The sequence below is a fragment of the Gluconacetobacter tumulisoli genome, from assembly GCF_014174155.1.
In the GTDB taxonomy this organism is placed as follows: domain Bacteria; phylum Pseudomonadota; class Alphaproteobacteria; order Acetobacterales; family Acetobacteraceae; genus Gluconacetobacter; species Gluconacetobacter tumulisoli.
The window spans coordinates 1-43,290 of record NZ_JABEQM010000022.1; the positions used below are offsets into that span (position 1 = coordinate 1).

The 43,290-nt window shown below is 59.5% G+C and carries 36 protein-coding genes and 1 pseudogene; 24 read left to right on the plus strand and 13 right to left on the minus strand.

The window, feature by feature from the left end; all coding sequences use genetic code 11:
- Positions 1-215 precede the first annotated feature (215 nt).
- Positions 216-1,046, minus strand: a complete 831-nt coding sequence (locus tag HLH28_RS17035; protein ID WP_182961450.1) for a helix-turn-helix transcriptional regulator — start codon at positions 1,044-1,046, stop codon at positions 216-218.
- 94 nt (positions 1,047-1,140) lie between these two features.
- On the opposite strand from HLH28_RS17035, the gene HLH28_RS17040 reads away from it, so the two are divergent.
- Positions 1,141-2,031: an SDR family oxidoreductase gene (locus HLH28_RS17040; RefSeq protein ID WP_182961452.1), complete on the plus strand. Its 891-nt coding sequence runs from the start codon at positions 1,141-1,143 to the stop codon at positions 2,029-2,031.
- Here the strand turns inward: HLH28_RS17040 and HLH28_RS17045 are convergent.
- The gene (locus HLH28_RS17045; RefSeq protein WP_275943754.1) at positions 2,019-2,255 is read right to left on the minus strand and encodes a winged helix-turn-helix transcriptional regulator; all 237 of its coding nucleotides are present in this window, start codon (positions 2,253-2,255) and stop codon (positions 2,019-2,021) included. The two genes, HLH28_RS17040 and HLH28_RS17045, sit on opposite strands and share 13 nt — an antisense overlap.
- 545 nt (positions 2,256-2,800) lie before the next feature.
- Between HLH28_RS17045 and HLH28_RS17050 the strand changes: the two genes are divergently transcribed.
- Together HLH28_RS17050 and HLH28_RS17055 are read left to right on the plus strand one after the other, a co-directional pair.
- Positions 2,801-4,231: an alkaline phosphatase family protein gene (locus HLH28_RS17050; RefSeq protein ID WP_182961454.1), complete on the plus strand. Its 1,431-nt coding sequence runs from the start codon at positions 2,801-2,803 to the stop codon at positions 4,229-4,231.
- Between the two features lie 466 nt (positions 4,232-4,697).
- Positions 4,698-5,930, plus strand: coding sequence for a patatin-like phospholipase family protein (locus HLH28_RS17055; RefSeq protein ID WP_275943753.1), 1,233 nt, complete (start codon positions 4,698-4,700; stop codon positions 5,928-5,930).
- A gap of 560 nt (positions 5,931-6,490) precedes the next feature.
- Here HLH28_RS17055 and HLH28_RS17060 read toward each other — a convergent pair.
- Complete coding sequence (locus HLH28_RS17060) at positions 6,491-8,686, minus strand: hypothetical protein (protein ID WP_182961458.1); 2,196 nt, start codon at positions 8,684-8,686, stop codon at positions 6,491-6,493.
- A gap of 129 nt (positions 8,687-8,815) precedes the next feature.
- Here HLH28_RS17060 and HLH28_RS17065 point away from each other — a divergent pair, with 129 nt between their 5' ends.
- On the plus strand, positions 8,816-9,625 hold the full coding sequence (locus tag HLH28_RS17065) for an IS5 family transposase (protein ID WP_182961460.1): 810 nt from the start codon (positions 8,816-8,818) through the stop codon (positions 9,623-9,625).
- A 10-nt stretch (positions 9,626-9,635) separates the two neighbouring features.
- Positions 9,636-10,110 (plus strand): annotated as a pseudogene (locus HLH28_RS17070) (IS630 family transposase); the annotation flags it as partial.
- Between the two features lie 110 nt (positions 10,111-10,220).
- Here HLH28_RS17070 and HLH28_RS17075 read toward each other — a convergent pair.
- Positions 10,221-10,601, minus strand: coding sequence for a response regulator (locus tag HLH28_RS17075; protein ID WP_182961462.1), 381 nt, complete (start codon positions 10,599-10,601; stop codon positions 10,221-10,223).
- A gap of 27 nt (positions 10,602-10,628) precedes the next feature.
- Complete coding sequence (locus HLH28_RS17080; protein ID WP_182961464.1) at positions 10,629-11,816, minus strand: GAF domain-containing sensor histidine kinase; 1,188 nt, start codon at positions 11,814-11,816, stop codon at positions 10,629-10,631.
- A gap of 426 nt (positions 11,817-12,242) precedes the next feature.
- Between HLH28_RS17080 and HLH28_RS17085 the strand changes: the two genes are divergently transcribed.
- Positions 12,243-12,755, plus strand: coding sequence for a hypothetical protein (locus tag HLH28_RS17085; protein WP_182961466.1), 513 nt, complete (start codon positions 12,243-12,245; stop codon positions 12,753-12,755).
- Between the two features lie 311 nt (positions 12,756-13,066).
- Here HLH28_RS17085 and HLH28_RS17090 read toward each other — a convergent pair whose 3' ends face one another.
- A complete protein-coding gene (locus HLH28_RS17090) occupies positions 13,067-13,630 on the minus strand; it encodes a ferritin-like domain-containing protein (protein ID WP_182961468.1) in 564 nt (187 codons plus the stop codon).
- A 900-nt stretch (positions 13,631-14,530) separates the two neighbouring features.
- Between HLH28_RS17090 and HLH28_RS18430 the strand changes: the two genes are divergently transcribed.
- The 9 genes from HLH28_RS18430 (at position 14,531) to HLH28_RS17135 (ending at position 22,666) form a co-directional block, all read left to right on the plus strand.
- On the plus strand, positions 14,531-14,782 hold the full coding sequence (locus tag HLH28_RS18430; protein ID WP_182961470.1) for a monovalent cation/H+ antiporter complex subunit F: 252 nt from the start codon (positions 14,531-14,533) through the stop codon (positions 14,780-14,782).
- Entirely contained in the window at positions 14,779-15,072 is a 294-nt protein-coding gene (locus tag HLH28_RS17100; protein ID WP_182961472.1) for a monovalent cation/H(+) antiporter subunit G, read from the plus strand. The genes HLH28_RS18430 and HLH28_RS17100 overlap by 4 nt, the downstream gene beginning before the upstream one ends.
- On the plus strand, positions 15,069-15,317 hold the full coding sequence (locus tag HLH28_RS17105; protein WP_182961474.1) for a Na(+)/H(+) antiporter subunit B: 249 nt from the start codon (positions 15,069-15,071) through the stop codon (positions 15,315-15,317). The genes HLH28_RS17100 and HLH28_RS17105 overlap by 4 nt, the downstream gene beginning before the upstream one ends.
- Positions 15,314-16,129 carry an MnhB domain-containing protein gene (locus tag HLH28_RS17110; protein ID WP_182961476.1) on the plus strand — a complete coding sequence of 272 codons (816 nt, stop codon included), beginning with the start codon at positions 15,314-15,316 and terminating at the stop codon, positions 16,127-16,129. The genes HLH28_RS17105 and HLH28_RS17110 overlap by 4 nt, the downstream gene beginning before the upstream one ends.
- Positions 16,122-16,523, plus strand: coding sequence for a sodium:proton antiporter (locus tag HLH28_RS17115; protein WP_246396344.1), 402 nt, complete (start codon positions 16,122-16,124; stop codon positions 16,521-16,523). Before HLH28_RS17110 ends, HLH28_RS17115 begins: the two co-directional genes overlap by 8 nt.
- On the plus strand, positions 16,520-18,304 hold the full coding sequence (locus HLH28_RS17120) for a complex I subunit 5 family protein (protein ID WP_182961478.1): 1,785 nt from the start codon (positions 16,520-16,522) through the stop codon (positions 18,302-18,304). The genes HLH28_RS17115 and HLH28_RS17120 overlap by 4 nt, the downstream gene beginning before the upstream one ends.
- Positions 18,305-18,449: 145 nt before the next feature.
- Positions 18,450-20,003 carry an MFS transporter gene (locus tag HLH28_RS17125; protein ID WP_182961480.1) on the plus strand — a complete coding sequence of 518 codons (1,554 nt, stop codon included), beginning with the start codon at positions 18,450-18,452 and terminating at the stop codon, positions 20,001-20,003.
- A gap of 54 nt (positions 20,004-20,057) precedes the next feature.
- The gene (locus HLH28_RS17130) at positions 20,058-21,209 is read left to right on the plus strand and encodes an HlyD family secretion protein (RefSeq protein WP_182961482.1); all 1,152 of its coding nucleotides are present in this window, start codon (positions 20,058-20,060) and stop codon (positions 21,207-21,209) included.
- Entirely contained in the window at positions 21,206-22,666 is a 1,461-nt protein-coding gene (locus tag HLH28_RS17135; protein WP_182961485.1) for an efflux transporter outer membrane subunit, read from the plus strand. The genes HLH28_RS17130 and HLH28_RS17135 overlap by 4 nt, the downstream gene beginning before the upstream one ends.
- 175 nt (positions 22,667-22,841) lie before the next feature.
- Here HLH28_RS17135 and HLH28_RS17140 read toward each other — a convergent pair whose 3' ends face one another.
- The 3 genes from HLH28_RS17140 to HLH28_RS17150 form a co-directional block, all read right to left on the minus strand.
- On the minus strand, positions 22,842-23,213 hold the full coding sequence (locus HLH28_RS17140; protein WP_182961487.1) for a YidB family protein: 372 nt from the start codon (positions 23,211-23,213) through the stop codon (positions 22,842-22,844).
- Positions 23,214-23,341: 128 nt separating this feature from the next.
- A complete protein-coding gene (locus HLH28_RS17145) occupies positions 23,342-24,859 on the minus strand; it encodes an FAD-dependent oxidoreductase (RefSeq protein WP_182961489.1) in 1,518 nt (505 codons plus the stop codon).
- Between the two features lie 49 nt (positions 24,860-24,908).
- Positions 24,909-25,928, minus strand: coding sequence for an SDR family oxidoreductase (locus HLH28_RS17150; protein WP_182961491.1), 1,020 nt, complete (start codon positions 25,926-25,928; stop codon positions 24,909-24,911).
- A 208-nt stretch (positions 25,929-26,136) separates the two neighbouring features.
- On the opposite strand from HLH28_RS17150, the gene HLH28_RS18500 reads away from it, so the two are divergent.
- The 3 genes from HLH28_RS18500 (at position 26,137) to HLH28_RS17165 (ending at position 29,952) form a co-directional block, all read left to right on the plus strand.
- A complete protein-coding gene (locus tag HLH28_RS18500) occupies positions 26,137-26,697 on the plus strand; it encodes a hypothetical protein (RefSeq protein WP_456305449.1) in 561 nt (186 codons plus the stop codon).
- Between the two features lie 533 nt (positions 26,698-27,230).
- Positions 27,231-28,481 (plus strand): MFS transporter, encoded by a 1,251-nt coding sequence (locus tag HLH28_RS17160; RefSeq protein ID WP_182961493.1) that lies wholly within the window; start codon positions 27,231-27,233, stop codon positions 28,479-28,481.
- Between the two features lie 670 nt (positions 28,482-29,151).
- Positions 29,152-29,952, plus strand: a complete 801-nt coding sequence (locus tag HLH28_RS17165) for an SDR family NAD(P)-dependent oxidoreductase (protein WP_182961495.1) — start codon at positions 29,152-29,154, stop codon at positions 29,950-29,952.
- A 188-nt stretch (positions 29,953-30,140) separates the two neighbouring features.
- Here the strand turns inward: HLH28_RS17165 and HLH28_RS17170 are convergent, their stop codons facing one another.
- Genes HLH28_RS17170 through HLH28_RS17180 form a run of 3 tightly spaced genes read right to left on the minus strand, consistent with a single transcriptional unit; the run spans position 30,141 to position 33,910 of the window.
- A complete protein-coding gene (locus HLH28_RS17170) occupies positions 30,141-32,387 on the minus strand; it encodes a xanthine dehydrogenase family protein molybdopterin-binding subunit (RefSeq protein ID WP_182961497.1) in 2,247 nt (748 codons plus the stop codon).
- A 12-nt stretch (positions 32,388-32,399) separates the two neighbouring features.
- On the minus strand, positions 32,400-33,407 hold the full coding sequence (locus HLH28_RS17175; RefSeq protein ID WP_182961499.1) for an FAD binding domain-containing protein: 1,008 nt from the start codon (positions 33,405-33,407) through the stop codon (positions 32,400-32,402).
- Positions 33,404-33,910, minus strand: a complete 507-nt coding sequence (locus tag HLH28_RS17180) for a (2Fe-2S)-binding protein (protein WP_182961501.1) — start codon at positions 33,908-33,910, stop codon at positions 33,404-33,406. Before HLH28_RS17180 ends, HLH28_RS17175 begins: the two co-directional genes overlap by 4 nt.
- A gap of 193 nt (positions 33,911-34,103) precedes the next feature.
- Between HLH28_RS17180 and HLH28_RS17185 the strand changes: the two genes are divergently transcribed.
- From HLH28_RS17185 to HLH28_RS17210, 6 genes are all read left to right on the plus strand, one after another.
- Positions 34,104-35,891, plus strand: a complete 1,788-nt coding sequence (locus HLH28_RS17185; RefSeq protein ID WP_182961503.1) for a thiamine pyrophosphate-requiring protein — start codon at positions 34,104-34,106, stop codon at positions 35,889-35,891.
- Entirely contained in the window at positions 35,888-36,991 is a 1,104-nt protein-coding gene (locus HLH28_RS17190) for an enolase C-terminal domain-like protein (protein WP_182961505.1), read from the plus strand. The genes HLH28_RS17185 and HLH28_RS17190 overlap by 4 nt, the downstream gene beginning before the upstream one ends.
- A 14-nt stretch (positions 36,992-37,005) precedes the next feature.
- Positions 37,006-37,977: a hypothetical protein gene (locus tag HLH28_RS17195; protein ID WP_182961507.1), complete on the plus strand. Its 972-nt coding sequence runs from the start codon at positions 37,006-37,008 to the stop codon at positions 37,975-37,977.
- Entirely contained in the window at positions 37,970-38,617 is a 648-nt protein-coding gene (locus tag HLH28_RS17200; protein WP_182961509.1) for a gluconate 2-dehydrogenase subunit 3 family protein, read from the plus strand. The genes HLH28_RS17195 and HLH28_RS17200 overlap by 8 nt, the downstream gene beginning before the upstream one ends.
- Before the next feature lie 4 nt (positions 38,618-38,621).
- Complete coding sequence (locus HLH28_RS17205; RefSeq protein ID WP_246396352.1) at positions 38,622-40,256, plus strand: GMC family oxidoreductase; 1,635 nt, start codon at positions 38,622-38,624, stop codon at positions 40,254-40,256.
- A gap of 189 nt (positions 40,257-40,445) precedes the next feature.
- On the plus strand, positions 40,446-41,240 hold the full coding sequence (locus HLH28_RS17210; protein WP_182961513.1) for an OBAP family protein: 795 nt from the start codon (positions 40,446-40,448) through the stop codon (positions 41,238-41,240).
- Between the two features lie 41 nt (positions 41,241-41,281).
- Here the strand turns inward: HLH28_RS17210 and HLH28_RS17215 are convergent, their stop codons facing one another.
- Positions 41,282-43,162 carry a glycoside hydrolase family 15 protein gene (locus tag HLH28_RS17215; protein ID WP_246396355.1) on the minus strand — a complete coding sequence of 627 codons (1,881 nt, stop codon included), beginning with the start codon at positions 43,160-43,162 and terminating at the stop codon, positions 41,282-41,284.
- Positions 43,163-43,290: the final 128 nt, after the last annotated feature.

Sequence of the window (43,290 nt, forward strand, 5' to 3'; positions counted from 1 at the left end):
CCCGAGGAAAGCCGGGACCAGAAATGATATTGCGAGGCCACAAGCAGCAAAATGGCCGCCGGCACTTTCAGCCATAAGGGAAGGGTCAGCGGCCATAGCCAGTTCAGGATAACGATCAGGCAGGGTAAAGCGAAGATAACGCGTACTATTGCCAGGCTCCTCATGAAAAGGCGGCATCGAATTGGGAATGGAGGACTGCCCGTATCGTATCCGGATCAATGCTCGAGAGCTGTTCTGAGCTTTTCGGCGTCCTCGGGTGTCGCGGGGTTGTAGACGACCAGGGTCAGATCCGGCCGGCCATCGACCGAGAACGTCGAGTGTTCGAAGGCGAAGGAGCCGAGGACCGGATGGTCGATGTGCTTGACGATGTCGACCGGCGCCTCGGTGACACTGTTCTCATGCCACATCGTCCGGAATTCGGGACTGAGCCGGCAGAGTTCCGTTACCAGGGGTGTGATCTCGTCCGCTGCCCCGGCGCGTGCCGTCTCGATCCGGAAGGCGCCGACCACGAAGCGGGCCATGCTGTCCCAGTCGGGCTGCATGGCGCGGGAACGCGGATCGAGGAAGATGATCCGCAGGATGTTACGCTCGGCTGGTGGCAAGGCGCTGTAGTCGCCCAGCATGATGGTTGCCGCGTGGTTCCAGGCCGGGACATCCCAGGTCGCGGTCCGGATCAGCGCCGGACTGGGGTCCAGCGCGTCGAGCACGCGTTGCAGGCGCGGCGTGACGGTGCCGCTCCTGCGATACCGCGCATCGGGAGGGCGCCCGAGGCCGAGCAGGAACAGATGCTCGCGCTCGACATCGGTCAGCATCAGGGCGTGGGCGATCCGGTCCAGCACATCGGCAGACGGTGCGCCGCCACGCCCCTGTTCCAGCCAGGTGTACCAGGTCGGGCTGATATTGGCCCTCTGCGCGACTTCCTCGCGCCGCAGGCCGGGCGTGCGGCGGCGTTCCTGCGGAAGGCCGAAGGCTGCCGGATCGAGCTTCGCGCGACGATCCTTCAGCCAGGTGCCGAGCCGTTTGCCGCCGTCCTGATGCTCGCTCATCCTGTTAGTCTTTATAATACGATAAGATCACTACTTTAACAGAATAGGGCATAGACCGAGATTTGTCTTCACCAGAAAACGGGAGACTTCGCTCATGCGTATATTCGTCACCGGTGCAACCGGATTCATCGGCATGCCGACCGTCAGGGAACTGATCGCCGCCGGTCATGACGTGCTTGGCCTGGCCCGTTCGGATGACGGGGCGCGCGCCCTCGCCGCCGTCGGCGCGCAGGCGCAGCGCGGCGCGCTCGAGGATCTCGACAGCCTGCAAAAAGGGGCAATGGCGTCGGACGCCGTGATTCATCTGGCCTTTATCCACGACTGGTCGAACTTCATGGCAAGCTGCGAAACGGATCGCCGCGCCATCGAGGCGCTCGGGTCCGCGCTTGCCGGCTCCGACAAGCCGTTCCTGGCCACGGGCGGGCTGGCAGGACTGGCACCGCCGGGACAGGTGGCGACCGAAAACGATGTGATTCTGCCGGACTTCCCGTTCCCGCGCGTGTCCGAACAGACGGCGCTGGCGCTGGCGCTGATCCCGCAAGGTATCCGCGCGTCGGTGGTACGCCTGCCGCAGGTCCACGACAGGGCGAAGCAGGGGCTTATCACGCCTCTTATCGAGACGTTCCGTCAGAACGGCACTTGTGCCTATGTGGGCGATGGAAGCAATCTCTCGCCGGCGGCGCATGTGCTCGATGTCGCCCGTCTTTACAGGCTGGCCATCGAAAAGGGGGCCACGGGCGCCGCCTGGCATGCGGTGGCCGAAGAGGGCGTGGCGATGCGCGATATCGTCGACACGCTCGGCCGGCGCCTGGACCTGCCGGTTCGATCCATCTTGCCCGACGAAGCGCCTGCCTTCTTCGGGCGCTTCGCGATGTTCGCGGGCTTCGACATGCGCGCCTCCAGCGCACTGACGCGGCAGGCATTGGGATGGGCACCGACCGGCCCGGGGCTGATTGCCGATCTGGAACAGCTTCAGGACGCCTGATCGAACGCCAGACGGGCCTCCCGGATGGCGGCGTGGCTCTGATTGGCCCATCGGACAAGGGAGGTCAGCGGTTCGAGGATCGTAACACCAAGATGCGTCAGTCGGTATTCGACGCTTGGCGGCTTGGTGGGAAACACCGTGCGCGCGATCAGGCCGTCACGCTCCAGATCGCGGAGGGTCGACGCGTAGGGCCTGCTCGACGTGCCGTATCGACCGTTCTGCAGGTAGCCGGTCTCATCAGATGGCCCTACTGGGCTATTTCACCGCCAAGCCACGGTCGACAGCGCTCCTCGCCGCAGTGCCGACGGCTGCCCCGGCCGTACCGACCATCATGGGCGGCGCGAGTGGCGCGCTTGCCTGCTGGCGAACACGCTACTGATTGCTGACTGTAGTCCCGATTCGGCCCATCAGCGGTGCTATGCCACTTTCACATGGCTCTGCTCGAAGATGGATGTCGTCACGTTTGGCTGTGCTTATGCCACCCTAACTTATCGCGCGCTGTACTACCATGGCGCGCCGTACCAGAAATGTTGAGCGCGGTTGGCCCGACCGAAAGAACACCGTTGGTTGATCTGGGTGCCGCAATTCATATGGTTTTATGTGCATTAGAGTAAGGCACTGACGTTCCGCCTCGCTTCTCTTCCGTTGGCATCCAGACTATCGTCGGGCTATCTAGGCATATCTGAATGTCAATTCGAATCCGGGAGATTGATGAATAGCATAGATTTAGATGCCAATCATAATTCCCATCAAGTATCGTGAGAGCGTAATGGACAAAAATGATCTTCCAAATATCGATAACGTAGTTGTATTAATGCTGGAAAACAGATCTTTTGACTGTATGCTCGGAGAATTATACGGACAAGAAACGGGTTTCGATGGTTTAAAAGGCACCGAATACAACACTTGGCATAAACCAGACGGCTCCAGAGAAGATATCACAGTATGGTCGGATTCCACATTATCTCCCGCATCCATCTATGTCCCCACTCCAGATCCAGGTGAGAGTTTCGACGACATCCACATGCAAATCCACGGACTGAGACCAGACGGTACGGTCAATCCAGATAGCCCTACGATGAAGGGATTTGTCGACAACTATATGCGGCTTGACCTGCCGAAACAGCCTGATCCCCAAGCCGCCATGCATTATTTTACGCCAATCCATGTGCCCGTCATCAGTCAATTGGCTCGGGCATTCGGTGTATCAGACCGCTGGTTTGCATCTGCCCCTTGCCAGACATGGCCCAACAGGTTCTTCGTGCACACGGGAACCGCAGGCGGGTATGTGAATAATACCCCGGCCCATATTTACACAATGGAGACGGTATTCAATCGTCTTGCAGACAAGGGGAAGGACTGGAGAATTTATTTTCACGATTTCCCACAATCCGCGACCTTGATGCGTCTATGGGAGAGTCCGGAGCGTTTCAGGCGGTTTGATGATGATTTCGCAACTGATGTTAAAAAAGGGCGACTTCCAGCCTATACCTTTATAGAACCGCGCTATTTTGCTGATTTGGTCGGCAATCATGCTCCGAACGATCAGCATCCTCCCCACAATGTTGCATACGGCGAGGCGCTGATCGCCTCTGTTTATAATGCTCTACGTGCAGGCCCCAAGTGGAAGCAGACGCTCTTCATCATTACATACGATGAACATGGTGGCTGTTTCGATCATGTAGTGCCCCCTGCGGCTACCCCACCAGGAGGAACAGCCACTGGAGGTTTCCGTTTTGATTATTATGGCGTACGTGTTCCCGCGGTGATTGTCTCTCCGTATATCAAAAAGGGAAGTTTTATACGGCCGCCGAGCCTAACGCCCTTCGACCATACCTCGATCATAGCGACGCTTCGCAAGCTCTTTGGAATCGAAGCCTTAACCTTACGCGATATGGCAGCGCCGGATATTCTCTCCTGTATGACGATGACACCCGACAATGACGGTCCACCATCCGTCACACCTGCCAGCTGGGGCGCGACAGAAGAAGAAGTCACTCAACTCAGGCAAGAGGCACCTAATGAATTACAGTCCAGCCTCGCAGCAGCTGCTTGCCTGCTTCCTCCAGCGGATACAGATTCGACCGAGCATGTTGCACGTCTGAAGAGCAGTCCACCATCCTGCCCGCAACATGCCACTGCTCGTGATGCCGCGAGTGCAGCAAACGAAAAAATGCGGGCCTTTCTTGGAGGCCGATAGCGGAATTGCGATCAAGACATAGACAAGTCCAAGACTGAGAGATAACGAAGAGCGCATTTTAGAACTATGTTATTAACGCCCTGAAGCAGTTGAGAAAGTAGGCGAGCACAGTCAAAGGAGCTTGGACAACGCCTGCGGACGCCGCGAGCTTCCGGAACTGGATCGACAGGGTCACCAGCCGTGCCGAAGGACGCCAGGCCCGGATACCCCCCCGCAGCTTGACCGCCTGGACGATGCATCGGACGTTCCGAGCCTGTAGATGTTGCCGACGGTGGCCTAGGCTCCGTTCAATAAGGGGCGGTTATATTGTTCGAAGTGACGACTGCTATCGCCTCATCTAAGACATACAGCCTCCCATTCTCCACTCCCCACTCAAGACGTATAGAGCCAGTTTGTGCCATCCTGAACGTGGACAGATTTTCGGGATGGAAAGTGGCATTATGGCTGTCAAAATCGAGGTTAGAGGATGTGCAGAAAGCGGTCACTTAATCTGGGGTCGATTTGGAAAGTAGTTTTGCGAGATAAGCTTAGGCGAGAGCACAGTGCGGCTCCAGTGTTCTGTATCCAAGGAGGCGGTGCTCGTGGAGCGTGGGAAGCGGGTGTATTGGCTGGCCTCCTCAAATCAGGAAAAATTACCACCCCGTGCGCTATTTGGGGAACGAGTGCTGGAGCCTTAAATGCGCTTTGGAGTAGAGACCCTTCTGTTCAGAAGGAACCTTTAAAGCTTCTTGATTACTGGACTACTATGGCATCTCGATTTATTTGTTTAGGTATTCTATTAATTTCGTGTATTTTGATGATCGTATGGTGTATTTTTTACGTATTTCACTTGTCATTGATAATAATTTTCGCCGTTGTAATATTTTTATTTTCACTAATTTCCATATTATGTTTATTATGCTTGTGCAAAATATTAAAGAGGCTTCCTGGAATATTGCCGTCCAGCTTCGTTCGACTGATTATTCCTAGACCAAAAGGTATTGCGCCAGGTTGGTTTGTTTACACTTGCGTTGCAAACGTTGACTCTCAGTCATGGCCAGAACAATGGGAGGATACAAACGATGGCTGGTTTTTTCTTAAAAACGATTCATCTGCGTGTTCTTCTGAAAATTTGCATACCGGAGAAATGGTTGACGCCTTCGATGTAGCTGTCGCTTCGGCCTCCATTCCGGGCTTGGTACGTCCTACCCGTTTGAGTGGAATGACGCTACTTGATGGTGGTTTGGTAGCGAATCTTCCTGCAGGCTTCATTTTAACAAATGGCGCTACGGGTGGAGCATACGTCCTATGTATTGTGCCACGTGCAGTTGAAGATCTTTCACACTCCGACCCTATTGATCGCCGCACTCTTGATTTTCTTGTTCATTTGAAAGATGAACAAGAGAAACATCGTAGTTCTTCTAATGATGGATCGCACAATACCGGTCCGGCTCATGCCCTTATCCCAATTTTCATAATTTCTCCGAAGAAAAAGCTTAAATCTGGGCTTTGCAAATTTTGGTGTCCTCTCCTTCGTCGAGAGTTCAAACAAGGCAATGAAGAAGCAATAATGTTTTCAAACGCTTTGAAGAAGTTCGCTGCTGGCAATATGTCTCTGATGCAGGAATATCTACTAGAGAACGTGATGCGCAGTTGTGAAGCACCCACTGGTGTATCTCGTAAACCCCTGTGGCTTAAATGGGTGAACACACGATGGTAGAATATTATATTCACGCATTTCCTACCAAATTACTATTAATAATTACGTGATTATTTTATATAACATATCCATTTATGATTTAATAGAAAGACATAAAACGTATGTAAATCATAGGGGATTTTCACTATTTTATTTTCTGATGCAAGCGATAGTCAGCCTAAAAATGAGGAGGTATAAAATTTTGTTATTTAATGTCCGATAATCGTAATTTCACTTCAGGATCGGACTTTCCTCCGCTCCCAAGGCCGCCCGCAGGATGGTCGCAAGCGGTATATACCGTGATCAGAAACCGGCCATTTAACGTGAACATTCATATGTCGGTCCACGCCTCCGATCCGCGCCACTTCGCCTGACACCGTCACGCACCACAGTCAAAGACAAAAGGTGTCGTGCAATATTTTTATCCTGCGCACAAAAGGCCAGCCGCCAAAGCAGCTCAGCGGTACAATCCTTCCGTAATGCAATTGTACCACTTATCTCCGATCCTCCCTCGCAGGAGAGAAACAGAACGGGTCTTTCACGTCTCTTCACAGATGAGGCAGAAGCAATAGCCCTTGGTATCAGGATAGCCCCGGCACTTTTCCGGCCCGCAACTCCTCCCAACTAACCACCAGAATGGTTTCCGATCCGCTACTGTTGCTGGACAGCAGGACTTTCTGCGTCACGTCGTCAACCTTGGGAATCCCAGGCATTGAAGGCAGGACGCCGACGGCGATTTCTCCACCTGCGCCAATGCAGATACAAGGGTTCTTCTCACCACGCTTATGAGCGGCGGCTATCTGCTGTTCGAACCAGTCCCAATCATGACCGATCGATGCCACGGGGGTCAAAATGTGGGCAAGCTGTGGGTGCCAACTATCAACGATCCTAGGGATTTCAGTCAGCAACTTGTCGATCAGGATCGTCGGACTCAGCGCGTTAATCGCTGCCAAAGCGGCATTTTTTCCTTCGTTTAAAGGAATTTGATCGCCAAAGCTTGTGATAATGGCCGTGTTTGCCGCACTCGCATCCCGACCATCGCCAGATGCCGCAATGATAGAGCACTTAAGCCAGTATCTCGCCCTTTCCACCCCCAAATCACGAAGACGAGTAATCTGTGGATCGTCCTGCTTTGCGTCAAACTGCCAATCGAAAATGGCATGAGTCTGCCAGCCGGTCGAGAATGCGGAACGCATGAGTTGCTCGTCTTCACCAATGAAGGCTCGTAATATCCAGTCAGCAAAATCGGAGACCGATGCAAAGGCCTCTGCTCCTGTTTTGCATCGACGCACAGAGATGGTGGGGGGAGGCTCATCTATGTCTTCGGCAGACGAATAGCGGAGCGCTACCTCCTGAAGTATCCCGGCCATATCGACCTCGGCCCAAAAGGAACTGGCTTGCAGCAAGCGCTTCTGCTCTGGTTCGGCATCCGCAATCTGAGCGGAAAGCGAACCAAATCGACCGAGAAGCAATCCCAATCTAAATAGAGCGGAAAAGGTCCACTGACCGTCAATCAGCGGTGGCGTCGACGCAATTTCGTCGAGTAGAAGTACGCCGAGGATCGGATGGCGCCAGTCCATGCCAGGTCTGGCGCAACTCGACATGAAATTCCGCATGCGGTCGACATGGCGAACGGCATCTCGCGCATAGTCACCCAACACACCCCAGAAATCGACAGATACCGGCATGATGTGGCGATCCAGCGTCAACCCTGGGTAACGCCAGCGTTCTATATTTCGAATGTCTTCCCATCCTTGGGCCAGCGCCCATTCCGACGAACCATATCCTTCCAGATACTGGACGGCAGCACCGCCGTCATTCGATAGCCAGGACCAGCATGCAGACAATTCGCGTGTCCGACCGTCCTCAAGGATGAAATCGCATATGGGCGAGCGGCTATTCTCCAAGAACCCTTCGCTTTGTGCCCGCTCCAGAAAACTGAATGGATTCACGACGCCCGCGAGGATCAGATAGGGTGAATTGGCCATTCTGGGATAGAGATGGTTGTAGGCCACCATTGCAAAGCCGGAGCCCCCGGAACGCTCAGCCTCTCGGACCATCAGATTGGCAGCAGTCGAGCACACGGCATGGATATCATCTTCGTCGAGGCTTGATGCGGGCGTGAAAGACAGTGTCGCAGCCACTATTCCATCAGCTGTCAGTCCCTTCTGGCCAATCGCGCTCCAGGCGATTGGAATATGAACGATCAGTTGAGGCTCTGCTTGGCTATCATCGAAGCGTAGGCACAGAACACGGCGATGTGACCAACTGTTAAGGCCGGTGACGGCGTGATCGAGAAGCGTTGAGAAATTGCGTGAGACGATCACCATCATGACATCGTTCGCGCTGGAGAAGGGCGTATGGTTCAGTGCCTCATGCTCATACGCCATGATCTCTGTCACCGCCTCGCGGCTGCTGCCATGCTGATTTTTGATCTCGAACAGAACAAAGCGTGAGGTTTCTCGCGCGCAGTATAGCAGGTCGACAAAGAGGCGTTCTCCTTTCTCGCTGGATATGCTGCGATTATTCTTGGCGACAAGTTCAAGGGTGTGAAGTTCTCCCAGCACATGCCCGGCTGCCCTTAGGTTTCCGAGCCGGCTCAGGTAGTCGATGGGAAAAGGCGGCTTGAATTCGGGCGATTCTGACCACATCAGTGCTTCACGGATCTTGTCAGCGCCGACAATGACATCTGACAACCTATCATCCGTAATGACTGATTCGAGCCAGTCCTGAACCTGCTGCTCTCTGTCGAATTTTGGTTTGTCTACTTGCTTCATCTTAGTGTCCCACAACCCACACATGTAATCCTGTGAGAATTGTTTCTGGAATTACAATATTTTTTTAATAAGCATGTTTCCTTAGAGGGTGTTATGTACTTTCGTGCGTGATTGGTTCAGTAATGCTGAATGACGCAAGTTCGGAAGCCGTATCCCTCTGACGTATCAGACGAAGAATGGTCGTTGGTTGTCCCGTATCTGGTTCTGATGCGAGAGGACGCGGAACAGCGGCGGCATGATCTGCGCGAACTGTTCAACGGGTTGCGCTACGTGATCCGCTACGGGATTGCCTGGCGCGCCATGCCGAACGATCTTCCGCCTTGGTCGGCGGTCTATCAGCAATCCCGTCGCTGGATGGAGGCAGGCTGCTTCGAAGCACTGGCGTCTGACCTACGGGCTGTGCTGCGCATGGCCTCCGGCCGCAAGGCGGAACCCACGGCGGCCATCCTCGACAGCCGAACCTTGCGTTCGACACCGGAGAGCGGACCGCGCGCCGGATATGATGGGGCCAAACGCAAAAAGGGCTCGAAACTGCATATGGCCGTGGACACGTTTGGCCATCTGCTGGCCCTGCACGTCACGCCAGCCAATCGGGACGATCGCGTCGAGGTCGGACGCCTCGCCGCAGCCATTCAGGAGGTGACGGAGGAAAGCGTCGAACTGGCCTATGTCGATCAGGGATACACGGGCGAGAGGCCGGCCGAGGCAGCCCGCACCCACGGTATCACGCTTGAAGTCGTCAAGTTGCCCGAAGCCAAGCGCGGCTTTGTCCTGCTGCCTCGCCGACGGGTCGTAGAACGGTCTTTCGCATGGGCCACACGATGCCGCAGACTCGTTAAGGATTACGAGCGCTACGCTTCAACGCTCGCAAGTCTCCATGTCGTCGCTTTCGCATGCTTCATGCTCAGAAACGCCGCTATACTCGCTCAAGGTGCATAACACCCTCTAGGCGTCGACCAACATGGCGCGACGCTACGGTCGTGCCCCGCGCGGCCAGCGGCTGCGTTCGGCCGTTCCCCATGGGTACTGGAAAACAACCACCTTCATCGCGGGCCCGAGGCTGACAGGCCTGGTCGCACCGATGGTGCTGGACGGGCCGATCAACGGCCGGTGCTTCCAGACCTATGTCGAGCATGTCCTCGTGCCGGACCTGGGACCGGGCGATGTGGTCGTGATGGACAATCTCGGCTCCCACAAGGGAGCGGCCGTGCAGGAAGCAATCGAGACCGCTGGTGCAAGTCCTGTTTCTTCCGCCCTACAGCCCTGACTTCAATCCGATCGAGATAAAACTCAAGGCCCATCTGCGCCGCGCCGCCGAGCGCACACGCGACGCTCTGTGGGACAGGATCGGCTCTCTCATCGATCTGTTCACACCCACAGAATGCGCCAACTTCTTCACCGCCGCTGGATATGAACCAGATTGAGAAGAAAACGATCTAGGAAAGATGTGCCTGACTAACCCGATCAAAAGTCAGCTTCCAAAGCAGAGAAAATTTTGGTCTTACAGCCGCATTTAACAACACTACTGTTCCAATTATATTTCAACAAGATTTTGAAGTATCAACGGGATATCCGAAATGTCATAAGGTTTGGCAACAAACCGGCTGTGAGAAAGAATGAAGTCGTTTGGCACCGAATGCTTGCCCGATGTCACAAGGACGCCTAGCCGAGGTCGGCTTTGGCGTGCTCGTAGGGCCAATTCCAGGCCGTTCATTGATCCAGGCATGTCGATATCCGTAAAAAGGGCATCAACAGGCGCTTTTTCACCTTCGAGAACGGTGAGCGCCTCATCCGCATTGGAAGCCTCGCGCACGTCGAACCCGTTGTCCCGTAATTCATCCGCGACTGCCAGGCGCGTTAAAATTTCGTCTTCGGCAACAATGACGTGCAGACGGCGGAAGGGAGGATTGGACATTGCGGTTCTCAGGAAAATCCAGTCATTTCAATGATAATTGGAAGAGGAGGGGGTGATTGGCAGGCGAAATGTAAAGCAGGTCTCGCCACCTCTGCACGACAAGGACAACCTTCCCTTGTGTGCTCGGGCAATTTCCGAGGCGATATAGAGTCCGAGACCCAATCCCTGCTGGCTCCGCCGTTGTCCGCCCCGGAAGAATGGCTGGAAAAGCTTGTCGTGAGCTTCCGGCGGAATGGGCTTGCCTCGGTTAAAGACGGATAATTCAAATAATTTTTCCTCTGTGCCCGCTCGTACGATAATCGGCTCGTGGGGATCGCCATGCGCTATGGCGTTGGATAGCAGGTTGGAAAATAATTGAGATACGCGTCCACTATCGCACGTTACAGCATGGTCTATCTTGAATTGCGTCTCGATACGCCGTTCCGGTTGAGCAGTTTCTACTTCTTGAACAATCTGCTCAAGGATGGGTTGCAGGGAATATTCGATATTCTGCTCCAATACGATGCCGTCTCCCAGCCGGCCGCGAGCAAAATCCATGAGATCGTTGATCAGCGCCGCCATGCGGGCGGTGCTCTTTTGAATCAGCGGCAAAAGCTCGGTCGCCCTTTCGGGCCGACGAAGAAGAAGCCTTGCTCCCGAATCGATCGACATCAATGGATTGCGCAGATCGTGGCCTAGAACGGCAATGAATTGTTCGCGGAGTTCCGACTGCGTGCGTTCGTGAGACAACGTAATCTCGTTTTCCGCCAATCGTGCACTCGCATCCACATGAAAGGCTACCAGGTCCGCGAAGAGGCGGAACATGGAAAGGATTTCGGGCCGGTTCAGATCATGCGGCGCCGGATCGGTTGCGCACAGCGTGCCGAAGAATGTTCCGTCGGGCAAAAGGATCGGAACCGAAATATAGCTTTTGAAATGATAATGATGAGACGCAAGATGATGGAAGTAAGTTGGATCAGCTCCGACGTCATTGATCACAATGGGCTCGCCCCGACGAAGAACGTCATGACTGAGTGTCGTCTGGACGGGCAACTCGTCTCCGATTTTGAGCCCCAGATCGATGTCGTCCCGCACGGCACAGGCAATCCAATAATCCTCGGTGACGCGCGCAACCGTGGCGAAGCGCAATCCTGTCGTATGGTACACAACATCGAGAATTTTCATAAGGGCCGGAACCCGGCCTGCTTCTTTAATGACTTCCCAATACTTTGCCATGTACCTGATAATCTCTCCACACCGGAAACAACCAAGCATATCCTCGACCCGGGGCGGGGAATGATTGCATAAAGTTTAACGGGGTGCGAGAGGCACTAATGGTCTGAATTATAAATATTTTGCCTTGTGCATGGCAGATATGCTTCCAGAAAGGGTCTAAGCTGCTGTGGCAGCCCTGCCATAGCCCTGTCGCGTCGGGGCACTCTCTGGAGACTCCGGTATCCCAAGGAGGCTGTGAACCTGGAGAAGGCGGTTTCCTGGGGGGTATGGAGCAGGTGCAGCTTGGCTCGATGCCTCAGTCTTTCGGCCTGGTTATCCCTCTCGATCCCTGTAACGCTTCGTTCGTCCAGCCTTATTCTCGGCGTGGTTCATTCCTAGGATCGCTGGGATGCAATCGGATCATATGCATTGTCGTGGAGGGCTGGAATGGTGGACGTGATACCGCGAGCGGCGGCAGCGCCTGGGGTAATGCCGGATACGAGTCCCACTGATCACGATTTGCTGGCGTTCTATCGGTCGGAGATCCGCTTCGAAAGCGAAGTGGTCAATGGCCGTTTGCAAGCCCTGCTGGGATCTCAATCCTTTCTTGTGATCGCTTATGCAACCGCGCTGACTGGAGCGAATAACCACTGGGGAAATACCTTGTTGCTGATAGGTCCTGTTTTGTTCTCACTTCTTGGGTTCGTATTGGCTCTCATGGCATGGCCAGGTATTCGTGCAGCCTACGCGGCGATTGCGAAATGGGAAGAAAAAGAGCGGGCCTTGCACGGACGATGTTCGTATCTGGTCAATTTTACCCTGGCCGCCAACGAAGACGATTCGCTCGATATGACGCGCCGGAACCAAGAGGGGGCGTTGTTTGCCCACCGTGCACCAATTGTTTTCGTGGTTGCGTGGACAATTTTCGGTATTATTCCGTTTTATTTGTATCTTAAGTAATTAATGCCACCGAAGATGGGCGCCTTGGCACTTGGCACGCATGCCTGTTCAAGCTGGGTCCGGCAGTTTAGCCCGAGTCCTCCCGCGTCTGAGAGCAATGCACGACCCGCATAGGGTGTTGTGTCATGGAGACGCTGTCGGAGTGCCCCCATGCCGGCCGTTCGGCGCGCGTCGCACATCCGTGGCCCGGGATATCCAGTCGCTTGCGCCCGGCATCAACGGCTCGATCGGAGAGTCCTTGGGGCGGTCGCCGCTAACGCGTTGGGACGACCGGAGCCCTGAGGCTCAGGCCGTGGAACCCGATCAGCGGGTCAGGAGAGGAATGGAGTGCCTTCATGGGCGACCAGCAGATCATGCAGGTCGGTGGCGTGGTCTTCCTCGTCAGAGAGGAATCCTTCGAGCATGATGCGCGTGGTCGGATCGTCGTCGCCGAAATGGCGGATCAACTCCTGATAATGTTCGATCACGATACGCTCGGCGATCAGATCCTGCTTGACCATCTCGACCAGATTGCCGCCATTGCCATATTCCGTCGCTGAGCGCGTGGCCAACCCTTCGGGGTTGAAGTTTGGCACCCCGCCAAGCTGATCAATCCGTTGCGCTGCCGCCAACATGTGCTTGCGTTCGGACGCCGCATGTTCGGCAAACTCGCGGCCCACGCTCTCGCTGGTCAGGCCCTCGACCGAAATGGAATGCATGGTGTAGCGCAGGACACAGACGAGTTCGGTTGCGACGACCGCCTGAAGAAGCTCGATGGTCTTCTTTACGTCCCCTTTATAGGACGGCATCACCGCACCGGCGTCGAGAGATTTCTGCGCCCGCTCGCGCAGCACCTGCACATCGGTGAGGAAGGCGTTCTTCGTATCGATGCTCATGGCTGGTTTCCTTTTGACTGAAGCCATGAATTCGAAACGTCGGAACAGCGAAAGGTTGCATACGGATTCGACTAAATCCTTATTTACAAATGCTTATTATTAATGAGGAAAATGACTGGTCAGGTCTTGATTCGTGGTTCTTGCGACAACCAATTTCCTGAGAGCGGGCGGGTATCGCAGCGCGGTCGGAATCGGTTCATCGCGCAACGACTTCTCCCGATTCAGGCAGATGTCCGGTGGCAGGTGATTGGAGGCCCGTCCGATTCGGTTCGCTGGATTTTTCGGGTGACGGTGGGCTTTTTTGCCTCGTTCCCGCTATCCGTTCGGTCGCCTCCTGATCTGCTTCGTGGGAACCCTATCGTTGCATAAGGGTTTATGGGCTGCAGGTGTTTGAAGCGGAGTGGACGTGCAGGCAAGCGGGCGCGCGAAAGCAGGCATGATGTTGCGCGCAGGTGGATGCGCGGCATTTCTGGCTGTACTGTATCCAGTGCTGGCGGGCGGATGGACTGGAACCGCGTTCATCTGTGTAGCCATTCTGTTGCCACCTCTGTTCTTGTTTCAGGTTCGCCTGGGTAGCTCGCGGACTGAAGCCCTGGCTTTGCGCTGGAGCTGGATCCGCCACCTTGGACCGGTCCTGATGTCGCTTCTGATCGAAAGCGGCCGGGTTGCGTGCGCATTGCTTCGGGTGCGGCCGGGTCGGCCCGCCGGGCGGACGACCACGGAAAGATTTGAGCCGGAGGGGCGGGACGATGCACAGCGACGCGGGCATCGGGCAGCAGCTGAAATGATCGGGTCTGCTTCGCCGAACGGGATCATCCTCTCGATCGCCGGGGATGAGCGAAGCTGCGATGTGCATCGTCTGTTGCCGTCGCGGACCCCAGGACCCGCAGGGTGGCCTGCGTGAACGTCTGGACCAGTGCGATCGTGGGGTTGCTCCTGCCCTTGGGACTGACTGTGCTGGCGGCCTGGCGCGGACGGTCGGAACGTCGTTTCGCTGCCATGCAGATGGCGAGCTTTCTCAGTGCGGCGATCCTCGTGCTGGTGACGTTCGCGCAGGGGGAGCCCAGTTTCATGGATTTGCCGCTGGCCCTTGTGCTGCTCGGTCTGCCGGGGTCGTTACTGATCGCGTCGTTCTACGATCGTTTTCTATGAGCGCCATTCTGCTTGACGGGGCGCTGGGTCTGCTTGTGATCGTCGCGTGGGTGGCGGTGCTCGGGTTCCTGCGCCTGCCCGAGACACTTGATGCGTTGCATGCGGCGGCCCTGCTCAATGTTGCCGGATCGGCCTCGCTGATCATGGTCTGCGTGATTGCGGACGGGCTGTCGGCGCGGACTATCAAGCTCGTCCTGATAGCGCTGCTGCTGGTATTCGGCGGGGCGGTCGTGTCGCAGATGATCGGGCGGGCGCATCTCCATCGTGCAGCCGAGGAAGAGCGACCATGATCGTCCCGCTTCTTATCCTGCTGGCGATCATAAGTGGGAGTGCTGTCGTACTGGTACGTGCGCCAAGGCAGCAGATTGTCGCGCTGGGCGTCAATGGGCTCGTGCTGGCCTTGCTGTTCGCGGTCCTGCTTGCGCCTGACGTGGCGCTGGCCGAAATCGTGGTGGGAGCTGCCATTACACCGCTGCTGTTCCTGGTCACTCTGTCCAGCATGCGGATGGACCGACGTCGGGAGCCTGAGGCATGAATGCGGTGGATGTTTCGTCCCGGGAAGCGCAGGCCACGATCGCACGCCGCGCCAGCGTCCTGCGCGGGGCTTTCGCAGCCCTCGCGGTTGCGCTGGTCGTCGCCGCATGGCCGGTCATGCGGGCGATGCCGCAATTTGGCGCGCATCCACTCATCTATGGTGACCGGGTGAATGCAATTGGGCCGGCCGAACGACATATCACCAACATGGTCAGCGCCATCAATTTCGATATTCGCGGTCTTGATACGCTGGGCGAGGAGTTCATGCTGCTGTGCACGGTTACCGGGGGCACGATTCTGCTGCGCGGCGGGCGCGGGGAGGATAGGAGAGCGCAGCCAGGCTGCGTCAGAGGACGCGCCAATCATCGGCCTCCGGACTCCTTGCGGTTGCTGTGTCGGATGCTGGCACCGCTGACCATGGTGTTCGGGCTCTATCTTGCGATCAATGCGGTGCTGACGCCCGGTGGGGGATTCCAGGGCGGCGTCGTGATCGCCAGTGCGCTGTTGCTGATCTATCTTGCTGAGGGATATGCCGGCTGGCGGGATGCACTGGGGGGCGAATTCTTCGATGCGATGGAGGGGTTGGGCGCTGCCCTTTATGCACTATGCGGTTTTGCGGCGATGGGGCTTGGTCGGCCCTATCTGGCTGTATTCCTGCCTCTCGGGAGCCTGAAGAGCACATTCTCCGGCGGCTCGATGCTGATCGTTAATCTGGGCGTGACTCTGGCGGTGGCGGGCGGGTTCGCGACCCTCCTGATCGAGTTCATGGAGGAAACACGGGCGCTGAATCCGGGCGACGACGCGGATGGGTGAGGCATTGTCGCTGCTGCCATGGATCGGTGTCGTCTGGTTGTTCGGGATCGGGCTCTACGGGATCGTCACTTCGCGGCATTTCGTCCATCTGACCGGCTGCCTCGCGGCCATCCAGTCGTCGAGCTATCTGCTGCTGCTGGCCATCGGCTATCGCTATGGGGCGGTCGCGCCGATTTTCTACGATAAGAAGCCGGGCACGCAGGCGGTTGATCCTGTGGTGCAGGCGCTGGTGCTGACCGATGTGGTGATCGGAGCCACCGTCAGCGCGCTTCTGCTGGCGCTCATCCTGCAACTGCACAAGCATGCCGGAACCGTCGATCCGCAGGCCATGCGCCCGATGGGAAGGGCAGGTGTAGCTGATGGCCGCCAGCGAAGAGGCGGGCGGGTAGGATGAATTCGGTTTTCGCTGATCCCGCCGCCTGGCCGATCTGTATTGTGGCCGGTCTGCTGACGCTTGCAGGGGTGTTGCTTGCTGGAGCGAAGATCGTGCCGACGCTGCTCAGCGATATCGTGACACTCGCGGCGACCGCGATCGCCGGCGGTATGGCGGCGGTGCTCGCGATGCGGATCGGAGACCATCCGGCACTCTACTGGATGGGGGGCTGGACGCCGCGTCAGGGACAGGCGATCGGGATCGCATTTCTGGCCGATCGTGCGGGCGCCGGGGCGACTGCCTTCGCGGGTCTGATGTTTACTGTGGCGATCTGGTTTGCGCGTGGGCATTTTGCCGGCGCACGCAATCATTTCCATGTCCTCATGCTGCTGTTCCTGGCGTCCCAGTGCGGTTTTTTCTTCGCGCATGATCTGTTCGACATGTTCGTCTGGTTTGAGATGATGAGCGTGGCGGGCTTTGCGTTGACGGGTTATGCGTTGCGAAGCCCCTCTCTGGACGGGGCGCTGAACTTCACCATCCTGAACACGATCGGCGCCTATCTGATTCTGATGGGGATAGCGCTAGCTTACGCACGCGCGAATGCGCTCGATTTCTCGGCCGTTCGGGCGATCGCACAGGGGCAGCCGGACGATCCGTTGCTGATCGCTGCGTTCGTGCTCATTACGACCGGATTTCTGACCAAGGCCGCGCAGGTGCCGTTTCATTTCTGGCTGCCGGACGCCCACGCGGTCGCACCCAGCCCGGTTTCGGCGATTTTTTCCGGGATCATGGTGTCGGTCGGCCTGTTCGGCGTCGCGCGGATGGTCTGGGAGGTGTTCGCGCCGTGCCCGGTCGTGCGTCATCTTGTTCATGTCGGCCTGATGTCGCTGGGCTGCGGCAGCGCGGTCATGGGCGCGGTGATGGCCCTGATGCAGCGCCATGTGAAACGGATGCTGGCATTTTCCACTGTTTCGCATGTGGGCGTTGCGCTGATTGGGGTCGGACTGCTCGGCCAGCAGGGCCTGGGCGGAAGTCTGCTGTATCTGGCGGGTCATGGGCTGATCAAGGCAGTGCTGTTCATGATTGCGGGCATCATGCTTTCCACGCTGGGTGGCATCGATGAGATCGGGCTGCGCGGAGCGGGGCGGCCGATCTGGCCGGCGGGCATCGTGATGGGGGCCTGCGCGCTGGTGCTGGCGGGAATTCCGATCGGGCCATTGGATGCGGGCGCGCAGATGATGGACGCGCAGGCGCGGAGCAGCGGGTTGCATGGCTTGACGCTGGTCATTGGTTTCGCGGGGGCCCTGACGGGAGGCGCCGTGCTCCGGGTGACAGGCCGGGTGTTCTTCAATCTGGGACCGACGTCGGGGGAGGAGGATGCAGCCCCTACCGACGACGAACGCGAACATGCAAACAGGCCGTTTGCGGCGCAGCTTGTTCCTGTCCTGGCGTTGCTTGCGGTGTGGGTGCTTTTCGGGATCGTATTCGCCTCGGGGGCCGAGGATTTTGCGCTCGCCGCGGCCCGTGACATGACACTTGATGCGGATTTCTTTCCGCGGCGGGGCCTGCCCCATGTGACGCCCGTCCTGCCGTGGCTGCCGGCGCTGATCGCGATGGCGATTGCAAGCGCTGATCTCAATCGCCATCATATCCCTGATGCGGTCTATGGCGCTTTTGCGGGCGCAAGCCGGCCTGCGTTCCGTATGTTGCAGGCGATCCATGATGGTGTGATCGGGGAGTATGTGCTGTGGATGATGGCGGGGCTCGTGTTTCTTGCAGGGATAGCGATCCTTGGATGCTAGCGATCGGAGGTCATTGCAGGTGATTGCGCGCTGATCGTTGGAACGATCGTATTGTCCCGATCGCATCCATATCGAGGTTGAAGGAGAGCCGTTCGATCTTTTATGCTTGGAACATGCTGTATTCTGCCCCCTCCGACATTTGTCGATGAACCGAGAGCAGCGCTCCCTCTTCGGTCTCGCAGGTGTCATTGCCCTTACATTTGCCACCGAAATGAACGAGCAGGTTTCGGCTCAGGCCCTGCCGGACATTGCAGGGGCGCTGGGACTCAGCCGCGATCCGCAGCGCTGGTTCTCCAGCCTCTATATAACCGCTGAAATCGTTGGGATGTCGGTATCACCCTGGCTGGCCGTAACCCTGACACTGCGTCGTTTTTCACTGGCGGTTCCCTGGCTGGCCATGCTGTCCTCCAGCTTGATCCCGTTTACAGGAAACCTGACTCTTCTTTATGGTCTAAGGATTTTCCAGGGGCTATCTGGCGGCTTTACCGTTCCTCTCCTGATGACGACGGCCCTGCGTGTCTTGCCGCCGCCCATCCGGCTTTACGGGCTGGCTGCCTATGCCATGACAGCCACCTTTTTTCCCAGCCTCAGCACCACCTTTGCCGGCCTATGGACCGATCTGGTCAATTGGCGCTTCGTCTTCTGGCAATCCATCCCGCTCTGCACGATTTCCTTCGTCCTGCTCTGGTACGGCATGCCCGTTGAGCCACCCAGGCATGAACGATTCTGGCGCTTTGACTGGCAAGGATTTGTTCTTGTTCTGGTCGGAATGGGCGCATTTTCGACAATGCTGCAGATGGGTGACTGGATGGACTGGTTCAACAGTCCGGCCATTTGTGTCATGGTTCTGCTGAGCGTCGTCTGCATTCCGCTTTTTGTTCTGAATGAGTGGTTCCATCCTCTTCCACTGTTCAAATTCCAGCTTCTGAAGCGGCGGAACTTCGCCTATGGTGCCAGTACCCTGCTGATATTTATGATCATCTCGTTATCGTCCTCTACATTGCCCGCGGATTTCCTTCGCGAAACATCTGGATACCGGCCGGAACAAATCTATCCCGTCACCCTGGAAATCGCGGCGACGCAAATCGTCATGCTGCCCTTCATGGCTGTGCTGCTGAATCAGAAATGGGTGGATTCCCGTATCGTCAGTTTTATTGGCATGACCTTTATCCTTGTGGCCTGCATTGGCGATTTTTTTATTACATCAAACTGGGTACGCGATCAGTTTTATCTTTGGCAGGCCTTTCAGGGCGTCGGCAATGCCATGATTGTCATGCCTTTGCTCATGATGTCCACCAACACCCTCGTTCCTGAAGAGGGGCCGTTCGCCTCCGCCATGGTCAATACACCCCGTGCCGTGGCGGAAGCCGTTGGCATCTGGCTGATCCAGCTCATGCATCGTGAGCGTGGCTCGCTGCATTCCGATCGGATCACCGACCGGCTGGGGCAGGAGCGGTTCCAGCTCATCCAGGGGGCAAATCCCATGCTTCAGCATCCGGCCCCGTTGATGCCGGATGGCCTGCCGGCCTCTCCCGGGGGCATGGCCGCCCTGCATGCGCAGGTCACCAGACAGACCGCGACCCTGACCTACAGCGACGACTGGCTCGTCATGGCCTGCATCGTCTTGTTCCTGATGATATGGGTTTCCGTGCTTCCCGTTCGAACCTATCCGCCCCGTATCGTATTCAAATCGAAATAACCGGCGAACGTTCGCCTCAGCCGTTCCTCCGGGGCAAGAAGGATATACCGCAGAATGGCGGATGATGACCAAACGCCAGACCAGGATGGCAAGGATACCAGACAGCGGAACAGCAACCCCGTCATGCGCTGGCTCTTCATCGGTGCGGGCGCCGTCATCCTCATTTTCGTCGCTGTCGTGCTTGCCATCATTTTTGTGCCGGCACGCTATGTCTGGACCGATGACGCATACGTCACCGCCCATTACACCGTCGTCGCGCCGCGTATTTCGGGACAGGTCGTCGCCGTCGACGTCACGGACAACCAGTCCGTCAAAGCCGGACAGGTTCTGGTGGAACTGGACCCGCGAGACGAGCAGACGGCGCTGGCCCAGGCCCGGGCAACCCTTGAGCGGGACCGGTCCCTTGTGCAGGATGCCGCCAGTGCTGTCACGCGCCAGCCGTCGATCATTGATGAAAGTGTCGGAGAAGCCGCCCGCATCGGCGCGCAGCTCGTCTTCGCCCGCCAGAATGCCCAGCGATATACCAACCTCGCGAAAACCGGCGCGGGATCGACCCAGGAAAATCAGCAATCTGCCGCAACGCTGCGGGAGATGGAGGCGACCCTCCAGTCGCTAGAAGCCCGCATTGCCGCGGCCCGTGCGCAACTTCCGATCCTTCAGGCGCGCCACAGAGCCGCAGAGGCCACCGTGGAACTCGATCGGGCCCAGGTCCATCAGGCCGAACTCAACCTGTCCTATACCAAGGTCCGCGCCCTTGAAGACGGCATGATCGGCGAACGCAGCGTTCAGACCGGTAATTACGTTTCCCCTGGTGCGGCCCTGATGGCGCTTGTCCCGCTGGACCGGATCTGGATCCGCGCCAACTATCGCGAACTGGCCTTGCATCACATGCGCCCTGGCCAGCCCGTCAAGATCCATGTCGACGCCTACGACACCACCCTGGATGGCATTGTGGATAGTATCCCGCCTGCCTCCGGAGCGGTCTTCGCCCCGATCGCACCGGAAAATGCTACCGGCAACTTCACCAAGATTGTCCAACGCCTGCCCGTGAAGATTATCCTTGCTCCCAAACAGCCTCTGGCGAGGCTACTCCGTCTCGGTCTTTCCGTCGAAACGACGGTCGACACCGGCCTCGCCGATGTTGCGGCGGACCAGGAGCACGAAACGGCTACGACCGTGACGGGCCATGGGAGCGCGCGCCCATGAAAAAAGGGGCGTTTCTTCTTGCGACAACATGTATCCTTCCGCTGGCTGCCGTCATGGGGTGTACAGTCGGTCCGGATTTCCGACGCCCTCATATGGCGACGCCGCCACGCTGGGGCTATGAGCCGAAGACCGGTAGTCAGACTTATGCTGGCGCCATCGACACCCGCTGGTGGCGCAGCTTCGATGATCCGGAACTGACGGGTCTGGTGGACCGTCTCGGTCGGCAGAATCTCGACCTTCAGATCGCAGCCCATCGGATCCGTGAAGCACGGTCGCAAATGAAAGCGGCTGCCGCTGCCGGGCTTCCGCAGGCCAACTGGTCCGGGTCATACGCCTATCGACAGCTCAGCACGCAGGGGATTTTCTCGTTGGCCGAACCACGCCCCGACGCCAGCATGAACTTCAACCTGTATGACAATGTCCTGAGCAGCAGCTGGGACCTGGATCTGTTTGGCGGCATCCGTCGTGGGGTCGAAGCCCGGCGTGCCAATCAGGCTGCCGCCGTGGCCGCGCGCCGCGCCGCTGCCCTGGCCGCCGTCAGTGACCTCGCAACGAGCTATATGCAGCTCCGCGGTGTGCAGGCACAGCGGGCGATCCTGCGGTCCAACATTGTTCTGGCCGAGACGAATCTGAAACTTGTGCGGGACCGTTTCGCCAACGGGGTCGCGACGAAGCTGGATGTCTCGCAGGCGGCGGCCCAGATGGCCAGCATGAAATCGGGGCTGCCTGATCTTGAAAGCGGGGAAGCCGCCCTGATCAACGCCATCGGCCTGCTGCTATCCGAGCCACCGCGCGCGCTGGAAGCCGAGCTCGAGAAACCGGCGGCCCAGCCACCACTACCTGCCAGCGTTCCCGTCGGCCTGCCTTCGGACCTGACGCGGCGTCGCCCGGACGTGCTGGAAGCCGAGGCGCGGCTGCATGCCGCGACGGCGGAAGTCGGGAGCGCGACCGCTGCCTTCTATCCGGATATTACGCTTGCCGGAAACATGGGCACGGAATCCTTCGCGGCCTCGGATTTCTTTGCGCTGCCTGCCAAGCAGTTCAGCGTCGGCCCCACGCTGAACGTGCCGGTCTTTCAGGGCGGGCGGCTGATTGCCACGCTCCAGTTCCGCAAGGAGGCCCAGCAGGAGGCTTTCCTGACGTGGCGCCATACGCTCCTGAACGCATGGCGGGAGGTCGATGATGCCATGACCGCCTATGCCAGATCCCAATCCAGTCATACCCTGACCGGACAGGCTCTTCTGCAGAACCGTGCCGCCTATACCGCCGCGACACAGCGTTACAGCCAGGGTGCGACGGATTATCTGAACGTCGTCGCAACCCATGCGGCACTGCTGTCCACCCAGTCCGCCCTTGCGGCGATCCAGACGCGCTCCGAGACCACGCTTGTGTCTCTTTATCGTGCCCTTGGTGGGGGCTGGGATTATGCCGAGGTCGCTTCGAGTGTGAACCCGTAGGGTTCGTTGGCGTCGACGCCGGGGAAGAGGCTGCCATTTCTTCTGCCAGATGGCAGAGGCCCTGCGGGATCAGGTATTTTGAGCATCGGAGCGGAGCGGCCTTGATGGCCGCCCGCCGCGAAGCGCGGAAAATGCGCGTCGGATCGCCGTCAGCGCATTTTCGTCCGGCTTCTTCTCAGGCCATGATGAAATCGGCCTGTGCGCGCAGCTTGTGTATTGTCTGTGGCAGCTGTTCCTGCAGCGCCTGAAGGGTGGCGGATTTCGTCAGACCGGTCTGCGAGGCGAAATTGTCGAGGACATCGTCCGGTACCAGAGCGGCTACGGTCCCTGCGGACGTTTCGTGCGGCAGACTTTCCGCCAGCCACTCCTGCACTTCCGATTCGACGCCGGCGTTTTTCGCACGGGCCGTCAAACCGTCCTTCCCGATTGAAATGAGATATGTGCCAAGGAGACTGGTCAGTCCCGAATGGTCGCCGGCGGCACCCGTCATGATATCGGAAATTTTGCTGATGGTATCGGTTGAAATGGATGTCTTGTCGTTGGTCATGCTGACCTCCTGCGGTTGTGGATTGTTCAGGAACGGATGGTGCCGGGGTAAGACCATTCCTGGTACGGCGGGAACCATTCCCTTGAATGTTTGCCGTCGACGTATGGCGGTGCGGGTGAGTGGATCACTTAATTCAGGCTTCCCGTCAGCACCGCGTTCGCAGTCACTTCCGGATGTCCCGCCGTGACCACGCCCACACAGCGGCTGTTCAGGGCCAGGCGGGCCACGAAATGAAAGGTTTCCAGATCGCCCTCGATCGTCACGTCATCGAAGGGTTCATGATAGCCTGCATATTCGAGCTTGCACCCGAACTGCTGCGTCCAGAACCAGGGGAGGAAACGGGAGGGCCTGGATTGTCCCGCGATCGTACGGGCAGCCTGCCGGCCCTGAACCTCTGCGGAGCGCCAATGCTCGATCCGGACGCGGCTGTCGCCGTGCGTGATGCGTGCACAATCGCCGGCGACATAGATGCCGGGCAATGCCTGCATTCCGTCGTCGACATCGATGCCGCCATCCTGGGCCGCCAGTGCCGTCGCGAAGTCGGTCGCGGGCTGCACGCCGATACCCGCCAGCATGACGTCCGCATCCAAATGGGTGCCGTCGTCAAGCCAGATCCTCTCTACACGCTCGTCTCCCTCTATCCGGGCGATCCGGCGCCCGCCACGATAGACCACGCCATTTTCCTCATGAAGACGACGCAAGCGATGACCGATCTCGCGGCCGAATATTTTCGCGAACGGGATATCGTCCGGCGCGATGATCGTGACCTGCATGCCCCGGGACTTCAGGGATGCGGCGGCCTCCATGCCAATGAAACTGCCGCCGCTGATCACGACATGCCCCTTCGCCGGGCAGGCTGCGAGCATTCGCTGTGTGTCGGCTGTCTGCCGAAGCGTGAATACGCCCTGCAGATCGGCACCGGGCACGTCCAGGCGGCGGGGAATGGAGCCGGGTGCAAGCAGTACATGATCGGCGGTCAGCACCCGCCCGTCCGCCAACGTAATGGCACGCGACGGCGCATCCAGTGCCACGACCTGCCCGACGAGGCGATCGATACCGTGGTCGGTCCAGAAGTCGTCCGGACGCAGGGAGGGGGGCGTGTCGTCCTGGGCCTTGCCCGCCAGCACGGCCTTGGTCAGCGCAGTGCGGTCATACGGCGCTGCATTCTGCATGTCGACCATGGTAATCGGACCGGCAAAGCCGAATTCACGCAGGGAGACGGCCGCGGCGACGCCGGCGGCCCCGGCTCCAACGACCAGGACGTTCTGTGCCTGCCCTCTTGCTGTCCCGGACGAGAGCGAGCGTGCGCCTAGGGAAACATATACGCGACCGTCGCGGATTTCAGTCGGATATGAAGCCAGGGGATCAAGGGCAAGGGGCTCAAGAAGACCTCCATCCTCGACGGAAAAGATTGCCTTGTGCCATGGGCAGACCAGTCGGTCGTCACATACGACACCCTTTTCCAGCGGCGCACCCTTATGCGGGCACTCCGCGGCAAGGGCACGCACCAGCCCGTTCCCGCGTCGAATCAGGAGCACCGGACGACCCGCGACCTCCATACGGTATGCGATGGCGGGATCGAGGTCGACAAAGGCCGCGACGTCATGCCACGGTGCGTCAGAGGGATGTGGGCCATCTTGCGTCACTGCATATTCTCCGTATTCTCGCGAAACAGAACGTCAGGGCAAGCCGGCATTACGGCAGTCCGACCCCGCCATTCACACCGACTACCTGGCCGGTCATGTAGCTGGACTCGGTGGAGGCCAGTTGCACGTAGATGGGCGCGATTTCCACCGGCTGTCCGGGGCGGCCTATCGGCACGTCACCGCCCAGTTTCTCGACATTTTCCGCCGTTTGGCCGCCACTGACCTGCAGCGCGGTCCAGAACGGGCCGGGTGCGATTGCATTGACCCTGATACCGCGCCCGACAAGCTGCTTCGCCAATCCCTTGGCAAAATTGGCGATGCCTGCCTTCGTGATGGAATAATCAAGAATATTGACCGATGGATTATAGGCATTCGTCGAGGAGGTGAATATGATGGCTGATCCGGGCTTCATATGCGGGATTGCCGCCTTGGTCAGCCAGAAGAGGGCATAGAGATTGGTCTTGAGCGTCCAGTCGAAATCTTCGGTGCTGACATCCAGTATATCGTCATGCGTGTGCTGCCGGCCGGCACAATTCACGAAGATATCGAGGCCGCCCAGTTCGACCGCTGCGCGGGAGACGAGGTCGCGGCAGAAAGATTCGTTCCGGATATCGCCTGGCAGGCCAACGAACTTGCGGCCCGCCTGCTGCACCAGCCCCTGGACGTCCCGCGCATCGCTTTCCTCCTGCGGGAGGTAGTTGATGGCGACGTCCGCGCCTTCTCGCGCATAGGCAATCGCGGCGGCGCGACCCAGGCCGGAATCTCCGCCGGTGATCAAGGCCTTCCGTCCGGCAAGGCGTCCACTGCCACGATAGCTGTGCTCCCCATGGTCGGGGCGCGGGTCCATCTTCGATGCCAATCCGGGCCACGGCTGGGGTTGCGCCCTGAATGGCGGGTGCGGAAAAAGCTGCCGAGGGTCAGAAAGAGGAATGGCGGTGGCGGCGGGTGCGTCAGCGGCCACCGCACGCTGAGTGAAGCTCGACGCACCGGCCATGGCAGCAATGCCTGCGGCCTGAATCAACCGGCGGCGTGATGAGTCATGGTTCGGGTTTCTGCTGTCGTCGGTCATCGGCATTCCTTTCGTCCTGGGGAAATCGCCACGTGACGGCACGATTTTACCGTCCGGACAAGCGACATTCGCCTCCGAAGTTCTTCCGGAGGATGATGCGGGGGAAATCCGGCTGCGGGTGCATATGCCCGGCGGCCGCCCCTGAATTGGCACTGTTTTGCATACGCAGGTCATGGACATTCGTTCCGGACGAAATGGCAATACCGCCATGTGTCAGGTGGGAGGCGGCGCTCTCTCACCGGGTTCCGGGAGCGGACTGCCGCCCAGGGGCCTGCTGGAAGCGCTCATCCAGGGAGCGAACAGAAAAAGAAGGCCACCTGAACGGCATTCGTTCCTTCGATGTCCTGGCCGATCTCGAACGGGGCAGGCTGGAAGCGTTCTTGGCGGAGATCGCGGGGCGCGGTGCCGAGGCCATAGGTTTGCCTGGTCTCGCCCTGGGCACGACCAGAAATGTCGGCCCGAGCGACGCCCTGTGCATGCCCGCTGGCCTGCCGACCGGCATCTTCAGCATGGCGGCATGCTGATGACCCCGGCCGGACTGGTTTTCATGGGCGCCACCGTCGACGAGGCGTTCCGTGTCCTTGATGGCCGGAATGGGAACATCCTCTATGAAAACGAACTCGATGCCGGCGGCAACGCAACCCCGATGACCTATATGGGAAAGAACGGGCGGCAATACGTGGTAGCTGGGGCAGGCGGCCATGGTGGCCTCCAGACCCGGAACGGCGACGCGGTCGTGGCCTTCGCCTTGCCGCGACAGGGCAGGTGAACATCCTGCGGGGCGCTTTCCCATGCAACGTCTTGCCTTGCCCAACGTCTTGATAGAATGGGCGATGGGGGTATGACGGCTGACCGTCGTTCGCTCTTGCCGGTATCAGCCGAAGGATTGGCACAAGATGAATGATGCAGCCATTGCATGGGGAAGCGCCGGTGTACCGAATCCGCCAGCACCGTATCCGCCGGAACGGCCGGCGCCTCCTCCGCCATCGGACCGGCCGCCCCCGATGCCTGAAAATCCTGGAAATCCGTTAAACTGAGAAATGACATCTCAGGAAATGGTCCGAATTCTCGGGGAACGTGGACGTCCACCCGATTCAATCCGGGTATCATGCTATGCGGCTTCCGTCCGTGGAGGAGCCACAGGACGGTGACCTGCGCGGCGTGATGCCTGAGTTCCCTCCCTGATGCTGCCTGTGTCCCTGACACAGACCGTCACGATGAGGCGCCGATAAAGCTCCCAACAAGGGGGCGGCCATGCCAACAGCGTTCGGCGCGGGCGAAATGCAGAGACGACGAGGATTCATGACGCGCCATGAGACGGAAAATGTCCGCCGTCGGGACGATGTGGTCCTGGACGGACTCAGCTTCATGCTGGCCGATGTCCAGGACAATCTGGGTGCCTTTCTGACCGGTCTTCTTGCGGCGTACGGGTGGCCGTCGGCCAATATCGGGATGACGATCGCAGCCGGTGGGGCCGGGGCGGTGACCGCGCGCCTGCTGGGTGGCTGGGCGCTCGACCGCCTGTCTTGCCGTAGGGCGCTCCTGGCGGGCTGCTGCGTCGTGACGGCACTGTCGGTCGCGATTGCAGCCTTGTTCCCGGGCTTCTGGCAGATCGCCTGTGTCCACTTTCTGGCCGGAGGAGCAGGAGCGCTGTTCTCACCCCTGCTGGCGGCAATCAGTCGCCAGACCGCCGGCGATGGCGGTTACATGGCGCGCATGGGGCGCAATGAATCCTTCAACCATATGGGCAATGCCTTGATTGCATGCCTCATGAGCGTGGCGGGCAGCACGGCGGGGCCGCTCGCTCCCCTGTGGGCCATTGGCGGCCTCGCAGCCGTCAGTCTGCTTCTGGTGGGCGGGCTGACACGCCGCGCGGATGCAGGAGAGCAGACATCGCCCGGTTCCGCACCCCGTATCGCAAAAGGGCGACAGGTCGTGCATGCTCTGAGCGATCCGCGTCTGCTTGTCTTTCTGACCTGCTATCTGCTGTTCAACCTGGCGAATGGTGCGACCGTCCCGCTTATGATCGAACGGCAGGCTGTCTACCATTTCGGGGACGTATCTTCCATGACCGCCCTGTGTATCGTCGTCGCCCAGGCCACCATGGTGCCGGTGGCGTTCCTGGTGGGGCGGTCAGCTGGACATTGGCCGCGCAAGCCGCCATTTCTTGCCGCGCTGGCGATGCAGCCGTTGCGCGACCTTCTGATTATCCGTAGCGCCGGCTGGCCGATGATGTGTCTGGCCCAGATCCTGGACGGTCTGTCCTCGGGCATCATTCTCGTGCTCTTCTACGCCATCCTGTCGGATCTGGCGTCGAACGGCGGGCGACGGAACCTTCTGATCGGGGTCGGGCTCGCGGCCGGTACCGTGGGCGCCCTGCTTTCGAATTTCGCCGGAGGTCTGCTGACGTCCGCTTACGGTTTCAATACGGCATTCCTGGCCCTGGCGGGAAGTGGGGCCGCCGTGTTTTTCCTGTTCCTGTCTGCGATGCCGGAGACCCTCGAGATCCGGCGCGCCTCGGCGCGCCGGGCCGCCCTGACGGGGGCAAGTTAGAAGCGGCTTTTCTGCAGATTCTGCCGACGGTGCGCCCTGCCACCCCTCGGTGTAAGGCGTAGCCGGACAGGGTGCGATCGGGTTCGAAAAATTTCCGGTTTTGCCGCTACTGGGGGTTGCGATCGGATTTCAGGGCCGGGGGTGTCAGTATCCGATCCGCCTCATGTTCGCCCCGGGACACGCTCAGAGACGAGGGCGACGGAGGTGTTTTCGCGGGTGGAGGATTGTTCCCCTGCTTTTGGCCACCTGAAGAATTGTCTGGCTTATGTCTATAGGCCCTGGAGGGGTGGGAAGACGGGCTCTGACCGATCGTGCCGATCTGGGAGGGTGGGGACGACTGAGCCCACGCTGTGCCGCTTCCCGCGAGTAGGGTGGCCGAAAGGGAGAGGATGAGAAACGTGCGCATGGCTGTTCTCCTTACCTGTGTTCGAATGCCGGGTCAGTCGATGTTAACCCCCGTTTGCGCGACGGGTTCAGCCTTTCGAGAGCCTTTTCATGATTTCATTCGCCGGTTGCGCATGAAACCCGCGGTGCGGCCGCGATATTGCGGGTGTCATCTTTATTGCGGGTGTCATCTTTCCATAAGTCACGTTCTTCGCCCATGACAGAGGAAACTTTCCTCCCGATTTCATTATTTTATCATTGATCTTCTATGTGGGGAGGACATCCTATGGATCTGGAAATTCGTGATCGTCTCGCTTTGATTACTGGCGGGGATTCCGGTATCGGCTTTTCCACCGCGCAACGCTTGTTGCGCGAGGGCGTGCGGGTTGCGTTGAGCGACAGGGAGGCGGCGCCCCTGCAGGCCGCCGTCGCGGAACTCTCGCAATTTGGAGAAGTTCGGGGATTTACGGCCGACCTGACGGACGAGCGACAGGTGCAGGGACTTCACGCCCAGATAACAGCGGAGATGGGCAATCCGGACATCGTCATATCGGCGGCAGGAATAACAGGCCCGACCGGCCTTTTTCACGAATTGACCGAAAGGGATTGGAAGCTGGTTCTGGACGTCAATTTTCTGAGCGCCGTCCGCGTGGCGCATGCCTTCATCCCCGCGATGCAGAAGGCAGGATGGGGGCGCGTCCTTTTCGTGGCCTCGGAAGATGCAGTGCAGCCGTATGTGGATGAACTGCCCTACTGCGCGTCCAAGGCGGCGATTCTCAGTCTTGCCAAGGGTCTTTCAAATACCTATGGCCAGTACGGAATTACAGTCAATACGGTATCGCCGGCCTTTATTGCCACACCTATGACGGACGCGATGATGGAAAAGCGTTCGGCGCGAGATAAGGTGTCTTTCGATGACGCAATAAAGACATTTCTTGAGCAAGAGCGTCCGATGATGGTTGTCAGACGTCGTGGGCGGGCAGAGGAAGTGGCTGCTGCAATCGCATATCTGGTATCGGGGCAGGCCGGATTCACCACCGGAGCGGTCGTTCGCGTGGATGGCGGTTCGGTCGGTACCATGGTCTGATCTTGCGGGCTTGCCTGTTGGCGGTCCGGCCGTCGGATTGTGCCGGATCGAAAACAGGATATGAGAGAATCGATCGCTTGATTCCCCCAGGTATAAATCGAGGCGGCGTCACGGGCTGGAGCATAAATGGTATCCGAAGGGCAGGGCAGGCCGGACGCCCTGCTCTTGCCCGCGCCGCCGGCGGATGCTTATGAACCGGGGGATATTGGCAGGTTCCGATGGCGGTGCCCGGTCGCGTGGAAAATCGCGTTGGCGATGGCGGCGGCTGTGCCGCACATTCCGATTTCGCCGACCCCCTTGACGCCTAACGGGCTGATTTCGGAATCCTTTTCTTCGACGAAAAGAACATCCATGTCTGGAATATCGGCATGGGCCGGGATGTGATACTCGGCGAAATTGTGGTTCATGAAACGGCCGACGCGCTCGTCCATCAGGGACTCTTCGTGCAGCGCCATTCCGGCGGCCATGACCATGGCGCCGCGTACCTGGCTGGCGGCCGTCTTCGGGTTCATGATGCGGCCGGCGGCCACGGCGTTGACAAGGCGTGTGATGCGCACGATGCCCAGTTCCTGATCCACGCGCACCTCGCAAAAGACCGCGCTATGCGTGAAACGTGCTTTTCGCATTTGGCTGATCGTTCCACGAAGGCCCGGTTTTGCGGTTTCCTCGACTTCGAGGGCATCCTGCCCTATGAGAGACAGGGCATCCTGGAAAGAGAGAACGATCTTCTGATTTTCGTTCATACCATGAAGGATGCCGTCCTCCAGCGTCAGATTGTCCTGCTCCAGTCCCTGTTTCACCCAGGCGGGGATATTCTTGCCCTTGGCAAGCGCCTTGAAGAGTTTTTCGCGCAGGATCTGGCAGGCAAGCCAGACGGCGGCGCCCGCGGAGGCTGCCGTCCATGAGCCGCCCTCCGTCGGGCATTCCGGCAATGTGGAATCTCCCAGTTCGATATCGATCCGGTCGATCGGCGTACTGAACGCTTCCGAGGCTGTCTGCGCCAGGATCGTGTAGGTACCGGTACCGATGTCGGAGGCGGCTGTGGCGATATGCAGGCGACCATCGGCAGTCAGGCGGGCACGCGCGGATGTGGGAGAGAACATGGCGTCCCAGATGCCGGTTGCCATGCCCCACCCGATGAGTTCGTTGCCGTCGCGTATGCTGCCTGGCGCCATGGGGCGGTCATGCCAGCCGAAATGTTGTGCCCCTTGCACCATCGCTTCCCGCAGGGCCTTGCTGGTCAGCGGCATGTCATGCATGGCATCGGTGTCGGAGTAGTTGTTCAGGCGGAACGTCAGCGGGTCCATGTTACAGGCATAGGCTATTTCATCGATCGCCATTTCGAAGAAATTGACGCCTGTTGTTGCGCCGGGTGCGCGCATGTCGCTGGAGGTGTAGGTATCTCGCGGCGCGATCGTGTAACCGGCCGTAGCATTCGGGCATTTGTAATTGATCAGGCCCCACACGACGATGTTTTCCATATTGTGCTCGAAGCGCGAGGTGTCGGTGACGCCTTCGACGATCATGGATTGCAACGTCCCGTCCGGACTGGCGCCAAGCGCGATATCCATGACGGCCTCGGGACGGAAGACATGCGTGAACATCTGCGGTCGCGTCAGGGTCACGCGCACCGACCGCTTCAGCATCTTCGCGCCGAGGGCGGCGAGAAAGACATTGTATTGTGCCCGCAGTCCGGAACCGAACGCACCGCCGACATAGGGATTGTGGACGCGCACCTTGTCTCCGGAGAGGGACAGGGCGCTGGTCAGGTAGGCCTGGACCGACTGGGGCCCCTGGGTCTTGTCCCAGACCGTGAATGTGCCGTCGTCTTCGACGATGACGGTTGTTGCGTGCATCTCCATCGGATTGTGGTGTTCAGGCGCAAGATGATAGCGTCCTTCGACCTTCACCGGGCTCAGGGCATAGGCTTCGGGGGCATTCCCCCGGGATTTGGGCGGCACATAATTGCTGCGCGTTTTCGAGGGCATATATTTCTGGTGCAGGGCGGCTTCGAAATCCGCGTTGTGTGGCCACCGCTCGTAATCGACTTCGACCAGCATTGCTGCTTCGCGTGCGGCCTCAAATGTCTCGGCGAAGACAATGGCAACGGGCTGTCCGTTGAAGCGGATTTCGGCGTCATGCAGCGGTCTGTAGGGGGAGCCGGGAACCCCCAGCCCATCCACGTAGGATTTTTCGAACAGGGCGGTGTGAGGCCGGTTGCGGTGGGTCATGATCTCGACCACGCCGGGGATCTTTCGTGCCTCGGTGTCGCGAAGGGCCGCGATCTGTCCGCGTGCGATAGGGCTATTGACAATGACGCCGTACAGCAGGCCAGGCGGATGCGGTTCGGCGGCGTATTTTGCCTGTCCGGTGACCTTCGCAAAGCCATCGATCCGGGAGACGGATTGCCCGATATTGGTGGATATGACGTTCATGGCCCGGCTCCTTCAGCGAATGGTCTTGTCTGTCTGGGATTGCGGCGTGCCGGCACTGGCTTGCCACAGCGCGCGTTCGATCACGCGGGGGGCGAGCCTGAGTTTGGCTGCGTTGTCGCGGTCCGGCATGGCGCCTTGCAGAAGGCGCTCGGCGACATCGCGGAACAGCGAATGTGAGGGGGGCTTGCCTTCCAGCAGCGCCTCGGCTGCCGGTACGCACCAGGGCTTCGTCCCCACGCCGCCAAGCGCGATGCGGCCGTGCCGGATGATGCCGTCCTCGATCTGCAGGCCGATGGCCGCCGAGACGATCGCAAAGGCAAAGGAGAGCCGGTCACGGATTTTGAGATAGGTATGGTGTGGTCCAAAGGACGCGGGGGGCAGGTCGATGGAGGTCACGATTTCGCCCGGTCGCAGGATGTTGTCGCGCCATGGCGTTTCGCCGGGCAGCCGATGATAGTCGCGTATGGGGACTGATCGTTCGCCTTCCGGTCCGGTGAGGTTGACCGTTGCCTTCAGGGCGGCGAGCGCGACGCACATGTCCGAGGGGAAGGTGGCGATACAGGCATCGCTGGTTCCCAGGATAGCCATGATCCGGTTGCGGCCGCCGCGCGCGGAACATCCCGTGCCGGGCGAGCGCTTGTTGCAGGGCATGTCGGGATCATAAAAGTAATGGCAGCGCGTTCTCTGGTTCAGATTGCCGCCATTGGTGGCCACGTTCCGGATCTGCGGACTGGCGCCAGCGAGAATGGCCGAGGCCAGAAGTGGGTAACGGTCGGCCACAAGCGGGTGGGCCGCGGTGTCGGCGTTGGTGGCGAGGGCGCCGAGACGAAGGCCGCCGTCAGGTTGCTCGTCGATATGGTGCATCCCGAGAGCTTTGAGGTCGGCCACATGGGCGGGACGTTCGACATCGGATTTCATGAGGTCGATCAGATTGGTCCCGCCTGCGAGGAAGCGCGTGTGTTCCGCACTGTGGCAGGCTTCATCGAGGGTGGCGGGACGGGAATAGGAGAAGCGTCTCATGCGGCTTCTCCCGTATGGTTCCGGTTCTGTTGGGCAACGACCTGTTCGATGGCGTCGACGATCCCGTTATAGGCGCCGCACCGGCAGAGATTGCCGCTCATGAATTCGCGGATCTCTTCGCGGGAATGAGTGTGGCCTTCTGCCAGGAGCGCGACGGCCGACATGATCTGTCCTGGGGTGCAATATCCGCACTGGAAGGCGTCGGCTTCGATGAATGCCTGCTGCATCGGGTGCAGTTGGCCGTTCGGGCTGAGTCCTTCGATGGTCGTGACCTCGGCGTCGGGGATCGAGACGGCAAGCACGAGGCAGCTTTTAACGCGTTTTCCGGCCACCAACACGGTGCATGCGCCGCATTGTCCGCGATCGCACCCTTTTTTTGTGCCCGTAAGATCAAGCCGTTCCCGGAGCAGGTCCAGAAGGGTGACGGATGGCGGCAGATCGGCAGCATAGGTTTTTCCGTTAATCTGCAGACGGCAGGGGATATCGGCGGAAACATCATTCATTGGGTCGCTCCGGTAGGCGGCATGGTCTTGAGGCTAAGAGGCTCAGTGCCTGCAGGTTGCGCTCTGTCATGCGAAAAGTGAGGGAAGAAGGCGGTTTTTCTTATCGGAACGCCCGGCGACCAGCCCTCGAAGCAGGAGGGAACCGGCCCGAATGCCCGGCGTTGGCCAAATGAAGCCGGGAGGAGACCCCGAAATGAACGTCAGTGAATTTCTCTGGAAACGCCTCCGGGAGTGGGGCCTCAGGCGTGCCTATGGCTATCCGGGTGATGGCGCTGGAGGCATCGATGTTGCGCTTCAGCGGGAAGTGGATGCAGGGAACGTCGAATATGTGCAGGTGCGCCACGAAGAGATGGCGGCGTTCATGGCAACGGCCCATGCCAAATTCACCGGGCAGGTGGGGCTGTGTTTCGCCACGTCGGGGCCCGGTGCGATTCACCTTCTGAACGGGCTTTATGATGCCAAGCTCGATCACGTGGGCGTTGTGGCGATCATGGGCCAGCAGGCACGGACGGCCATCGGGTCGAGCTATCAGCAGGAGGTCGATCTTCAATCGCTGTGCAAGGATGTGGCGTCTGAATACATCGTGACGGTGACCGAGCCGTCGCAGATGCGGCATGCCATCGATCGTGCCGTACGCATCGCGCGTGACAAACGATCGCCCACGGTCGTCATCGTGCCCAATGACCTGCAGGAGCTACCCTATTCAGACCCGCCGATGGCGCATGGGTCGACCCATACGGGCATTGGCACGACGATCGGCAGCAAAGTGCCTGAGGAAGCCGGTCTGCGCGCCGCGGCCGAGCTTCTCAACGCGGGCAAGAAGGTTGCGATCCTTGCGGGGGCGGGCGCCCTTGAGGCAACCGACGCGTTGCTGGAAGTCGCCGAAATCCTTGGGGCGGGGATCGCCAAGGCGCTTCTTGGAAAAGCCGCCGTTCCGGACGAGTTGCCATTCGTCACGGGTTCGATCGGCCTGCTGGGGACGAAACCCTCATGGGACCTCATGAAGGAGTGCGACACGTTCCTGATGGTGGGGTCGTCGTTTCCCTATAGCGAATTTCTGCCGAAGCCAGGTCAGGCACGCGGGGTGCAGATCGATATCAACGGCGCGAACCTTTCCCTGCGTTATCCCATGGACGTCAATCTCCAGGGCGACAGTGCCGCGACGCTACGGGCATTGATCCCACTGCTGCGGCGCAACAATGACAGGTCGTGGCGTACGCAGATCGAGAAGGAAGTCGCCGGGTGGTGGAAAGTGCTGGAAGCGCGGGCCATGAACGAGGCCAGGCCGCTCAACCCGCAGCGTGTGTTCTGGGAGCTTTCGCCGCGTCTGCCGGAGAACGCCATCATCACTGCTGATTCGGGTTCCGTCGCCAACTGGTACGCTCGGGATCTCAGGATGCGTCGGGGTATGAAGGCTTCTCTCTCCGGCGGTCTGGCTTCGCTTGGGGCGGGGACGCCTTATGCGATGGCGGGCAAGATGGCCTATCCGGAGCGCACCGTCATTGCCTGCATGGGCGACGGGGCCATGCAGATGAACGGTCTGAACGTCATGATCACGATTTCCAAATACTGGAAACAATGGTCCAACCCGAAGCTGATCGTTCTGGTGCTGAACAATCAGGATCTCAATCAGGTGACGTGGGAGGAGCGTATCCAACTCGGCGAGGGAAAGACGGTGTCGACGCAGTCGATTCCTGATTTTCCTTATCACAAATATGCAGAATTACTGGGTCTGAAGGGTATTTATGTTGACAATCCCGAGGGGGTCGCCGCCGCTTGGGAAGAAGCCCTGAGTGCCGACCGTCCGGTTATTCTGGAAGCACGTACCGACCCCAATGTGCCGCCTCTTCCGCCCCATATCACCCTGCAGCAGGCCAAGGCCTTTCTTTCCTCGCTCCCTACCGAGCCTGAGCGTGCCAGTGTCATTCTCAGTTCGGCCAAGGAAATGCTGGCTTCCATCCTGCCCTCCAGGAAATCGTGAGCCGTCCGGATTGCCAGATTGACGGCGTCACGGCGCAAGCTTTTACGCTTCCGACCGACGCCCCGGAAGCCGACGGCACGATGGCGTGGTCGGCCACGACGATCATCGTCGTGCATGTCACGGCCGGGGATTGCGTGGGCCTCGGCTACACCTATTCCGACGCCTCGGTGGCATGCTTGATCGAGGGGGCGCTGAAGCAGGTAATTGTCGGGAGCGATCCCTTGTCCCCGGCGAAGCTGTGGGATGCGCTTCACGCGGCCGTTCGCAATATGGGCCGTGCCGGCATCGCGGCCAATGCGATCTCTGCGGTTGACACGGCGGTATGGGACCTGAAGGCGAAGCTGCTGGATCTGCCGCTGGCCGTCCTGCTCGGAGCCAGACGAGAGAGCGTCGAGATTTACGGCAGTGGAGGTTTCACGACCTATTCCGACGCGCAGCTTGAGGAGCAACTCCGGGACTGGGTGCAACGGGGCGGGTGTCGTGCCGTCAAGATCAAGGTGGGCACCGATCAAGCCCGCGATCCGCATCGTCTCGACATCGCGCGCCGAGTCATAGGCGATGCGGCGCTCTTCATGGATGCCAATGGCGCTCTGGCCGTTACACAAGCCATCGCGTTTGGGCGTATGGCAATGGAGGTGCATGGCGTCCGCTGGTTCGAGGAGCCTGTTTCTTCGGATGATCTCGAAGGCCTTGCCGCGATACGCGCCCATCTTCCGGCGCCGATGGAGTTGGCGGCCGGCGAGTATATCTACGATCTCGATAACGCACGGACTCTTCTGAGCCATCATGCCGTGGACGTCCTGCAGGCGGATCTTACGCGATGCGGGGGCGTTACCGGACTGTTGCGTGTGGCCGATCTGGCGGATAGCTTCCACATTCCATTTTCGGCACATTGCGCGCCGGCTCTGCATCTGCATGCGCTGTGTGCGGTCCGTGATCTGCGGCATCTTGAATGGTTTCACGATCATGTCCTGATCGAACAGCGCCTGTTCGATGGCGCGCCGGTCCCTGGCAATGGGCGGATCGGCCCGGATCTGACGCGTCCGGGCTGTGGCCTTACGTTCAAACATGCCGACGCCGCGCCGTTCGCGGTCAGCTAGAAGGGACTGGACGCATGGCCAATACCGCCAGCCCTGATGGCGCGCCGCGTGCGGCGCTGGCGTTGCTCGGCTCTCTGACGGGCGTAGCGCTCGTCGCGGCGTTGCATTCGCGTTCTCCCGCGCCCGCGACGCGGCCGTCGATGAAAGCGCCGGCGCCCGATCCTGCGGCGGCCAATCGTGCGGCACGGCGCCTTAACCGGGCCGCGGGGACCCTTGCGGCATCTGTCCTGCTTGACAGCGCGGTGGAGCACTATCGGGGACAGTTCGAGAACAGGATGATGTACACACCGTTGGTGACCGCTGCCATGGCGCTGGGCGTCAGTGCGCATGGCACGATGGATCAGCGCCAGACATCCCACATGGTGCGTGACACGGTCTATCTTCTGACCGCCCTTGTGGGCGTCATCGGCACTGGCTTTCATCTGTACAATGTCCGCAGGAAGGTTGGCGGCATTTCGTGGCAGAACCTGTTTTACGGCGCACCGGTCGGCGCACCGATGGCGATCGGGCTTTCCGGCCTGCTCGGCTATCTGTCGGAGCGGGTGCGTGAGACACCGCCGGGACAGAGGCCGATGATCTGGGGGCTGCCGGCCGGGCGTGCCGTCGGTGTTGCTTCGGGCCTGGGCATGGCCGGGACGGTCGGCGAAGCCGGGCTGCTGCATTTTCGCGGCAGGTTTCACGATCCGTTCATGTATCTGCCGGTGGCGATGCCGCCGGTTGCCGCGTTGGCTCTGGGCCGGAGCGCGCTCGGCCCGACGGGGGAGGATCGGCGGGCCACGCGGTGGTGGTTGCGGGCCACCGCGATCCTGGGCCTGTCGGGAACTGTCTTTCATGCCATTGGTGTCGGGCGTGACATGGGCGGATGGCGCAACTGGCAGCAGAACATCCTCAACGGACCGCCGATTCCCGCGCCCCCGGCTTTTACAGGACTGGCCCTTGCGGGGCTGGCGGCACTGGGACTGCTGGAGGATCATCCGGATGACTGACCGTGACCGCTATCCCGGGTACGACGTGCTGGCCAAGAGGCATTCATTGTCGTGGAACGACGCGACCCGCAAGGCCATGGATGCGCGTCTCGGCGTTCCGCGTGAGCCGCGTTTCCTTTCGCAGGCGGAGTGGGCCACGCTTGTGGCGATCTGTGAGCGCATTGTTCCCCAGCCGACGAGCCGTCCGCCCGTGCCGCTGGCTGGGTATATCGACCAGAAGCTGAATGATGATGCCCGCAGCGGGTTTCGGAACGCCGCCCTGCCGCCGCAGCGCGAGGCGTGGAAGAAGGGACTCGCGGCATTCGAGGCCGAGGCCCGCCTGCGCCATGATATGTCTTTCCATTGCCTGGATGGGGAGCGGCAGGACGAACTGTTGCGTTGTGCGGAGGCCGGCCGGTCGGATGCCTCGGCGTGGGATGGCATGGAGGCGTCGCTGTTCTTTTCGGAACACGTCATGAACGACATCATCGCGGCCTACTACGCCCACCCCACCAGTTGGAACGAGATCGGTTTCGGCGGTCCCGCCGGTCCGCGCGGCTATGTGCGGATGCGCCGCAACCGGCGCGATCCATGGGAGCCGGTCGAGGCCGGGTCGGGCGATGAGGCGCGAGTCCGCAGGGAGAACATGCGTGTCCGATGATCCGATGACCACGCCAAGGGCCATGCGCGGCCGGGCGCCGGACGTCTTTCATCCGGGCGGCTGGGTACCGATGAAGGAATATCCGCAGCGTGAACCGGTGGATTTCGTTGTGATCGGGACGGGGGCAGGGGGTGGTCCGCTCATCGCGCGCCTCGCGGAGCGGGGATATGCGGTGATCGGCTTCGATGCCGGCCCGTATTTCCGGCCTCTTGAGGATTTCGCCTCGGATGAAACCAGTCAGAGCCAGCTTTTCTGGACGGATGAAAGGCTGGTTGACGGTGCCAATCCGCTTAGACTGGGTTCCAATAACAGCGGCAGGGCCGTCGGCGGCTCGACCGTGCATTATGCCATGGTATCGCTTCGTTTCCGTCCTGAGTGGTTCAAGTCGCGTACGCTTCTTGGCTATGGTGCTGACTGGCCGCTCGACTGGCAGGAGATGTGGCGTTATTACGCCCAGGCGGAGCGCGACCTGGCCATTGCCGGGCCGGTTTCCTACCCGTGGGGCCCGAAGCGGCCCCGCTACCCCTATCGTGCTCACGAAATCAATGGGGCCGCGGAGGTTCTGGCGCGTGGTGCCGAGGCCATGGGCTATCAATGGGCGGAAACGCCGCTTGCAACGGTTTCGGCGCCGCGCGGAGAATCTCCCCCCTGCGTCTACCGTGGCTTCTGCCGCGTGGGCTGCTCGACCAATGCCAAGCAGAGCCAGCTTGTCACGTATATTCCGCGTGCGCTCGCGGCGGGCGCCGAGATCCGTGACCTTGCGATGGTCGGGCGGATCGCGGTCGATGCGGCTGGCCGGGCATGCGGCGTTCACTATCATCGCAATGGAGCGTGGCATTTCCAGGCCGCCAGAAACGTCATCGTGGCGGGTTATGCGATCGAGACGCCGCGGCTGCTGCTCAACTCCGCGACCGATCGGTTCCCGGAGGGACTGGCCAACGGTTCGGGTCTCGTGGGCCGGTATCTGATGACGCAGTCCAATCAGGCCGTCTATGGCGTGATGGACGAGATCGTCCGATGGAACAAGGGGCCGCCGTCACTGACCATCACGGAGCACTGGAACTACGAGGACAGGAAGGATTTCCACGGAGGCTATTGTTGGATGGCGCAGGGCCCGTTGCCGGTCGAGTGGTCGGCCGCCTTGTCCGGTTCCCGCAGGCTCTGGGGTGCGGCACTGCGGGAAAAGATGGGGGACTACAACCATCAGGTCGGGCTGAAGATGGTGGGCGAAATGTTGCCCCATTTCGACAACCGGGTTTCCCTTGCCGATGAGACCGATCGGTATGGCCTGCCCATCGCCCGCGTGACCTATTCCTGGCACGATAACGACAAGGCGATGATCCAGCACGCTCTTGGTGAAATGCAACGCAGCCTGGAACTGGTGGGGGCCAGGGACATATGGCGGCAGGAGAATGATACGAACCATCTGGCGGGCACCGCGCGGATGGGATCGGATGGAAAGAGCAGTGTGGTGGATGCGGATTGCAGAAGCTGGGATATCCCCAATCTGTGGATCTGTGACGGATCGGTGTTCCCGACGACGGGTGGTGTCAATCCGTCACTGACGATCACGGCCATTGCATTGCGGACGGCGGACCGGATCTGCGAGCTCCATCGCGCGGGGGATCTGCGTTTCTGACATCTGTGGTGGTTCTGTGTGTGCGAGTGGGGAGTGCCTGCGGAAGCGCCCCCTTGCGCCATCATCGCGGACCGACTGTCGATGATCCCGAGCGCCCCGTTCGCCGCTGTATCCTGGAACGCAACTCCGGGAGGTGAGAGCGCTTATAGCGGCACGGAGCACGGCTCATGTTGCCGGAAAGGATAGACAATGTCATTCCTTCATAGCTTGACCTGTCGTCGCTGTTTTAACCGTACGCTTGCCGCAGCGGTTGTTGCCACTCCGTTTGCGGCAATCGCCGGGCGCAGTGCCAATGCGGCGGACAAGACGCTGACACCTGTTCCCGGCAGCCCGAAATCGGTTCGGAGTCATATTCTCGACACGGCCGCCGATGCCCTGCAGGTCAAAAAACCGATTGATGCGATGAGTGAGTATCTGAATGGATTCCATTTTTATGCCGACGATATGGGCCGCCAGGTCGAAGCCAATCATTTCTGCACCCATCTGACCGAGGATTTCCATCAATGCGTCATTTATGAAGCCAATCAGCCCAATGCGAAGCTCATTGGAATTGAATATATTGTCAGCGAGCGGATATTTAAAACGCTTCCTGAAGAAGAGAAGAAATTGTGGCATAGTCATCAATATGAGGTAAAGTCCGGGATGCTTGTCGCTCCGGGCGTTCCCAATCCGGGCGAGCATGCCTTTATGGCTGATCTCGTGACCACTTATGGGAAAACGTGGCATACTTGGCAAATAGACCGGGATCATGATTTTCCCTTTGGCATTCCCCAACTGATGATGGGATTTACCAAAGATGGTCAGGTCCGGCAGTCTTTTCTGGATGATCGGGACCGGCGCTTCGATCTGTCCTATCAGAATGAGAAAAAGAACCGGGCCGATATACCGACGCCGGAAATCGTGCCTGGAGCGAACTCATGGCAGGGTGGAACGACAATGCAATTGCAGCTTGTAGAAATGCCGGTAAAGAATCTGAGGGGATAATTCAGGAAGCAGGACCGTGCTCCAGCGTCATCATTGCTCTCTCAGGATGACGAGCGATGCCGGTCTCCTGCCAAGGAACAGGCGGCGTGGATAAGGGCCAGATGGCTGAGGCCCTGGGGAATGTTGCCCAGAAAATGTCCTGTAAGAGGATCTATCATTTCGGCGAGGATACCCACCGTCGGGGGTAAAGCGTCGAGGCATGCCTCGAAGAATCGTTCCCCTTCCTCCTGCCGGCCCAGTTCCGCCAGGGCTTCGCACATCCAGAAGGAACAGGCGAGGAAAGCGCCTTCCTCCTTCTCTGTGCCGGAATAGCGGTACAGCAGCGCGCCGTGGCCCAGTTCGCGGCGGATGGCATCAAGGGTTGCGGACATGCGTTGCGTGCTGCCGAAGCCAAAACGTGCGCCAAGCGCCAGCGCGGCATCCAGGCGATCGCTACCAGCATACATCGTGTAGGCCTGCTGCGATTCGGACCAGCAATATCTGTCTATCCACATGGCGATACGGTCGCGTTCGCGACCCCAGCGTTCGGCACAGGTGGCCGGCAGGTGGCCACCGGACGCCAGTTCCGTCGCGCGTGTCAGCGCCTGCCACGCGCTGATCTTGGACTGGGTATAATGCTGGGGTGTTTCCAGTTCCCAAATGCCGGCATCTTTCTGCTGCCATTTATCGGCGCATTCATCGGCCAGGGCGGAAAGAGTGCGGGCGCTCTTCTGGTCCAGAACATTGCCCCGGCTGACGAACAGGCTGGCTGTCTCGAAAATGTCGCCATAGATTCCGTGCTGATGCTGCCTGGTTGCTGCATTGCCTGTCACGACCGGCCTGCTTTCCATATAACCCGCCATCGTCTCCAGAATCTGGACGTCGGCCACGGGATTGCCATCGAGGGAATAGAGAACGCGGGTGCCGTGAGCGTCCAGACACTGCATCAACCATGCGAATGCGGCATCGCTTTCAGGCATGATACTCAGCCGTAGAAACGCATTCACCGCATAACCCGCATCACGAATCCAGCCGTATCGATAGTCGTAGTTTCGATTTCCGCCGATCTTTTCGGGTAACGAGGTGGTCGCTGCCGCGGCGATGGCGCCGCTGGGCGAGTAAAGGAGCAGTTTAAGAAGCAGGGCATGTCGGCGCAGCAATGTGGTATGCGGACCGTCATGATGCACGCCTTCAGCCCACGCCCGCCATGCGCGGTCACTGATGTCGATCCGCGTATCGATCTCATCGATGGGTGAGAGGACCAGCGGTTCGTCCCGGCTGACGATCAGCGCTACCGTTGCCCGTTCGCCCTCTCTGAGGGTTACTCTTGCCTCCATGCCCCTGTCATCCTCGCGCATCACGTACACATTCTCCGTGCGGCAGAAGACGGCAAGAACGGAGCCGACATGGAAGATGCTGCCGTTAGGATTTGGCTGGAGCCAGGGCGATACCGTTCCTCCCTGGGTACCGCACACGAGCCTGACGTGGAATGTCAGCGTTCCAGACAGGCATTCCAGGCGGCAGGCCAGTTCGCTCCATGGCAGACGGCCGGCCATCGTGCTATTGAGGGATTGGGTAAGGCACGCGATGCCGTCGGAGGATATGCATATGGTTTCCATGACGTTGCTGTCGGGGCGATAGGCGCGTTCCACTTGACAATCCGTGTCAGGGAACGCCTGAAAATATCCTCCTTCTTCCCTGTCCAGCAGGCAATCGAACAGGGGAGGGCTGTCCATGGAGGGTACGCACCACCACTCGACTGTTCCGTCGGGTGCCACCAGACTGACGGAACGGCCATTACCTAAGGCGGTGTAATGCTCGATCGGCCAGGCTTCCCTGGCACGACCATCCGGCAGAGGCCTGATTTCGAGACGATGCGTCCTCTCTCCCACATCATCGGAAGGGCTGGAGCCTGGCATATCAGGCAGTCGCATATCGGGCATATGCCGATCCCTGTCATCTAGAGGGTGTTATGTACTTTCGTGGGTGATTGGTTCAGTAATGCTGAATGACGCAAGTTCGCAAGCCGTATCCCTCTGACGTATCAGACGAAGAGTGGTCGTTGGTTGTT

Bases quoted from the DNA above. Each gene is read 5' to 3' on its own strand.
- HLH28_RS17035 (WP_182961450.1), bottom strand. From the start codon at position 1,046: ATGAGCGAGCATCAGGACGGCGGCAAACGGCTCGGCACCTGGCTGAAG.
- HLH28_RS17040 (WP_182961452.1), top strand. From the start codon at position 1,141: ATGCGTATATTCGTCACCGGTGCAACCGGATTCATCGGCATGCCGACC.
- HLH28_RS17050 (WP_182961454.1), top strand. From the start codon at position 2,801: ATGGACAAAAATGATCTTCCAAATATCGATAACGTAGTTGTATTAATG.
- HLH28_RS17055 (WP_275943753.1), top strand. From the start codon at position 4,698: ATGTGCAGAAAGCGGTCACTTAATCTGGGGTCGATTTGGAAAGTAGTT.
- HLH28_RS17060 (WP_182961458.1), bottom strand. From the start codon at position 8,686: ATGAAGCAAGTAGACAAACCAAAATTCGACAGAGAGCAGCAGGTTCAG.
- HLH28_RS17065 (WP_182961460.1), top strand. From the start codon at position 8,816: ATGACGCAAGTTCGGAAGCCGTATCCCTCTGACGTATCAGACGAAGAA.
- HLH28_RS17075 (WP_182961462.1), bottom strand. From the start codon at position 10,601: ATGTCCAATCCTCCCTTCCGCCGTCTGCACGTCATTGTTGCCGAAGAC.
- HLH28_RS17080 (WP_182961464.1), bottom strand. From the start codon at position 11,816: ATGGCAAAGTATTGGGAAGTCATTAAAGAAGCAGGCCGGGTTCCGGCC.
- HLH28_RS17085 (WP_182961466.1), top strand. From the start codon at position 12,243: ATGGTGGACGTGATACCGCGAGCGGCGGCAGCGCCTGGGGTAATGCCG.
- HLH28_RS17090 (WP_182961468.1), bottom strand. From the start codon at position 13,630: ATGAGCATCGATACGAAGAACGCCTTCCTCACCGATGTGCAGGTGCTG.
- HLH28_RS17100 (WP_182961472.1), top strand. From the start codon at position 14,779: ATGAGCGCCATTCTGCTTGACGGGGCGCTGGGTCTGCTTGTGATCGTC.
- HLH28_RS17105 (WP_182961474.1), top strand. From the start codon at position 15,069: ATGATCGTCCCGCTTCTTATCCTGCTGGCGATCATAAGTGGGAGTGCT.
- HLH28_RS17110 (WP_182961476.1), top strand. From the start codon at position 15,314: ATGAATGCGGTGGATGTTTCGTCCCGGGAAGCGCAGGCCACGATCGCA.
- HLH28_RS17115 (WP_246396344.1), top strand. From the start codon at position 16,122: ATGGGTGAGGCATTGTCGCTGCTGCCATGGATCGGTGTCGTCTGGTTG.
- HLH28_RS17120 (WP_182961478.1), top strand. From the start codon at position 16,520: ATGAATTCGGTTTTCGCTGATCCCGCCGCCTGGCCGATCTGTATTGTG.
- HLH28_RS17125 (WP_182961480.1), top strand. From the start codon at position 18,450: ATGAACCGAGAGCAGCGCTCCCTCTTCGGTCTCGCAGGTGTCATTGCC.
- HLH28_RS17130 (WP_182961482.1), top strand. From the start codon at position 20,058: ATGGCGGATGATGACCAAACGCCAGACCAGGATGGCAAGGATACCAGA.
- HLH28_RS17135 (WP_182961485.1), top strand. From the start codon at position 21,206: ATGAAAAAAGGGGCGTTTCTTCTTGCGACAACATGTATCCTTCCGCTG.
- HLH28_RS17140 (WP_182961487.1), bottom strand. From the start codon at position 23,213: ATGACCAACGACAAGACATCCATTTCAACCGATACCATCAGCAAAATT.
- HLH28_RS17150 (WP_182961491.1), bottom strand. From the start codon at position 25,928: ATGACCGACGACAGCAGAAACCCGAACCATGACTCATCACGCCGCCGG.
- HLH28_RS18500 (WP_456305449.1), top strand. From the start codon at position 26,137: ATGTGTCAGGTGGGAGGCGGCGCTCTCTCACCGGGTTCCGGGAGCGGA.
- HLH28_RS17160 (WP_182961493.1), top strand. From the start codon at position 27,231: ATGACGCGCCATGAGACGGAAAATGTCCGCCGTCGGGACGATGTGGTC.
- HLH28_RS17165 (WP_182961495.1), top strand. From the start codon at position 29,152: ATGGATCTGGAAATTCGTGATCGTCTCGCTTTGATTACTGGCGGGGAT.
- HLH28_RS17170 (WP_182961497.1), bottom strand. From the start codon at position 32,387: ATGAACGTCATATCCACCAATATCGGGCAATCCGTCTCCCGGATCGAT.
- HLH28_RS17175 (WP_182961499.1), bottom strand. From the start codon at position 33,407: ATGAGACGCTTCTCCTATTCCCGTCCCGCCACCCTCGATGAAGCCTGC.
- HLH28_RS17180 (WP_182961501.1), bottom strand. From the start codon at position 33,910: ATGAATGATGTTTCCGCCGATATCCCCTGCCGTCTGCAGATTAACGGA.
- HLH28_RS17185 (WP_182961503.1), top strand. From the start codon at position 34,104: ATGAACGTCAGTGAATTTCTCTGGAAACGCCTCCGGGAGTGGGGCCTC.
- HLH28_RS17195 (WP_182961507.1), top strand. From the start codon at position 37,006: ATGGCCAATACCGCCAGCCCTGATGGCGCGCCGCGTGCGGCGCTGGCG.
- HLH28_RS17200 (WP_182961509.1), top strand. From the start codon at position 37,970: ATGACTGACCGTGACCGCTATCCCGGGTACGACGTGCTGGCCAAGAGG.
- HLH28_RS17205 (WP_246396352.1), top strand. From the start codon at position 38,622: ATGACCACGCCAAGGGCCATGCGCGGCCGGGCGCCGGACGTCTTTCAT.
- HLH28_RS17210 (WP_182961513.1), top strand. From the start codon at position 40,446: ATGTCATTCCTTCATAGCTTGACCTGTCGTCGCTGTTTTAACCGTACG.
- HLH28_RS17215 (WP_246396355.1), bottom strand. From the start codon at position 43,162: ATGCCCGATATGCGACTGCCTGATATGCCAGGCTCCAGCCCTTCCGAT.